47 protein-coding genes and 2 pseudogenes (1 of these 49 cut by a window edge) are annotated in these 57,671 nt (G+C 55.8%); 31 read left to right on the forward strand and 18 right to left on the reverse strand.

Annotated elements, in window-relative coordinates:
- A protein-coding gene (locus tag ACQR3R_RS06865) for an acyclic terpene utilization AtuA family protein (RefSeq protein ID WP_428271262.1) crosses the window boundary here: on the reverse strand, positions 1-631 show its 5' portion. 734 nt of this gene lie to the left of the window's left edge; the window shows 631 of its 1,365 coding nt (coding positions 1-631); it begins with the start codon at positions 629-631; its stop codon lies off the left edge, out of view.
- Between the two features lie 124 nt (positions 632-755).
- Here ACQR3R_RS06865 and ACQR3R_RS06870 point away from each other — a divergent pair, with 124 nt between their 5' ends.
- The 5 genes from ACQR3R_RS06870 (at position 756) to ACQR3R_RS06890 (ending at position 9,040) form a co-directional block, all read left to right on the forward strand.
- Positions 756-1,949, forward strand: coding sequence for a citrate/2-methylcitrate synthase (locus ACQR3R_RS06870; RefSeq protein ID WP_428271263.1), 1,194 nt, complete (start codon positions 756-758; stop codon positions 1,947-1,949).
- Between the two features lie 243 nt (positions 1,950-2,192).
- A complete protein-coding gene (locus ACQR3R_RS06875) occupies positions 2,193-4,091 on the forward strand; it encodes a DUF1302 family protein (RefSeq protein ID WP_428271264.1) in 1,899 nt (632 codons plus the stop codon).
- A gap of 27 nt (positions 4,092-4,118) precedes the next feature.
- Positions 4,119-5,471, forward strand: coding sequence for a DUF1329 domain-containing protein (locus tag ACQR3R_RS06880; protein WP_428271265.1), 1,353 nt, complete (start codon positions 4,119-4,121; stop codon positions 5,469-5,471).
- 69 nt (positions 5,472-5,540) lie between these two features.
- Positions 5,541-6,671, forward strand: a complete 1,131-nt coding sequence (locus tag ACQR3R_RS06885) for a YCF48-related protein (RefSeq protein WP_428271266.1) — start codon at positions 5,541-5,543, stop codon at positions 6,669-6,671.
- Complete coding sequence (locus ACQR3R_RS06890; RefSeq protein ID WP_428271267.1) at positions 6,668-9,040, forward strand: MMPL family transporter; 2,373 nt, start codon at positions 6,668-6,670, stop codon at positions 9,038-9,040. The genes ACQR3R_RS06885 and ACQR3R_RS06890 overlap by 4 nt, the downstream gene beginning before the upstream one ends.
- Before the next feature lie 109 nt (positions 9,041-9,149).
- Here ACQR3R_RS06890 and ACQR3R_RS06895 read toward each other — a convergent pair whose 3' ends face one another.
- From ACQR3R_RS06895 to ACQR3R_RS06915, 5 genes are all read right to left on the reverse strand, one after another.
- On the reverse strand, positions 9,150-9,953 hold the full coding sequence (locus ACQR3R_RS06895; protein WP_428271268.1) for an ABC transporter permease subunit: 804 nt from the start codon (positions 9,951-9,953) through the stop codon (positions 9,150-9,152).
- Positions 9,950-11,164, reverse strand: a complete 1,215-nt coding sequence (locus ACQR3R_RS06900; protein ID WP_428271269.1) for an ABC transporter permease subunit — start codon at positions 11,162-11,164, stop codon at positions 9,950-9,952. Before ACQR3R_RS06900 ends, ACQR3R_RS06895 begins: the two co-directional genes overlap by 4 nt.
- Positions 11,165-11,184: 20 nt before the next feature.
- A complete protein-coding gene (locus tag ACQR3R_RS06905; RefSeq protein ID WP_428271270.1) occupies positions 11,185-12,234 on the reverse strand; it encodes an extracellular solute-binding protein in 1,050 nt (349 codons plus the stop codon).
- 84 nt (positions 12,235-12,318) lie between these two features.
- Positions 12,319-13,473 carry a polyamine ABC transporter ATP-binding protein gene (locus tag ACQR3R_RS06910; RefSeq protein WP_428271271.1) on the reverse strand — a complete coding sequence of 385 codons (1,155 nt, stop codon included), beginning with the start codon at positions 13,471-13,473 and terminating at the stop codon, positions 12,319-12,321.
- Positions 13,470-14,840 (reverse strand): aminotransferase, encoded by a 1,371-nt coding sequence (locus tag ACQR3R_RS06915; protein WP_428271272.1) that lies wholly within the window; start codon positions 14,838-14,840, stop codon positions 13,470-13,472. Before ACQR3R_RS06915 ends, ACQR3R_RS06910 begins: the two co-directional genes overlap by 4 nt.
- Positions 14,841-15,188: 348 nt before the next feature.
- Between ACQR3R_RS06915 and ACQR3R_RS06920 the strand changes: the two genes are divergently transcribed.
- Complete coding sequence (locus tag ACQR3R_RS06920; protein WP_428271273.1) at positions 15,189-15,968, forward strand: IclR family transcriptional regulator domain-containing protein; 780 nt, start codon at positions 15,189-15,191, stop codon at positions 15,966-15,968.
- Between the two features lie 7 nt (positions 15,969-15,975).
- Here the strand turns inward: ACQR3R_RS06920 and ACQR3R_RS06925 are convergent, their stop codons facing one another.
- Both ACQR3R_RS06925 and ACQR3R_RS06930 read right to left on the reverse strand, forming a co-directional pair.
- Positions 15,976-16,650 carry a response regulator gene (locus tag ACQR3R_RS06925; protein ID WP_428271274.1) on the reverse strand — a complete coding sequence of 225 codons (675 nt, stop codon included), beginning with the start codon at positions 16,648-16,650 and terminating at the stop codon, positions 15,976-15,978.
- 4 nt (positions 16,651-16,654) lie between these two features.
- Positions 16,655-18,043, reverse strand: a complete 1,389-nt coding sequence (locus ACQR3R_RS06930; protein WP_428271275.1) for an ATP-binding protein — start codon at positions 18,041-18,043, stop codon at positions 16,655-16,657.
- Between the two features lie 145 nt (positions 18,044-18,188).
- Between ACQR3R_RS06930 and ACQR3R_RS06935 the strand changes: the two genes are divergently transcribed.
- Together ACQR3R_RS06935 and ACQR3R_RS06940 are read left to right on the forward strand one after the other, a co-directional pair.
- Positions 18,189-19,367, forward strand: a complete 1,179-nt coding sequence (locus ACQR3R_RS06935; RefSeq protein ID WP_428271276.1) for an efflux RND transporter periplasmic adaptor subunit — start codon at positions 18,189-18,191, stop codon at positions 19,365-19,367.
- Positions 19,368-19,369: 2 nt separating this feature from the next.
- Complete coding sequence (locus tag ACQR3R_RS06940; protein WP_428271277.1) at positions 19,370-22,471, forward strand: efflux RND transporter permease subunit; 3,102 nt, start codon at positions 19,370-19,372, stop codon at positions 22,469-22,471.
- 130 nt (positions 22,472-22,601) lie between these two features.
- Here ACQR3R_RS06940 and ACQR3R_RS06945 read toward each other — a convergent pair whose 3' ends face one another.
- Entirely contained in the window at positions 22,602-23,354 is a 753-nt protein-coding gene (locus tag ACQR3R_RS06945; protein ID WP_428271278.1) for a TetR family transcriptional regulator, read from the reverse strand.
- 410 nt (positions 23,355-23,764) lie between these two features.
- Here ACQR3R_RS06945 and ACQR3R_RS06950 point away from each other — a divergent pair, with 410 nt between their 5' ends.
- The 8 genes from ACQR3R_RS06950 to ACQR3R_RS06985 all read left to right on the forward strand — a co-directional run bounded on the left by ACQR3R_RS06950 (position 23,765) and on the right by ACQR3R_RS06985 (position 31,747).
- Positions 23,765-24,991 carry an acyl-CoA dehydrogenase family protein gene (locus ACQR3R_RS06950; RefSeq protein WP_428271279.1) on the forward strand — a complete coding sequence of 409 codons (1,227 nt, stop codon included), beginning with the start codon at positions 23,765-23,767 and terminating at the stop codon, positions 24,989-24,991.
- A 29-nt stretch (positions 24,992-25,020) separates the two neighbouring features.
- On the forward strand, positions 25,021-25,530 hold the full coding sequence (locus tag ACQR3R_RS06955; RefSeq protein WP_428271280.1) for a flavin reductase: 510 nt from the start codon (positions 25,021-25,023) through the stop codon (positions 25,528-25,530).
- Positions 25,531-25,638: 108 nt separating this feature from the next.
- Positions 25,639-28,302 carry an alpha-ketoglutarate dehydrogenase gene (gene mdeB, locus ACQR3R_RS06960; RefSeq protein WP_428271281.1) on the forward strand — a complete coding sequence of 888 codons (2,664 nt, stop codon included), beginning with the start codon at positions 25,639-25,641 and terminating at the stop codon, positions 28,300-28,302.
- Positions 28,303-28,326: 24 nt separating this feature from the next.
- Positions 28,327-29,616 (forward strand): 2-oxo acid dehydrogenase subunit E2, encoded by a 1,290-nt coding sequence (locus ACQR3R_RS06965; protein WP_428271282.1) that lies wholly within the window; start codon positions 28,327-28,329, stop codon positions 29,614-29,616.
- Between the two features lie 30 nt (positions 29,617-29,646).
- Positions 29,647-30,246: a VOC family protein gene (locus ACQR3R_RS06970; RefSeq protein WP_428271283.1), complete on the forward strand. Its 600-nt coding sequence runs from the start codon at positions 29,647-29,649 to the stop codon at positions 30,244-30,246.
- A 5-nt stretch (positions 30,247-30,251) separates the two neighbouring features.
- The gene (locus ACQR3R_RS06975) at positions 30,252-31,112 is read left to right on the forward strand and encodes a fumarylacetoacetate hydrolase family protein (protein WP_428271284.1); all 861 of its coding nucleotides are present in this window, start codon (positions 30,252-30,254) and stop codon (positions 31,110-31,112) included.
- Positions 31,113-31,148: 36 nt separating this feature from the next.
- Positions 31,149-31,526, forward strand: coding sequence for a DUF4440 domain-containing protein (locus tag ACQR3R_RS06980; protein WP_428271285.1), 378 nt, complete (start codon positions 31,149-31,151; stop codon positions 31,524-31,526).
- Positions 31,527-31,594: 68 nt separating this feature from the next.
- Positions 31,595-31,747 (forward strand): hypothetical protein, encoded by a 153-nt coding sequence (locus ACQR3R_RS06985; protein WP_428271286.1) that lies wholly within the window; start codon positions 31,595-31,597, stop codon positions 31,745-31,747.
- A 54-nt stretch (positions 31,748-31,801) separates the two neighbouring features.
- Here the strand turns inward: ACQR3R_RS06985 and ACQR3R_RS06990 are convergent, their stop codons facing one another.
- The 3 genes from ACQR3R_RS06990 to ACQR3R_RS07000 all read right to left on the reverse strand — a co-directional run bounded on the left by ACQR3R_RS06990 (position 31,802) and on the right by ACQR3R_RS07000 (position 35,235).
- The gene (locus tag ACQR3R_RS06990; RefSeq protein WP_428271287.1) at positions 31,802-33,160 is read right to left on the reverse strand and encodes an outer membrane beta-barrel protein; all 1,359 of its coding nucleotides are present in this window, start codon (positions 33,158-33,160) and stop codon (positions 31,802-31,804) included.
- Between the two features lie 55 nt (positions 33,161-33,215).
- A complete protein-coding gene (locus tag ACQR3R_RS06995; protein WP_428271288.1) occupies positions 33,216-34,550 on the reverse strand; it encodes an MFS transporter in 1,335 nt (444 codons plus the stop codon).
- A gap of 109 nt (positions 34,551-34,659) precedes the next feature.
- On the reverse strand, positions 34,660-35,235 hold the full coding sequence (locus tag ACQR3R_RS07000; protein ID WP_428271289.1) for a nuclear transport factor 2 family protein: 576 nt from the start codon (positions 35,233-35,235) through the stop codon (positions 34,660-34,662).
- 120 nt (positions 35,236-35,355) lie between these two features.
- Between ACQR3R_RS07000 and ACQR3R_RS07005 the strand changes: the two genes are divergently transcribed.
- From ACQR3R_RS07005 to ACQR3R_RS07030, 6 genes are all read left to right on the forward strand, one after another.
- The gene (locus ACQR3R_RS07005) at positions 35,356-36,249 is read left to right on the forward strand and encodes a LysR substrate-binding domain-containing protein (RefSeq protein WP_428271290.1); all 894 of its coding nucleotides are present in this window, start codon (positions 35,356-35,358) and stop codon (positions 36,247-36,249) included.
- Positions 36,250-36,350: 101 nt separating this feature from the next.
- On the forward strand, positions 36,351-36,962 hold the full coding sequence (locus ACQR3R_RS07010; protein WP_428271291.1) for a dTMP kinase: 612 nt from the start codon (positions 36,351-36,353) through the stop codon (positions 36,960-36,962).
- Positions 36,963-38,073: 1,111 nt separating this feature from the next.
- Positions 38,074-39,447, forward strand: coding sequence for a cytosine permease (locus ACQR3R_RS07015; protein ID WP_428271292.1), 1,374 nt, complete (start codon positions 38,074-38,076; stop codon positions 39,445-39,447).
- Positions 39,448-39,666: 219 nt separating this feature from the next.
- Entirely contained in the window at positions 39,667-40,419 is a 753-nt protein-coding gene (locus ACQR3R_RS07020) for an SDR family oxidoreductase (RefSeq protein ID WP_428271293.1), read from the forward strand.
- 381 nt (positions 40,420-40,800) lie between these two features.
- Positions 40,801-41,997 (forward strand): MFS transporter, encoded by a 1,197-nt coding sequence (locus tag ACQR3R_RS07025; protein WP_428271294.1) that lies wholly within the window; start codon positions 40,801-40,803, stop codon positions 41,995-41,997.
- Positions 41,998-42,066: 69 nt separating this feature from the next.
- A complete protein-coding gene (locus tag ACQR3R_RS07030) occupies positions 42,067-42,987 on the forward strand; it encodes a LysR substrate-binding domain-containing protein (RefSeq protein ID WP_428271295.1) in 921 nt (306 codons plus the stop codon).
- 22 nt (positions 42,988-43,009) lie between these two features.
- Here the strand turns inward: ACQR3R_RS07030 and ACQR3R_RS07035 are convergent, their stop codons facing one another.
- The 5 genes from ACQR3R_RS07035 to ACQR3R_RS07055 form a co-directional block, all read right to left on the reverse strand.
- The gene (locus ACQR3R_RS07035; RefSeq protein WP_428271296.1) at positions 43,010-43,951 is read right to left on the reverse strand and encodes an AraC family ligand binding domain-containing protein; all 942 of its coding nucleotides are present in this window, start codon (positions 43,949-43,951) and stop codon (positions 43,010-43,012) included.
- A 220-nt stretch (positions 43,952-44,171) separates the two neighbouring features.
- On the reverse strand, positions 44,172-45,527 hold the full coding sequence (locus ACQR3R_RS07040; RefSeq protein ID WP_428271297.1) for a carbohydrate porin: 1,356 nt from the start codon (positions 45,525-45,527) through the stop codon (positions 44,172-44,174).
- 146 nt (positions 45,528-45,673) lie between these two features.
- Positions 45,674-46,477: an alpha/beta fold hydrolase gene (locus ACQR3R_RS07045; protein ID WP_428271298.1), complete on the reverse strand. Its 804-nt coding sequence runs from the start codon at positions 46,475-46,477 to the stop codon at positions 45,674-45,676.
- 4 nt (positions 46,478-46,481) lie between these two features.
- Positions 46,482-46,982 carry an RbsD/FucU domain-containing protein gene (locus ACQR3R_RS07050; protein ID WP_428271299.1) on the reverse strand — a complete coding sequence of 167 codons (501 nt, stop codon included), beginning with the start codon at positions 46,980-46,982 and terminating at the stop codon, positions 46,482-46,484.
- A gap of 56 nt (positions 46,983-47,038) precedes the next feature.
- The gene (locus ACQR3R_RS07055) at positions 47,039-48,382 is read right to left on the reverse strand and encodes an MFS transporter (RefSeq protein ID WP_428271300.1); all 1,344 of its coding nucleotides are present in this window, start codon (positions 48,380-48,382) and stop codon (positions 47,039-47,041) included.
- Between the two features lie 412 nt (positions 48,383-48,794).
- Here ACQR3R_RS07055 and ACQR3R_RS07060 point away from each other — a divergent pair.
- From ACQR3R_RS07060 to ACQR3R_RS07070, 3 genes and pseudogenes are all read left to right on the forward strand, one after another.
- Positions 48,795-48,995 (forward strand): annotated as a pseudogene (locus ACQR3R_RS07060) (IS66 family transposase); the annotation flags it as partial.
- Positions 48,992-49,150 (forward strand): annotated as a pseudogene (locus tag ACQR3R_RS07065) (transposase domain-containing protein); the annotation flags it as partial. The pseudogenes ACQR3R_RS07060 and ACQR3R_RS07065, both read left to right, overlap by 4 nt.
- Positions 49,151-49,189: 39 nt before the next feature.
- Entirely contained in the window at positions 49,190-49,627 is a 438-nt protein-coding gene (locus ACQR3R_RS07070; RefSeq protein ID WP_428271301.1) for a GNAT family N-acetyltransferase, read from the forward strand.
- A 208-nt stretch (positions 49,628-49,835) separates the two neighbouring features.
- On the opposite strand, the gene ACQR3R_RS07075 is transcribed toward ACQR3R_RS07070, so the two are convergent.
- A complete protein-coding gene (locus ACQR3R_RS07075) occupies positions 49,836-50,864 on the reverse strand; it encodes a substrate-binding domain-containing protein (RefSeq protein ID WP_428271302.1) in 1,029 nt (342 codons plus the stop codon).
- 404 nt (positions 50,865-51,268) lie between these two features.
- Here ACQR3R_RS07075 and ACQR3R_RS07080 point away from each other — a divergent pair, with 404 nt between their 5' ends.
- The 6 genes from ACQR3R_RS07080 (at position 51,269) to ACQR3R_RS07105 (ending at position 57,627) form a co-directional block, all read left to right on the forward strand.
- Entirely contained in the window at positions 51,269-51,595 is a 327-nt protein-coding gene (locus tag ACQR3R_RS07080; RefSeq protein WP_428271303.1) for a hypothetical protein, read from the forward strand.
- A 285-nt stretch (positions 51,596-51,880) separates the two neighbouring features.
- The gene (locus ACQR3R_RS07085; protein WP_428271304.1) at positions 51,881-53,536 is read left to right on the forward strand and encodes a choline dehydrogenase; all 1,656 of its coding nucleotides are present in this window, start codon (positions 51,881-51,883) and stop codon (positions 53,534-53,536) included.
- Between the two features lie 65 nt (positions 53,537-53,601).
- Complete coding sequence (locus tag ACQR3R_RS07090; protein ID WP_428271305.1) at positions 53,602-54,354, forward strand: SDR family oxidoreductase; 753 nt, start codon at positions 53,602-53,604, stop codon at positions 54,352-54,354.
- Between the two features lie 10 nt (positions 54,355-54,364).
- Complete coding sequence (locus tag ACQR3R_RS07095) at positions 54,365-54,931, forward strand: NIPSNAP family protein (RefSeq protein ID WP_428271306.1); 567 nt, start codon at positions 54,365-54,367, stop codon at positions 54,929-54,931.
- Positions 54,932-55,022: 91 nt separating this feature from the next.
- Positions 55,023-56,510 (forward strand): aldehyde dehydrogenase family protein, encoded by a 1,488-nt coding sequence (locus ACQR3R_RS07100; protein ID WP_428271307.1) that lies wholly within the window; start codon positions 55,023-55,025, stop codon positions 56,508-56,510.
- Positions 56,511-56,592: 82 nt separating this feature from the next.
- Entirely contained in the window at positions 56,593-57,627 is a 1,035-nt protein-coding gene (locus ACQR3R_RS07105; protein WP_428271308.1) for a proline racemase family protein, read from the forward strand.
- Positions 57,628-57,671: the final 44 nt, after the last annotated feature.

Consider the following 57,671-nt stretch of genomic DNA (forward strand, 5'->3'; position numbering starts at 1 on the left):
GGGTGCAGCAGGCGGCGCCGCACTCGATCGTCTTGGCCGCGTGCCACGTCAGGCCTCGGTCGGCGCCCATGCGCTCTGGCACGACTGCGTACAACGCCGAGTCACTGGCTCGACCGGCCAGAATGACTTGCGCACCCTGGTCGAGCGCTTCGCTCAAGGGTTCAGTGCCCATCATGCCGACGATATGGCTGCTGTCGATCACCGAGGCATCCAGCGTCGGAGCAGGGTTCAGGGGTTTGATGCGGCCTTCTTCGAAGCGCTGATGCAGATAGGCGCGGGACTGGTCGGCGTAGATCAATGCGAGATTGAAATGCAGGCCTTCTTCGTCGGCAATTTCCAACGCAATATCGGCCATCCAGTCGACGCCACTGTCACGGCCGCTGGTGCCGCATGAGCCGATGATCAAAGGCACTTGTAGTTTGTCCCGGCCCAACAGCAGTAGGCGCAGGTCACGTTTGCAGGCATCGCGTGAGAGTTTGGCGCGGCCACTGCCCAGTGCCGAAGGACCAGAGTCGGTAGACCCGGCATCGCAAGCAATCACGTGGGGGGAGAGGGCGAGGCCACGTTCCAGTGACGTTGCCTTGAAGCCGGCGCCAATCACGCCAGTGGGTGCCAGAACGCGTATTTCCACAATGTTCCCCTTTTACGTCTACATATATAGATCAATATATGTACTTTATTTTTGTTGAGGCGAAGATATAGTGCAGTCTGCACGCTGTAAATCTGTACGAAATTCATCAACCCGAGAGTCTCAAATGGAAACTCATGAAGACGGTTTGTACCTGTCAGCCGATGAGGCTGCCGCGATTCTTGGCATCAGCCTCGCGACGCTGTACGCCTACGTCAGTCGCAAAAACATTCGTTCATTGAAGGTTGATGGCTCGCGCAGCCGGCGCTATTGGGCGGCGGATATCCAACGTTTGGCCAAGCCGAAAAACGATGTGATCGCCACGGTCGCCGAACCGCCTCGAATTGCCGCGTCGAGTGCTATTACCCTGCTGACCGACAAGGGCCTGTATTACCGAGGCCATGACGTGACGCAGTTGGCGGCGAGCGCCAGCGTTGAACAGGTCGCGGAACTGATGTGGCAGGTACCGGGTGCGTTCGGTGACACGCTGCCGAAAAGACCCAAGGCTGCAACACCGCTGCTCAAGGCCTACGCGCAAATGCACCTGGTGGAAAAGGCGATTGCCCTGTTCCCGTTGATCGAACGGGAAAACCCCAAGGCTTATGACTTGTCCCCCGAAGGCTATGCGCGTACCGGGGTTGATGTGGTGCGCTGGATGGCGGCATTGATGGTGGGTGCCGACGGCCCCAGCGCACAGCCCTTGCCTGAATTTATCGTCAGTTCGCTGGGGGTGGATCACGCGTTCGAAGACCTAGTGCGTCGTGTGTTGATCCTGTCGGTGGATCACGAACTTGACCCTTCAACCTATACCGTACGTGCGGCAGCCAATACTGGCGTCACTCCGTATTACGCTGCGATTACGGGCCTGTGTTCGTTCCGTGGGCGGCGTCTTGCTTATAGCCGCGGCGAAACAGTTGGACGGCTGCTGGAAGAGATCTGCATCGCGCAGGACCCGCAAGCACCCGTGTTGCAGCGTTATCGAGAAGGCGAGCCGATTCCGGGTTTCGGCTCGAACATGCACGGCGTGGCCGATCCACGAGCGCAAAGCCTGTGGTCGACGTTGCAGGGGATGTTTGACGGCGATATCGAGTTTCAACGCCTGCTCAACGCCGCACAAATCGCCCAGGAATTGCTGCAACAACCACCGGATTTCATCTTGTTGCTGAGCTTTGTCGGCAGGAAACTCAAGCTCGGGGGACGTGAGTTGGCGTTGCCTGGAGTAGGGCGGTTGATCGGCTGGCTGGCCCATGCCAGCGAGCAGTATCACCACCAATCGCTGGTGCGTCCGCGTGCCAAGTACACCGGTCCTTTACCTGATTGATCCCTCATGCCCGCTCCCTGCGGGCATTGCACTCCTGCCCGGTTGTGGGCTGCGCCGCATGGCCGTGTGCCGCTGAACATTGACAAAAATCGTACAGATTTACACTGATTACTTGATTGATTAGGCTCGCCTTCGTCAACTTGAAATCAATGTGTTTTGTATTCGTCAATGTTTATGCCTGAACGGTGACGAATCACGGAATGCCGCACCACAACTCCAAACAAAAATAAAAGGAGCTGCTGCATGACACCACGCACGCGTCTGTCATTTCCCCATACCCCATGGTTCGGTACGACTTTGCTGGCCTTGACCCCATTGGCCTGTGCAATTTCGTTTAGCGTGCACGCCAGTGATTTCGAGTTCGGTGAAATCACCGGCCGCTACAACGGCAATATCACCGCCGGTGCGCTCTGGAGCACGCAAAGCCCGACCCATTCGGCGATCAACCAAGGCAGTGCCAACAGCATTGGTTATGGCCGTGCCGGTGAGTTCAACAATGGTGGCGGCCGTACCTCCGACGACAGCCGACTGAATTTTCACAAGCCTGGCGAGTTGGTTTCGTCGCCCATCACGTTGCTGGCCGAAACCGAACTCAAGTGGCAGAACTACGGGGTTTTCCTGCGCGGCAAAGCCTGGTACGACTACACCCTCAATCACAAGGAAGTCGACTACGGCAGTTCTGCCAACGGTTATGCCCCCAACCAGACGCTAAACGACGCACATTTCGACAAACTCGCCAGGTTCCAGGGCGTCGAGCTGCTGGACGCCTATGTGTATGGCAACTTCGACATTGAGGGGCATCCACTCAACGTTCGCGCTGGCAAACAGGTGGTGAACTGGGGCGAAGGCTTGTTCTTCCAGAACGGTATCAACGCCGTCAACCCGCTCGACCTCGCGGCCCTGCGCCGTCCGGGTGCACAGCTTAAAGAAGGGCTGCTGCCGGTGCCGATGCTGTATGGCAACTTCGGCGTGACCGACAACCTGAGCGTGGAATCCTTCTACCAGTTGGAGTGGCGCAAGACCGTACTGGAAGGCTGCGGCACGTTTTTTTCGACCAACGACTACATTCCGGATGGTTGCTACGGCGTACCACGCGCCGGGGCTAACGATCAGGCGTCGTTTGCCAACGGTCAAATCATCCAGCGTGCACCGGACAAAGACCCGAAAGACATGGGCCAGTTCGGGCTCGCCTTACGCTATTTCGCCGACCCGATCGATACCGAGTTCGGCGCTTACGCCATGAACATTCATTCGCGTACGCCGTACTCCAACTCGGTGATCGGTACGCGTTCGATTGCCACCGGACCTTATCCTGGCTGGGTCAACCCGCTCACCAGCCGGGCGCTGGCGGCAGGTAATGGTGCGTATGACGTCAGCTACCCCGAAGACATTCGTATTTTCGGCCTCAGTTTTTCCACCACGGTGCTCAGCACTTCGGTGTTCGGTGAGTTGAGCTACCGACCCAATCAACCGGTGCAATATGCCAGCGCCGACCTGATCGCAGCGTTTGCATCATTGCCGCCTGCGACGGGCAAGGCGTTGGGTATTCCACTGGCCGGCCAGGCTTATCAGGTCTACGCACCGGGAACGGTGGTCAATGGCTATGAGCGCCTGAAGGTGACGCAATTGTCGGTGGGGGCGGTCAAGACCTTCCAGAACGTACTGGGCGCCAATACGTTGAGCCTGGTTGGCGAGGTGGGCATGAAGTACATGAACAACTTACCGAGCCTGGATGATGCCCGTTTCGGTCGCAGCGACCAGTACGGTTCTGACCTGGCCAATGGCAGCGTGGCCGGCTGCGCCATCGGTACAGCCTCCAACCCCAAATACGCCAAGCTCGGTTGCTCGAAGGACGGCTACACCACGCGATTCTCTTCCGGTTACCGCTTGCGTGGGCAGTTGACCTACAACTCGCTGTTTGCCGGGGTCAACGTCTCGCCTTACGTGGCGTTTGGTCAGGACCTGAAGGGTTGGTCTTATGACGGCAACTTCATTGAGGGGCGCCTGGCCGGTTCGGTCGGCGTCAAGGCCGACTACCTGCAGAAGTACTCGGCCGACCTGTCGTGGTCGGGCAGCGGTAATTCACCGTGGGCCACCACCGACAAAGACTTCGTTGCGCTCAGCGTGAGCATGGGCTTCTAAAAAGCATTCGGAACAATGAGGCACACAATGAAAACAAAACAACTGTTTTGCCTGACTGCCATGGGCAGCATGCTCACCCTCATCAGTCACCTGGCATTGGCACAAGCCAGTGCTGCAGACGTGGCGCGTCTTGGGCAGGACCTGACGCCTTTCGGTGCACAAATGGCTGGCAATGCCAGCGGTACGATACCTGCGTGGACCGGTGGGTTGACGCAGGCGCCGGCAGGTTTTGTGCCGGGCAAAAACCACATTGATCCTTATGCGAGTGACAAGCCGCTGTACACCATCAGTGCAGCCAATATGGGGCAATACGCCGACCAGCTGACAGCAGGCTACAAAGCCATGCTGCAAAAGTTTCCCGGCTACAAAATGGTCGTTTATCCCACTCGCCGATCAGTCGCGTTGCCGGCCAGCGAGTACGCACAAATCAAGCAGGAAGCAGACAAGGTCACGCTTAATGACAACGGCTCGGGGATGACCCATTACGAAAAAACCAGCGTGCCGTTCCCCATTCCGACCAAACCCCAGGAACTGCTCTACAACCATTTGCTTCGCTATCGGCAGGGTGGCTACCAGTATTTCCCGACGGAAATGGTGGTCAAGCCTGGCGGCAACTTTACGGTCATCCATCGCGACGCCACGCTTGCCATGGCCTCAGCCCTGGGAAATCCGGAACCGAACCGGCTGTACTACTACCTCCTCAAGGTGACCGGCCCGGACAGTGTTGCCGGGACGCAAACGCTGCTGCACGAGCCGATGGATCAGGTCAAGGAACCGCGCCTGGCTTGGCAGTACAACCCGGGACAACGCCGTGTGATGCGCGCCCCCGAACTGGGCTACGACAGTTTTGATGGCTTGTCTGACGGGCTGCGCACCTATGACATGTACGACATGTACAGCGGCGCATCGGATCGCTACGACTGGAAGCTGTTGGGCAAGAAAGAAATGCTTGTCGCCTACAACACCTACACGTTGGCCGACCGTTCATTGCAGTACAGCGACATCGTCAAACCCGAGCACTTGAATCAAGACTTGATCCGCTATGAAACCCATCGCGTGTGGGTCGTAGAGGCCACCTTGAAACCCGGTGCACGACACATCTATGGCAAGCGCGTGCTTTACATCGATGAAGACAGCTGGGCGATCCTCGCCGCGGACCTGTTCGATGGCCGTGGTGAGTTGTGGCGCATGCAGGAAGCCCACTCGCTGCAGCGTTACGACATTCTCTCGAGCATCGCCATCAGCGACGTTGCCTATGACTTGCAGGCACGCAGTTACGTGGTAAACGGGCTGGCCAACCAGGAAAGGCCGGAGCGTTTCGGCGTTCGCGCAACCCTTCAGGACTTCAGCCCTGCAGCCTTGCGCCGCGCCGGCAATTGACCGAACAGGCGTGGCTGCCTAGGCGGCCACGCTGACTGTTGCGCCCTTCAACACAGAGACAACTTCGCGATGAATAGTTTGATTTCGCCGCCGGTGCTCGGCCTGGTGTTCGCCCTGAGCATCGGTCTGGCCGCTGTGGCGCAAGCTGCCCCGGATCGACTGCAACGACCCTCACCGATGTCGGCGTCGGCCAGCCGGTCCGCGCTGACGGCCATCCAGACGTTGGAGGGCCGACAGGTGGTGGTTGGCGACAGCGGGCATATTTTGTTGCTCGGCACGGATGGCCGCATTGAACAGGCGAAGGTGCCAGTGGATTTGCTGTTGACGGCCGTGCATTTCGTCAACGATCAACTCGGTTGGGCGGTGGGGCATGACGGTGTGATTCTGCACAGCGACGACGGCGGCCGGAACTGGCAAAAACAGTTTGACGGGAATGAGATCAATGCGCAGCTCAGCGACTGGGCTCTGCGTGAGGTTGACCGTTTGCATCAGGAGGTGGCCGCGCATCCCGAGGACCAGAACCTGAGCCTCGCACTGGAAAATGCGCAGTTTGCTGTCGACGATGCCAAGGCTGCCAGTGCTGGCGGTGCTTCGCGGCCCTTGCTCGACGTATGGTTTCGTGATGCCAGCGAGGGCTGGGCAGTGGGCTCCTACGGGATGCTGCTGTCGACAGTCGACGGTGGACATAAATGGCAGTATCAGCCCGGCCCGGATAACCCGGACCGTTTGCATTTGAACGCGGTACTGGGTCTTTCCGACGGCACCTTGCTGGTGGCCGGTGAAGGTGGACGTGTCTATCGCTCGACGGACAACGGCAGCCATTGGCAGGCACCGGACACCCTTGGGCCTGCTTCGTTCTACAAGCTATTGGCACTCAACAACGGCGATGTATTGGCGATGGGCTTTGGCGGCGCGCTGTTTGCCAGCCGCGACGCCGGCGTTACCTGGCAAGCACTGGCCAGCCCGATCAAGGCAGCGTTGTATGGCGGCCTGCAATTGGCCGATGGCAGTGTTTTGTTGGTCGGGCAGGGGGGCGTGGTGTTGTACAGCGAAGACGCCAGGCATTTCCGGATCTGGCGCTCGCCCAGCAGGTTGCCGTTGCTGGGAGTCGGGCAGATTTCTGCTGCTCAAGTGGCGCTGATCGGCAGTGCGGGCCTTAAGGTTCAGTCCCTGGCAGAGCTCAAGGAGCACCTGCAATGAATGCCAATCTGAACATCGAACCGAAAACCCTGACCCTCGCTTCACGTCTGGTCGGATGGCTGGAAAACCTGTTGTTCGAGTACCGAAGGACGGTTCTCGGGGTGTTTGTGCTGGTGTCGCTGGTACTCGGTTTCGCTGCATTGTCGCTGCGTCCGGAAGCCAGTTTCACCCGGATGATTCCCATGCATCACCCCTTCGTGGCGAACTACCTCAAATACGAGGATGTGCTACGCCCGCAAAGCAATGTGTTGCGTGTCGTGGTGGAAAACCCCCAGGGCGATGTCGTCAACAAGGCGTTCCTCGAAACGCTGCGCGAAATCAATGACGCGATTTTCTATGTCCCTGGTGTTGACCGCGGCAATCTGAAATCACTGTGGACGCCGAATGCGTTGTGGGCCGAAGTCACCAACGAAGGCATCCGTGCCGGGCGCGTTATCCCGGATGACTATGACGGCGGGCCGCAGGCGTTGGCACAGGTGCGCCAGAACATCTTGCGGGCGAACATGCTCGGCAGTTTTGTCGGCAACGACTTCAAGTCAGTGGTGATCCGGGTACCGCTGCTGGAGAGTGATCCGCAAACCGGCAAGCCCTTGGACTATGGCTTGTTGGCGCAGAATCTGGAAAAACAGGTGCGCGAGCGATTTGACAGCCAAGGCGTACATATCAGGGTGATCGGCTTTGCGCAGATCATTGGCGATTTGCTGGCAGCCTTCGGTGACATTGCGCTGTTCTTTGCGATTACCGTGGGGCTTATCACGCTGCTGCTGTATGCCTATTGCCGTTGCTGGCGCAGCACAGCTGTGACGGTGCTGACGTGTTTGCTGACGGTGGTTTGCCAGCTCGGGCTGCTCAGTGTGCTGGGGTTGGGACTGGACCCGTACTCCATTCTGGTGCCGTTTCTGGTGTTCGCCATTGGGATCAGTCACGCCGTGCAGAACATCAATCTGATGGTGGTTGAAGTAGGGAAAGGCGCGACACCGCTTCAGGCCTCGCGCCGCACGTTCAGGGCATTGTTCCTGCCCGGTTCCACCGCGTTGTTGGCCGATGTGGTCGGGTTTGTCACCTTGATGGTTGTCGACATTGGCGTGATCCAACACTTGGCGATCACCGCCAGCATCGGCGTGTTCGTCGCGCTATTTACCAAGATGTTCCTGTTACCCGTGTTGATGTCCTACGTGGGCGTCACCCCGGCGGGATTACGCAAGCAGCAAAGGCGCATGAACTACACATGGCCATTGTTCACCCGGCTGTCCAGGGTGTGCGAACCACGATTTGCCTGGCCAGTGATTCTGGCGAGCCTGGTGTTATTGGGGTACGGCTACCATGCGCGTCAGACCCTGCAAATCGGCGACCTGGATAAAGGCGCACCAGAGTTTCGTTCGCAATCGCGCTACAACCTGGACAACGCCTATTTGCTGGACCACTACACGACCAGTACCGATGTGTACGTGGTGATCTTCAAGACACCGCAGGAGCAATGCGCACGTTTCGCCGCCGCCGACCTCGGTAATCGTTTTGCGCGGGCGATGCGCCAAGTCCCTGGCGTGGAGTCAGTGCAATCGCTTTATGACGCCATGCGTTTCAAAATCATGGCGACTAACGAAGGCAACCCCAAGTGGGCCGAACTTTCTCGCGATCCGTACGTAATGAACACGGCGCGGGCCGGCGCCGCGGGCGAGTTAATCAATAGCGATTGCAGCGCCGCGCCGATCAGTTTGTACCTTTCCGATCACAAGGCGCAGACCCTTACCGGCGTGGTCAATGCAGTGAATGCATTTGCCGCTGAAAACAACACCGGTGATTTGCAGTTTTTACAAGCGGCTGGCAGTGCGGGTATCGAAGCGGCCACCAACATCGTCATCGAGCGCGCCGAGAAGCTGATGCTGGTTCTGGTGTTCGTTATTATTACGGCAGTCGTAGGGTGGGAATTTCGCTCGCTGAGGGTTGCATTCACCTTGATGGCACCTTTGTACGTGTCGACGGTGTTGTGCGAAGCCGTCATGGCGAAGATGGGGCTGGGCGTGAAAATCGCGACGTTGCCGGTGATTGCATTGGGCGTGGGGATCGGCGTTGATTACGGCATCTATCTTTACAGCAAAATCGAGGGTTTTCTGCTTCAGGGCTTGAAGCCTCAGGAAGCCTTCCTTGAATCCCTGAAAACCACCGGCACCTCCATTGTCTTCACCGCATTGACGTTGGCGGTGGGTGTCGCGACATGGATGTTTTCCACGCTCAAGTTTCAGGCCGACATGGGCGTGCTGCTGATGCTGCTGTTTATCTGGAACATGATCGGCACGCTGGTGTTGACGCCTGCTTTGGCGTCGCTGCTTGTTTTTTCCAGGGCCGAGAAAGTGCAAAAACATGTTTGATTGAGTGCCTGCCAAACAACAAAGCCCCGAATATTCGGGGCTTTGTTGCAATTGAAGCAGGGTTTTGTTTTTTCATGAAAGCAGCTGCGCAGGCTGCATCATCGATGCACTACGAACGCCTTGTCACCGCCCGCGATAACAGTAAAAGCAAGGTGGCGAATATCACCATGATGGTTGCCGCCGAGAGCAGTACCGGGCTCAGGGCTTCCCGGGCGGTGGTGAACATTTCACGGGGCAGGGTGCGCTGATCAGGGCCCGCCAGAAACAGCGTCACGACCACTTCATCCAGAGAGGTGGCGAAGGCAAACAGCCCTCCGGACATCAGGCCGGGCGAGATGAGCGGTAAGGTCACTTTGCGTAGCGTGACCCACGGCGTGGCACCCATGCTGGCCGCAGCCCACAACAGGCGTTGGTTCAATCCGCCGAGCGCCGAGCCGACGTTGACCACCACAAATGGCACCGCCAATGTGGTGTGTGCCAGCACCAGCCCGGTATAGGTTCGTGTAAGGCCCGCATTCGAAAACACGAAATACATGCCCACACCGACGATCACCGCCGGTACGATCATCGGCGCGATCAACAACACTTCGATGATGCGTTTGCCCGGCATCGCTGGGTGACGCAAACCCAGCGCCGCCAGTCCGCCGAGCACCACTGCCAGCAAGGTGCTGGTCAGCGCGATGGCAAAACTGTTGAACAGTGCGCCCAGCCACTGCGGCGAGGAGAAAAAGTCCTGGTACCAGTGCAGCGTGAAATTCCCCAAGGGCAGGGACATGTAGCGGCTGTCGCTGAACGACAGTGGCAGCACGATGAGAATCGGCAGTAGCAGAAATGCCAATACCAGGCAGCCACTCAACGAAATGCCGAGATTACCAAACCAGGCCAGCGGGCCACTGTTGGGATTACGAATCATGACTGCGCTCCTGTGCTGCGACGGGCAAGGTACGCCTGGACGAGGTAGAGCAAGGTTGTCGCTACCAGCAGTACCAAACCTAATGCCGAGGCCAGGCCCCAATTCAGGGTGCCGGTGGTGAACTGTGCGATGTAGAAGCTGATCATCTGATCCGCAGGACCACCCAACAATGCGGGTGTGATGTAGAAGCCGAGGGTGACGATGAAAACCATCAATGCGCCGGCCGCCAAGCCTGGCAAGACCTGCGGCAGATACACCTGGAAAAACACTCGCAACGGCCGTGCACCCATCGAGTAAGCCGCTTGAACCAGCAAGCGGTTGCAACTGGACATCGCAGCCAGCAGCGGAAAAACCATGAATGGCAGCATCACGTGAACCAGTGCCAGGATGACGCCGAAGCGGTTGTAGAGCATGTGCAACGGGGTGTCGGTCAGGCCCAGTTTCAATAGCGTTGCGTTGACGATCCCTTCGTCCTGTAACAGCACCATCCACGCCGTCGTGCGCACCAAAATCGAGGTCCAGAACGGCAACAGTATCAACAGCAGCAGCGCATTGCGGGTCTTGGGCGTACGGCGATCCAGAAACACGCACAACGGGAATGCAAGCAGTACACAGAGCAGCGTCGTGATGGCGGCGATTGCAAACGTGCGCCCAAGGATAGAGCTGTACAGGCCGGCTTCATCTTTGGCGACCAGTCCTTTCTGGTAGTCGTGTTTCATGTCCACGGCGGACAATAAGTGGTAGGTGCCGACGGGGCCGGACGCCCGTTTGAAGGTTTGCCACGTGGCATTTTCAAGCCAGCGCGGGTCGAGCTTTTCCATGCTTGCCGTGCTGCCGTCCAGATCGTCAGCCGCACGCTTGGCGGCTGTCAGCACGTTGCGCAGTGCCGGCGCTTCGTAAGCCAGGCGACGGGCCGCCGCTGACAGGTCACGCGGCGATACCGTCTTCAGGTCCTGCACCAACGGTTTGAACAATCGCTCGTCCGGCGCCGAGGTGCCGTCCCATTGCGCGACTGCATTGGCCGTCGCGGGCATGGCTTGCCGCAGTTCGCCGTCTGCAACCGCTCGCCACAATAAGGTGCCAATCGGGCCGACAAACGTCAGAACAAGAAACACCACCAAAGGCGCAATCAAGCCATAGGCACGCCACAGGGCGCGGCGATCCTTGCGCGCGACCACTGGGGCTGAAGTGTTGAGGAGGAGGGTACTCATGTCTTGATACTCAGTCCGGATCACTGGGCCGACCAGGCGGTCCACTTGGCGTTCAACTCATCGATACGGTCGACCCAGAACTTGTCATTGAGCACCAACACGTTGGCGCTGTTCTGCGGTGCGCTAGGGGAGTCCACCAGCACTGCCGGGTCAATTTCGGCGATACCTTTTACGGAAGTGATGCCGGTCGGCTGCAGACCAGGCCACTTTTTCTGGTTTTCAGCCTTGCCCATGACGTCGAGCAGGCCGTATGCCTTGTCCACGTTGGGCGAGTTGGCGAGAATCACCCAGCTGTCCATGGTTTGCAGGGACTGATTCCACACCAGGCCGAATGGCTTGTGGTCCTGGCGGATCGCATTGGTCACCCGCCCGTTATAGGACGTGGTCATGCTCACTTCGCCTGACGCCAGCAGTTGCATTGGCTGGCCACCTGCTTTCCAGAACAACAGCTGTTTCTTGATCGTGTCGAGTTTCTTGAAGGCACGCTCCACACCGCCAGGCGTGTTGAGCACTGTGTACACCTCGCCCGGTGCGACACCATCCGCCATCAGGGCGATTTCCAGGTTGCCCTTGGGGCCTTGGCGCAGGGCGCGTTTGCCTGGGAAGGTTTTGGTGTCGAAGAAGTCTTTCCAGTTTTCCGGGGCACGGCTGACTTTGCTGGCGTCATAACCCAGCACAAAGTTGTAGACCGCGCTGCCGACGCCGCACTCGCTGACGGCGGCAGGGATGTAGTTCTGTTTGCCGCCGATACGCGTGAAGTCCATTGAAGTGAACAGCCCTTCGCTGCAGCCTAGCTGCAGGTCTTCAGCCTCGACCTGAACCACGTCCCAACCGCTGTCTGCGCCTTCTGCGTGTGTTCTGAGCAGTCCGATACCACCGTCCCAGCTATCATCGACGACTTTATTGCCGCTGGCCTGGCTGTAGGGGTCAAAGAAGATTTTGCGCTGCACATCCTGATACGCGCCGCCCCAGGACGCTACGGTCAGGTCTCTGGCCTGAGCGGTTCCTTGAAGCAGGGCAAGCCCACACAAAACGAGGGTGAAACTGCGAACGGAGCATGGATTGAACATGATGTGACTCCCAGCCTTTTGATTTGGTTATGGTCGGCAGCAGTGGCGCAACAGGTCGACGTTGTTTTTATTCTTTTGTGCAGGTCAACGCAGAATCATGGACTGCGTGGGGGGCAGCGCGAGTGACACGTTTTCGCCCGGCACCGGCGTCGCGCGCCCCAGGCTTGCCGGGTTGAAAGTCATTGATAACTCGCAACCCTTGGCCATACGCAGTCGCAGCTTGCAGTGGGCGCCATGGAAGATGCTGTCCACCACGCAGGCTTGAATAGCGGCTTCGGCCGGCAGGGCAAGGCGAAGGTTCTCGGGACGAATCGCCAGCGCCGCCGGGCTGCCGGGAGTCAGTTCGCGATCAGTGCAAAATGCCTCGTGAAGCGTGCCGCTTTGGCTAAGGCGAATCTGCGCAAGGTTGCCTGACGCACTCAGCACAACGCCTTCAAGAACATTGGTCTCACCCAGGAAATTGGCGACAAAACGGGTCGATGGTCGGCTGTAGATGGTCTGCGGACAATCGATCTGGGCGATCTTGCCTTCGTTGAATACCGCCACACGGTCAGACAGGGTCATGGCTTCATCTTGATCGTGGGTGACGTAGACAAAGGTGATGCCCAACTGTTTGTGGATGGCTTTCAACTCCAGTTGCATGTGCTCACGCAAGGCCTTGTCGAGCGCGCCAAGAGGTTCATCCATCAGCAGGATCCGTGGGCGATAAACCAGCGCGCGGGCAAGCGCAACTCGTTGCTGTTGGCCTCCGGACAACTGCGCAGGATTGCGGTCCTCGAAACCTTCGAGGCGGGCAAGCGCGAGCGCTTCTTTAACCCTGATCCGCGATTCTGCCGCAGGCACCTTGCGCAGGTTGAGGGGGAAGGCAACGTTCTCTGCCACATTCATATGCGGGAACAACGCGTAGCTCTGAAAGACCACGCCCATGTCGCGTTTGTAAGCCGGCAGTTTGCTGATGTCGTTGCCGTCCATCAGGATTCGGCCACGGTCTGGCGCGTCGAAACCCGCCAGCATCATCAGGGTCGTGGTCTTGCCCGATCCGCTGGGGCCGAGCAAAGACAAAAACTCGCCTTGGCGGATATCCAGGTCCAGGTTGTCGACCACCCAATTGCGTTCGTCATAGGTTTTGTGCACGCCTTCGAACCGAACGAGAACCGGGCGTTGGGGTTCAGGTGCGCTGAGGTCATCGGGTAATGGCATAGAGGCCTTGGTTAGCACGCGACTGGATTGTGCGGTCATGGCCGGATACCCGCGAGGACTTCATCGAGCGCCTGAGCCACGGCATTGAGAATAGTCTGGATCTGCTCGGCATCTACAATCAGCGGCGGCGCCATGACCAAAGTGTCGCCCAATGCACGCAACAGTAGCCCGTTACGCTGCAGAACATTGCTCACTTGAGTGGCAACTTTGAGTGCCGGAGGAAAAGGTTCACGGGTCTGTTTGTCGGCCACAAACTCCAGGGCTGCCATAAGACCAATACCGCGTGCTTCACCCACCAATGGATGATCGGCGAAGGCTTGAATACCGGTCTGGAATGCAACCGAAACCCGGGCAACGTGTTCGACGATTTCAAGTTCGTCGTACAGGTGCAGGGTTTCCAGCGCCACGGCAGCGGCAACCGGGTGTCCACCGTAGGTATAGCCATGCCCCAAACCGCCAAGTGCATTGCTCTGATCCGCGATGACTTGATAAATCCTGTCGCTGAGCAGCAACGCCGAGATCGGTTGAAACGCGGCTGACAGGCCTTTGGCGCAGGTCAGCATGTCCGGTTGAATACCCATCGCCTCACAGCCCCAATAGTGACCCGTGCGGCCAAACCCGCAGATGACTTCGTCGGCCACCAGCAGAATGTCGTACTTGCGCAGTACGGCCTGCACTTTGGCGAAATAGCCGGACGGCGGCACGATTACGCCCCCGGTGCCCATCACCGGTTCCGCAAAAAAAGCCCCAATGGTTTCCGGTCCTGCTTCGAGAATGGTGTGTTCCAGTTCATTGGCGAGACGGGTCGAGAAGTCCTCTTCGGTTTCACCCGGCAAACCCTGGCGATACAGGTGTGGGCAGCGTACATGGATGACATCCGCCTGCGACCCGCCCCAGCCCTTGTGCATGTTTGGCAAACCGGTGAGGGTGGCTGCAGCGATGGTCGTGCCGTGGTAGCTGCGCTCGCGGGCAATCAGGCGGGTCTTGCCCGGTTTGCCTAGCGCAATGTGGTAGTAGCGTACGAACTTGATCGCGGTATCGATCGCTTCCGACCCCGAGCTCTGGAACACCACTTTGTGCAGGCCTGCCGGTGCGTGAGCGATCAACTGTGCCGCCAGGTCGGCGGCCGGGCCGTGGCTGCGGTGGGCGAAGGTTTGTTGATAAGGCAGCTTGAGCATCTGCGCATACGCCGCTTCTGCCAGGCGTGGCTGGCTGAACCCCAACGTTGCGCACCACAGCCCCGACATTCCCTCGATGTAGCGCTTGCCCTGTTCATCAAACACGTAGATTCCTTCGCCACGCTCGATCAGCAACGGGCCTACCTGCTCATGAACCCGCAGGTTGGTCTGCGGATGCAGGTGGTAGGCAATGTCTCGTTTGGCCAAGGCCGAATCACAAACCTTCACGACGTTATCCTCTCAGATGATCTGTATGCGTATGCGGTACGTGGTTTCATTTTTACGACTATCGACGGTCGTCGTCAAATGTTTTGTGTTTCTCTGTGAGATATACGATTCTTCTGGAAGAAAGAATGAGCTTCCCCGGAGACAGCGTTAAAACGATTCTCGCGATAAATCATGGGGTTAGACCCAGCGAGTGTAGGGAAGGAAACACGCGGGGCTGAGAGGTTAATTTCTTGAGGGCAGGGCTTGTCGGTGAAGACGCCAGGCTTATATTGTTTCGCATACGCGAACAGCGTATTAAGGAGTCATGCAGAAAAGCCTGGCCCCGTGAATTTGTAATCAGGATTAGACATGAACGAAGATGCAGGCAAAGGAGGCGTGAGGTCAGTACAGCTGGCCTTGGACGTGCTTGAAAAAGTGGCAAGTGCCAGGGAAGAGATCGGTGTCAGCGAACTGGCCGTGCAGCTGGGAATCACCAAAGGGTCGGTGTTCAGGCACCTTAAAACGTTGGTCGAGCGCGGTTATTTGAGTCAGAACCCGCAGACGTCCAAATACCGGCTTGGGATTCAGACGTATGTGCTCGGACAGGTGGCCGCTAGCGGCATCGACTTGCTCAGCGCGTCGGCCGACGCCATTAGAGACCTGCGAGATGAACTCGGTTTGTCGGTGGTTTTATCGGTCCTGCAAGGGCGTCGCCTGATGGTGGTCGAGACACAACTAGGTAAATCGACACTTGAGATCGGTGTCCGTACCGGCACCGAGCTGCAACTGCATTGCAACGCACAGGGCAAGGTTGCGCTGGCGTTCGCCAAGCAATTGAGCGTTGATCAATTGCCTGGAGAGCTTCCCGCGATCACCCCTAATACCGTAACTGACCGGGTGCAGCTAATGCGCGAGGTCAGCGAAGTCAGGGCTCAAGGCTGGGCGGTTGCCATTGAGGAAGAAACGCTGGGCATTTGCGCTATTGCCGCGCCGATCATGGGCGTCAACGCTGAATTCATCGGGGCCGTCGCACTGGTGGCAACGGTTCAGAACATTGGTCCCCAGGTGAGTCTTGCGCAGGTGCAAGCGCTGAAGAAAGCGGCGCTGCGGGCATCCTGGAACCTGGGGTTCAAAGGCGAGTTACAGTGACATCACTTCACAGTTCCAGCTTGTAGCCCACGCCGTAGATCGAGCGAATCGGGTCTTGGCCTGGGCAGGCTTGTTCGAGTTTTCGGCGCAGGTTACGGATGTGGCTATCGACGGTGCGGTCGGTCACCACCCGATGATCGAAGTACAGCTTGTCGAGCAATTGATCTCTTGAAAATACGCGTCCCGGAGCGTCGCCCAGGGTTTTCAGCAGGCGCAGTTCAACGGGCGTCAGGTCCAGCGATATACCGTCGAATGCGGCGCGATAGTGCGTTTCATCAATGCTCAGGCGTGCTGTTGCGCGATTGTCCAACAATGGTCCCCGACGCAGAATCGCCTTGATCCGGGCCATCACTTCACGCGGGCTGAAGGGTTTGCAGATGTAGTCATCGGCGCCCAGTTCCAGCCCCAGCAAGCGGTCGATTTCTTCGACCCGGGCGGTGAGCATGATCACTGGCACCGCACTGATGGTGCGTAACTGTTGGCAGACCTCCAGCCCATCAAGACCTGGCAGCATCAGGTCCAGCAAAATCAGGCGCGGCTTGAATGCCTGCACGGCGGGCAACACGTCCAGACCGTTGGCCACACACTGCACGCTGTAGCCGTCACTGATCAGGTAGTCACGCAACAGCGCGGACAGTTTTGGTTCGTCTTCGACCACCAGGATAGGCGCGTCTTGGCTCATCGGTTCAGTTTCCATAAGGTAAGTGGACGACAAGCCACAGTCCGCCCAATGGCGAGGGCATCGCATTGATCTGGCCGCCGTGGGCTTCGACGATATTGCGGCAGATGGCCAGGCCCAGGCCCGCGCCGCCGTTGGCCCGGCTCCGCGAGGTGTCACCTCGGTAGAACCGTTCGAATAGCCGTGGCAGATGCTCGTCTGCCACGCCAGGGCCCGAATCGAAGAAGTCGATGGTCAGCATCTTGGACGTGGGAATCAGGCTGATTTGCAAACGCCCTCCGGTAGCGGTGTAGCGCAGGGTGTTTTCCAGCAGGTTGCTGAACAGTTGTTGCAAGCGATCAGGGTCGACTTCAAGCATGCACGGCCGTGCCGGCAGTTTCAGCTCCATGCTGAGTTCACACGCCTGGCTGCGCTCGCGGAACAACTCGACGCTTTCATCCAGCAGCGCGCCGACGTCACATTGGCTTTTGCGGTAGGCGAGGGCGCCGACGTCTGCCAGGGACAGTTGATAAAGGTCGCCAATCAGTTTGCCGAGCCGGCTGACTTCGCTTTGCAGCGAGCTCAGGGCGGTCTGGTCGAGGGGGCGCACGCCGTCTTCAATTGCTTCCAGTTCTCCGCGCAAAATGGCCAGCGGTGTGCGCAGCTCATGCGACACATCGGCCATGAAATCGCGGCGCATGCGTTCGTTGCGTTCAAGGGTCAGGGCCAAATGATTGAAGTCCCTGGCCAATTGCCCGACCTCGTCTTGAGCCGTGACCGACACCCGGCAACTGTACTCACCGACGGCCAGGCGATGGGTGGCCGCGGCCACACGCTTGACCGGCCCGAGCAGGGTTCGGGAGATCCACCAGGCAATCAGTGTGGCCAGCAGCAATGAACCCACGCCAACAACCAGACTCGTGTGCAACTGATAGCGACGAAAGATATCGCCGCCGCCTTCAGAGACGTTCTGGAACGGCGCCAGCGCGAGCCAACCCACGGTTTTACCTTCAAAGACGATAGGGCGGCTGATCGCCTCGTCACCGGTCTTGCGGTAACCGGCCACTCGCTGTTTTTGTGCATCCAGCAGGGCCGTGCGAAACAGCACTCCGGTGGAGTCCGGCATCAGTGCTTCTGCTTTCGGCACATCCAGCGGGAAATCGATACCGGGAATAGGGCGCATCAGGTCAAACAGGCGCCGCGGATCTTCACGAACAGCATCCCAATTGCCTTCCTGACCGTAGAGTTCGGCCAGCCGGGGCAGGGTTTTTTCCAGACGGGCGATCCCCTGATCATTGAGGTAACCGATGAAGCCGCGCTGAAAGCTCCAGCCAGTGGCAGCGCTCATGGCGAGAATCACCAACAGCACGCTGGCAAAGACAGCGGCGAACAGCTTGGTGGAAATGCTCAGCTTCATGGATTTGCATCAGTCGCGGAATGTGCGCCATTTAGGCCCTCTGGCGCGCAGGATTCAAGCGTGTTCGGCAATCTTCAATTTTCCTGCACATTTGCATCACAGCATGACGCCAGACCCAAGCCTTCCCTTGGATGCAGAGGCGTCAATGTCGATAAAAACCATTATCCAGTTACCAGTGACCGGTGTGCTTGTTGTGGCGCTGATAGTGTTTTCACTGTTGAGCGGTTGCTCATCGGATACCCCGCCAGGCGCCCCGGTCGTGGCTGAGGTTCGTGTGGTGATGCTAAAGGTCGAGAGCCAAGTGTTGACCACCGAATTGCCGGGCCGCACCCAGGCGTTCATGGTGGCGCAGGTTCGCCCACAGGTCGGCGGTCTGGTGCTGCGGCGCTTGTTTGTCGAAGGCAGCGATGTGACTGCCGGGCAAGTGCTGTATGAACTGGATGCGGCGCCCTATCGCGCGGCGCTGGCGCAGGCACAAGCATCGCTGGCCAAGAGTCGCGCCAGTTTGAAAGCAGCCCAAGTCACCGCGAAACGCACCGCCCAATTGGCGAAGTTCGAAGCCATCAGCCGTCAGGACAACGACGACGCGTATGCCACTGTGCAAATTGCAGCCGCCGACGTAAAGCTTGCCGAAGCAGCACTTGAGACGGCGAAAATCAATTTGACCTACACCCGTATTGTCGCGCCGATTTCCGGACGCATCGAGACCTCGGCAGTGACGCCCGGTGCCTTGGTAGTCGCGAATCAAGACCTGGTGCTGACCACGATCCAACAACTCGATCCGCTGTACGTTGATGTCACTCAATCCACCACCGAGCTGCTGCGTTTACAGCGTAAATTGGCGGCCGGCACCCTGCACAGCGCTGCCGAGGGCGAGGCGGATATGGCGCTGCGCCTCGAAGACGGCAGCCTGTATAACCAGACCGGCCGTTTGAAATTCAGCGGCGCCAGCGTCAACCAGAGTACCGGTACGGTGACCTTGCGCGCCGAGATCGCCAACCCGGATCGGCAATTGCTGCCGGGCATGTACGTGCGCGGAGTCCTGGAGCAGGCCCGCGATGACCAGGCCATTCTGGTGCCGCAGCAAGCGGTGACCCGTGCGGCCAGTGGCACGACGTCGGTGCTGGTCCTGATCGATGGCAAGGTTGAGCAACGGCAGATCACCGTCGGCCGCGCCGTGGACAATCATTGGTGGGTGACCTCGGGGCTGGTGGCGGGTGAGCAAGTGGTGGTTGAGGGTGGGCAAAAAGTGCGGGACGGTGCCCAGGTTTCGGTGGTGAATGACGCGGCTGCAACGCAAGTCGCCATGACAAAGGAGGGCTGAGCATGGCGCACTTCTTTATTGATCGACCGATTTTCGCCTGGGTCATTGCCATCGTCATCATGCTGGGCGGCGCACTGTCCATCAGCCAATTACCGCTGGAACAGTACCCGGACATCGCCCCACCGAGTGTGCGCATCATCGCGACGTACACCGGCGCATCGGCCAAAACGGTCGAAGACTCGGTGACGCAGGTCATTGAACAGAAAATGACCGGGCTGGACAATCTGTTGTACATGTCGGCGTCCAGCAGCTCATCGGGCTCGGCAAATATCACCCTGACCTTCGCTCCCGGCACCGACCCGGATGTGGCGCAGATGCAGGTGCAGAATAAACTGCAGCAAGCTCAATCACGTCTGCCTCTGTCGGTACAAGCCCAAGGTCTGACCGTGCGCAAGGGCACTTCCGATTACCTGATAATAGTCGCCCTGACCTCTTCGAACAGCCAGGTCACCAGCAACGAAATTGGCGATTACATCGACAGCAACCTGCTTGACTCTCTGAGCCGGGTAAGCGGCGTGGGCGAGGTGCAATTGCTGGGCTCCGGGTTTGCGATGCGCATCTGGCTCGACCCGGCGAAGCTGGCGAAATACGCATTGATGCCTTCGGATGTCAGCGCCGCATTGCTGGCGCAAAACACCGAAGTTTCTGCCGGGCAACTGGGCGCCATGCCGGCGGTTGCAGGCCAGCAACTGAACGCTACCATCACCGCGCGCAACAAATTGCAGAGCATGGAGGAGTTTCGCAATGTCGTGGTGAAGTCGACCAGCGACGGTGCCGTTGTGTTGCTCAGTGATGTTGCGCGGGTTGAGGTCGGTGCCGAAAGTTACGATGTGATTACCACCCTCAATGGCCTGCCAGCGGCGTCCATGGGCGTAACCCTGGCCACCGGCGCCAATGCCCTGGAAGTGGGTGACGCGGTGAAAGCCAAAATGGCCGAGATGGCGCCGTTTTTCCCCAGTGAACTGAGCCTGGAGGCCGTGGTGGCTTACGACACCACGCCGTTTGTGAGCCTGTCGATCAAAGAAGTCGTGAAATCGCTGGGTGAGGCGGTGGTGCTGGTAGTACTGATCATGTACCTGTTTTTGCAAAACATACGGGCTACGCTGATTCCGACGATTACCGTGCCTGTTGTGCTGTTGGGCACCTTCGGGGTGTTGGCACTGTTGGGTTACTCCATCAATACCTTGACCTTGTTTGCCATGGTGTTGGCCATCGGACTGCTGGTCGATGACGCGATTGTGGTGGTCGAAAACGTCGAACGTGTGATGGCCGAAAAAGCACTGTCGGCGTTGGAGGCAACCCGTGAATCGATGAACGAAATCACCGGCGCGCTGGTGGGCATCGCCCTGGTGTTGTCGGCGGTGTTCATTCCCATGGCGTTTTTCGGTGGTTCCGCGGGGATCATTTATCGACAGTTTTCAGTGACCATCGTCGTCGCCATGCTGTTGTCGGTACTGATGGCCATGACCCTGACGCCGGCGTTGTGCGCCACACTGTTACGCCCAGGCGACGTCAACCACGGTACCCGAGGCGGCTTTTTCGGCTGGTTCAACCGAATGTTTGCGCGCAATGCCGAGCGCTATGAGGGCGGGGTCGCGAAGCTGCTGAAACGCAAGCGCTCGGGCATGTTGGTGTATGGCCTGATCACTGTTGCGATGGCGCTTGTCTATGCGCAATTGCCGACCGGTTTTCTGCCCGATGAAGACCAGGGCACGCTGATGGCGCAGATCAAGTTGCCAGAAGGCGCCACCAACACTCGTATGGATCTGGCGATGCGACAGTTCGAGGAATACATGCTGGCGCAACCGGAAGTCGAAGCCGTGATCGGCTTTGCCGGTTTAGGGATCGGAGGCAAGGGGCAGAGCACCGGACGAGCCTTTGTCAGGCTCAACGACTGGAGTGAGCGCACGGGTCCCGGGCAGGATTCGGCGTCGATTGCGCGTCGTGCCAGCCAAGCCATGGCCGGCGTGCATGACGCGAACATCATCGTCAGCTTGCCACCGTCGATCCGTGGTCTGGGGCAAAGCTCCGGTTTTGACCTGCAGCTAAAGGACCTTGGCGGATTGGGGCATGAGGCGCTAGTTGCCGCTCGGGACGAGTTCGTACGCCTGGCCAACGCAAATCCGCTGCTGCAGCGGGTGCGTAGCAACGGCCTCGATGACACCCCACAACTGCGGGTAAAGATCGATGATCGCAAGGCCGGTGCTTTCGGTTTGTCTACAAGTGACATCAACAACACCTTGTCGGCTGCTCTCGGGGGCAGCTATGTCAACGATTACCTCAACGAGGGACGCGTGAAGCGGGTCTACATCCAGGGCGAGGCCGAAGCACGGATGCAAGTCCAGGATCTGGACCGCTGGTTTGTGCGCAACAGCCTCGGAGAAATGGTGCCGTTTTCTTCGTTTGCCAGTGCGACATGGTCCTACGGCTCCCCCCAATTGGAGCGTTACAACGGCAGTGCAGCCATCGGCCTGGTTGGCGATCCGGCACCGGGCGTCAGCTCGGGGGAAGCCATGACGGCAGTTGAAGCCCTGATCAAACAACTGCCCGAGGGCATCGGTTACGAGTGGAGCGGGCAGTCCTATCAAGAGCGTCAGGCAGGCTCGCAGGCACCGTTGCTCTACGCGGTGTCCATCATGTTTGTGTTCTTGTGCCTGGCGGCGCTGTACGAGAGTTGGTCGGTACCGGTTTCGGTGATGCTGGTCGTACCGCTTGGGGTCATCGGCACAGTGTTGGCGGTTCGGGCAACAGGGCTTTCCAATGACGTGTATTTTCAGGTCGGACTACTGACCACGGTCGGCTTGGCCGCCAAAAACGCGATCCTGATCGTTGAATTTGCCAAGCACTTGCAGGAGCAAGGCCACAGTCTGGTCGACGCCACCCTGACCGCAGCACGTTTACGCCTGCGACCGATCCTGATGACATCGCTGGCCTTCATGTTCGGCGTGCTGCCGCTGGCCTTGAGCAGTGGCGCGGGGGCAGCCGGACGGCAAGCTATCGGTATTGGTGTGTTGGGCGGAATGTTCAGTGCCACGGTGCTGGGGGTGTTTTTTGTACCGCTGTTTTTTGTGATGATTCGGGGATGGTGTGTCAGGAAGGGTTGAACGCCTCGATAACGGCATGAGCAGGCTCATGCCGTTCCTGTTCGCAAGCCGAGCAATTTCGCCGATGCGGCGCACGATAAATGAGCAATTCCTAAAGAATCAGGTGCATGGGTGAGAAGGGCAGAGGAACTCAGCATTCGGCGTCAGGTGAATAGGCAATAAATTGCCGGACAGCCTCGGCATTCATGTGTAGCGCCCATTCAGGCTTGCTGGCCGAAACCTCTCCGCTCAGCCACAACTTCAGGTAAGACACGGAAAATGTCACGCCGGCTTCGCACATTTCAGTGCTGCAACCCAGGCTTGTCAGTGTCAGCCGCACGCAGGCATCCATGTATTGGTTGGGACGATCCACCCCTTGTTGAATGGCCTGGATACCATGGGCTGATGCGCCCATTAAAAAGTCTGTCGCAGCGTCGAGCCGGTCGAACCTGAACTCACCGGCGGCTTTGCCGTTCTCGAGGTCCTTGGCCATGTATTCCGCGACCAGCGTGTTGTGCTGCCACGCATCGGCACGCGTGACAAAACCGGCCCATTTCGAATCAAGGAGGGCGCGCATCAGGAACAACCTGGAGGCAACAGCAGCGCGTTGCCATGGCTGGGTCAGGACGTCATAGACCGGCAGGATGTCGGTGGTCATCTGGTTATTGAGTTCCTGGCCGATAGCCACGAGCACTTGTTCCAGAGAGTCGAAATAGTTGTAGAAGGTGCCTCGCGATACGTTGGCTTCACGAATCACGTCATCGATGACCGGAGGCGAACCGCTCGGTGCGGCAAAAACACGCATCGCGGCGTCGAGCAATTTACCGCGCATCACCTCACGCTTTTTCTTGGCGACTCTTGGTCGGTGATCGGAAACGGTTTTATCGATTTCTGGTAATTGCACTGTAAGGCCTCAAACAATGACACGGCGTCAGAGTGACAATTTATAGCTTAATTTTCATAATGACAAATTTGTATAAATTAGACTTGCGTGATGGAAAATCTTGTCCTACATTCAACTCAGTTGTCGTAATGACAATATCGTCATAAAAATAACAGGAGACGAAAATGTTCAGCCCCTCACACCCCGCCGCCCGACCTCATCCGACTTCTCCCTGTGCTCGCTCGAATTGGCACGTCCTGGTTTTCAAAAGCTACTGACCTTCGAAAATCTTTGCTGACAACTAGATTCTGTCGATGTAACCAGATCGGGTGATCGCCCGCACACGGTCGAGCAGCCACTGCTTGCCGGGGCGTTCGCTCACCCGGAATTTATAAATGACATTTTAGTTCATTATGACATTCGAGGTGAGTATGAGCACAGAAGCGATTTTTCAGAACGTCGATACCCTTAGCGCATTTGCGTCTACACCGACGTTATCAGAACTGGTCAAGCGCGCGGAGGCGCTGCAACCGTTGCTGCGAAAGAACACCGTAGCGTCTGAAAAAAACCGCCGCACCGCTGATGAAAATATTGAAGCCATTCGTGAGGCCGGGCTGTTCCGGCTGATGGTTCCAAAGCGTTACGGCGGCTTTGAAGGCACGCTGCGTTCACACCTCGAAGTGTCTGCAGCGTTGGGCGAAGCCTGTGGCGGCACTGCGTGGGTCGTTGCATTGACGAACGTCTGTGCCTGGTTCACCGGTCTGTTCTCGGAACAAGCTCAGAACGAAGTCTTTGGCGCGGATCCAGATGCCCGGGTCGCCGGTGTCTTCAACGCCTCGCCAATGACCCGTCGTGTCGAGGGTGGTTTGATTGTCTCGGGCAAGTGGTATTCCTCCTCGGGGAGCCTGCACGCCGACTGGGCGGTCGTCGGTGCCGAAGAGCGCGATGCCAACGGCACAGTCGTCGCACAGTACCTGGCGCTGATGCCAAAAGCCGATTACAGCATTGAAGACACATGGTTCACCGCCGGCATGCGCGCCTCTGGCAGCAATTGCATCGTGGCGGATGAAGTCTTCGTGCCCAATCATCGCTTGCTGAACATGGCGGGGGCGATTGAGGGCGAGTACGCCACTGAATTCAAGGACGAAACCGCTTATCGCGGACTGTTCGTTCCGTTTGCCTCGTTGATCCTCAACGGGCCGCAATTGGGCCTGGGGCGCGCGGCGCTGAAATACGTCATCGACAACGCATCGCGCCGTGCGGTGGCCTATACCTCGTTTGAAAAGCAAACCGACTCAGTCGTGTTCCAGACGCAGATCGCCGAAGCCGCATTGAAGATTGATACCGCGCATTTGCGCGCCTTTCGTTCCACCGATGAGATGGATGCAGCCGCGCGCCAAGGCATCAAACTGGACCTGATAACGCGAGCGCGAATCCGCGCTGATGTGGGCTACGTCAACACTCTGATTACCGACGCGATCAACATCCTGTTGTCCGCGCACGGTGCCGGCAGTTTCTCCGAGGCTAGCCCGATGCAGCGCTGGTGGCGCGATTCCAACACCGCAGCACGGCATGCCGTGGCACTGCCTGCCGTCGGTAACGAGCTATACGGCAAGGCGCTACTTGGCGTGGAAAACACTGTTTCGCCCCTGGTGTGACCATTCCCGCGAACCTGAGGAAAATGTCTATGGACACCAAACTTCTGCGCTCGGTCATGGGCCAGTTTGCCACCGGTGTGACGGTGGTCACTTTCGTCGCCGACGGCCAGCCGGCAGGCATGACCGCCAATGCTTTCATGTCGGTTTCGTTGGAACCGCCGCTGATCCTGATTTCTATCCGCAACGCATCCAGCTTCAACCAGTTTGTCAAAGAAGGTGTGAGCTACGGCGTTAACTTCCTTGCGGAGAGCCAACGTTGGTTGAGCGGTCATTTCGGTGGCAAACCGGAGGAGGGTGCGGCCCTTCCTTACGTCTATCACCAGGACACACCGCTTCTGGACGGAAGTCTGGTGCACCTGGTGGCCCGTACCGTCGATGTTCATCCGGCAGGTGATCACTTGCTCTACATCGGTGAAATCGAGCACATCCGCGTGGGTGCACAACGCAAGCCGTTGCTGTTTTACGGCGGCCGCTATCACCAGATGCACGCACGTGCGCCCAGCGTGGAGTGGAGTGGTGCATGCGTCGACGGCTGGTGATCTCGCTGCCTGAATCGAACTGATGCCTGAACTGCCCGCATGGCGTTTCCCAGATGAAATGCCTGAGGGTTCGTTCATGCCGAATAAATGTAACCCGAGTGATTTGCCATGACCGTCAACACCCACGATTTGCCTGTGAAAACAGACGATGACCTCGACAAACAAGAAACCCTCGAATGGCTCGACGCGCTCGAAAGCATTGCCCGCAGCGCCGGCGGTGAGCGCGTTGATTTTCTTCTGCAGCGGCTCGAAGAACACGCCAGCCACTTGGGCGTGAGGCGCGCTGCGCACCCTTACTCGCAATACCAGAACAGCATCGGTCTGGATAAACAGCCTGCGTTCCCGGGTGATCTGGCGATGGAGGAACGCATTACCTCGATCATTCGCTGGAACGCGCTGGCGATGGTCGCTCGTGCCAACAAGGCTTACGGTGAACTGGGCGGGCATATCGCCAGCTACGCCTCGGCCGCCGAGATTTTCGAGATCGGCTTCAATCATTTTTTCCAGGCTGATAACGGCGACGCCAAAGGTGATCTGGTTTACTTTCAGCCGCACTCGGCACCCGGAGTCTACGCCCGAGCATTTCTTGAAGGTCACCTTGAAGAGTCGCAGTTGGGACGTTACCGCCGGGAAGTGGAGGGCGGTGGGCTCTGTTCCTACCCTCACCCTTGGCTGATGCCAGACTTCTGGCAATTCCCGACGGGCTCGATGGGCATCGGCCCGATCAGCTCGATCTACCAGGCGCGATTCCTGCGATACCTGGAACATCGCGGCATCACCGACACGTCGAAGCGCCATGTATGGGGTGTCTTCGGCGACGGCGAAATGGACGAGCCCGAATCCATCGCCGCGCTGTCACTTGCCGCCAGGGAAAACCTCGACAACCTTACGTTCATCGTCAACTGCAACCTGCAGCGCCTCGATGGCCCGGTTCGCGGTAACGGTCAGATCATTCAAGAGCTTGAGTCGCTGTTCAAGGGAGCCGGCTGGAACGTGATCAAAGTGGTCTGGGGTTCCGATTGGGATGCGTTGTTTGCCCGGGATCGCAACCATGTGCTGCTGCGCCGTTTCGCGCACACCGTGGATGGGCAATACCAGACTCTGGGTGCCAACGACGGCGCCTACAACATGGAGCACTTCTTCGACCTCGATCCGGAATTGCAGGCGCTGGTGTCTCACATGACACCTCAGGAAATCGATGGACTGCGCCGCGGCGGCCACGACTTCCGCAAGCTCTACGCAGCCTTTGCTGCTGCCAAACAGCACAACGGCCAGCCTACGGTGATTCTCGCCAAAACCAAGAAAGGCTATGGCATGGGACTGGCTGGCGAGTCGCGCAACACCTCTCACGTGCAGAAAAAACTCGATGTCGAGGCGCTCAAGGCATTCCGTGACCGCTTCGCGATTCCTCTGGACGACGAAGCGCTGGAAGAAATGCGCTTCTATAAACCGGCTGAAGACAGTGCGGAGATGCGTTATCTGCATGCCCGGCGTACGGCGCTGGGTGGTTACCTGCCTCGTCGGCAATCGCGTGCTGAACCGTTGTCCGTCCCCATGCTGAATAGCTATGCGCAGTTTGCGCTGACCCCTGATGACCGCGAAACCTCGACCACGACTGCGGTCGTTCGGCTGTTCACCAACCTGCTCAAAGACAAACAACTGGGCCCCAGAATTGTGCCGATCGTTGCAGATGAGGCGCGCACCTTTGGCATGGCCAACCTGTTCCGTCAGATCGGAATCTATTCACCGGCCGGCCAGTTATACGAGCCGGAAGATGCCGGGGCGATGCTTTATTACAAGGAGTCCCGCGAGGGGCAGCTATTGGAGGAGGGCATTACCGAAGCGGGGGCGATCTCTTCCTGGGTCGCCGCCGCGACCTCCTACAGCGTCAACGGCGTCACCATGTTGCCGTTCTACATCTACTACTCGATGTTCGGCTTTCAACGCGTCGGAGACCTGATCTGGGCCGCTGCGGATCAGCGTGCACGCGGCTTTCTGGTAGGTGCCACCGCAGGGCGCACCACGTTGTCTGGCGAGGGCTTGCAGCACCAGGACGGCACCAGCCAGCTGATTGCTTCCACCGTGCCAAATTGCCGTGCCTATGACCCGGCGTTCGCCAGCGAGGTGGCCGTGATCATCGATCATGGCAGCCGACGGATGCTCGAAGAACAACAGGACGAGTTCTATTACCTGACGGTCACCAACGAAAACTACGTGCAGGCGCCACTGAACGACGTCGATTACGACGCCGTTATCAAAGGCATGCGCCGTTTCGGCCTGCGAGGTGAAGAGGGTGCGACGCCGACAGTACGACTGCTGGGCTCAGGTTCGATTGCACGCGAGGTGATTGCTGCCGCTGAACTGCTCGCCGAGGACTGGGGCGTCACCAGTGAAATCTGGAGTGTCACCAGTTTCTCCGAACTGGCGCGTGAAGCGCGGGAGGTCGAGCGCAACGCACTGTTCGGCGGGCAAACCAATGAACAGAGTTACGTTCAGCAGTGCCTGGCGGGGAACACGCCCGTCGTGGCCGCCACTGACTACGTTCGTGGTTACGCGCAATTGATCGCTCCGTACATCCAGGCACCCTACACCGCGCTGGGTACCGACGGTTTCGGCCGTAGCGACACCCGTCCTGCTCTGCGTCGCTTCTTTGAAATGGATCGCCAACACATTGCCGTCGCCGCACTGGCTGCGATTGATCCGCAAAAAGCAACGGATGCCCGTGCACGTTATGGCATCGATGTCGCCCATGACGCCCCCTGGAACTGCTGATTTGTGCGAACGAGGAGACTGACTATGCAACAACTCATGGTTCCCGACATCGGCGACTTCCAGGATTTGCCGGTGATTGAAGTGCTGATCAAACCCGGTGACAAAGTCACGGTGGAGCAGGCGCTTATCACGCTGGAGTCCGATAAGGCTGTGATGGATGTACCGAGCACTCGAGATTGCACGATTCGTGAAGTGCTGATCAAACCAGGTGACTGCGTTTCCAAGGGCAGCGTGATCGCGCATGTCGAGTTTGCCGAATCTGCCATTGATGCGCCGCAGGTAGCGCCAGCATCAAGGGAAACCATCGCACCGGCACCGGCAACCGTTACCGCTGTTGTAACGCAGGAGCGCGCACCGGCACCGAGTTTGATTCAAGGCGTGATGCCGGCAAGCGACAGTACGCGTACAGGCTCGATGGCGTTGGCCGGTCCCGCCGTGCGCAAGCTCGCACGGGAGTTGGGAGTTGATCTGGATCAAGTGAAGGCCAGTGACCCCAGCGGGCGCATTCAGCGTGATGACGTCAAGGCGTTTGTCAAAACGCAACGCGCAAACCCCATGCCGGCGAATGGCGCGGGTTCTGGCCTCAATTTGCTGCCGTGGCCGGAAGTCGACTTCGCAAAATTCGGGCCGATCGAGCGTCGCCAGGCTTCTCGGATCAAACGTCTCTCGGCGGCCAATTTGCATCGCAACTGGTTGAGCATTCCGCACGTCACCAATCACAGCCAGAGCGATATCGGTGACCTCGAAGCATTGCGCGTCCAGCTCAATCAGGAGGCGAAGGCGGGCGATGCCAAGATCACTTTGCTCGCGTTTCTGATCAAGGCGTGCGTCGCGGCGCTGCAACGGTTTGCGCAGTTCAACGTCAGCCTTGAAGGTGACGACATCGTGCAGAAACAGTACTTCCATATCGGTTTCGCCGCCGACACGCCTAATGGTCTGGTGGTTCCAGTGATCCGCGATGCCGACCAGAAAGGCATCGCGGCGCTCGCGGGTGAAATGGCCGAACTCTCGCGTCTGGCGCGCGAAGGCAAGCTTTCGGGAGACCAGATGCGTGGAGGCTGCTTCACGGTGTCATCGCTGGGTGGCATCGGTGGAGGGCACTTCACACCAATTATCAATGCACCGGAAGTGGCGATTCTCGGTGTCGGCAAAGCGTCGATGCAACCGACATGGGACGGCTCAACGTTCCAGCCGCGACTTCAATTGCCGTTGTCGCTCTCATGGGATCACCGCGCAGTGGACGGTGCCGAAGCCGGACGTTTTCTTGCTCACCTGGTGGATTTGCTGGCGGACTTCCGCCGGGTCTCGATTTGAATCGTCACAACAAAAACAAGGAGAACGAAAATGACTGCATTGCAACGCGAAGACAAGATCACCTCCACCCAAGAACGGATCGTCCCGTTCAAAATGGCCCATGTGGTATTTCAGTGTACTGACCGCCAGAAAATGGTCGATTGGTACCGCCAGTTGTTCCAGGCGGACCTGGTGTTCGAGGATCCGGTGCTAACTTTCCTCGCTTACGACGATGAGCATCACCGTCTCGCCTTCTTCAATAGCCCGCACCTGCCGGGCAAGAGTGTCGAGGTCGCGGGACTGCACCACATTGCCTACAGCTACCGGGTGATTGGCGAGTTGCTCAGTACTTATGAACGACTCAAACCCTTGGGCATTCTTCCGGTCTGGAGCATCAACCATGGGCCAACCACTTCGCTGTATTACAGCGACCCGGAAGGCAACAACATCGAGTTGCAAGTGGACAACTTTCCCGAGCAAAGCGATGCGGCTGCGTACTTCGAAACCGAAGCGTTCGCCAACAATCCGATTGGTGTCGAATTCGATCCTGACGCACTTGCCGCGCTGTGGCGTAACGGTGCTACCGACGCTGAACTGTGCGCGGTCGGTACTTGCGCAACCGGTGAATCCAACGGCCCGAAGAAGAGGTAAGTCCCATGAAGTTGTGTACCTTTCAAATTGGCAGCAAACCGCCGGCCATCGGACTCGTGGTGGGGGAGCGCGTCATTCCCGTCGCTGAGCACCTTGAATCGGCCCCAGACACAATGATCGAGCTGATTTCGATGTGGAGCACATGGCGCGAGTCGTTGTTGCAACTGGCATGTGGCGGATCGGCCGGCATTGCACTCCACCAGGTTACGTTGCTGGCGCCGGTGCCTCGGCCCGGCAAGATTCTGGGCATCGGCCTGAACTACGCCGACCATGTCGAGGAGTCCGGCATGGACCTACCAGCCGATCAGTTGTGGTTTGCCAAGATGTCGACCAGCGCCAACGGACCCTATGCGCCGCTGGACCTGCCAAAAGTTTCCGAGGCACTCGATTACGAAGCCGAATTGGTTTTCATCGTCGGTCAGCGCTGCCGGCACCTCAGCGCGGAATCGGCGAAGCAGGCGATTTTCGGTTATTGCGTGGGTAACGATGTCAGCGTTCGTGACTGGCAGCTGCGTACTTCGCAGTTCGTCCTCGGCAAGTCATTTGATACTCACGCGCCGTTCGGTCCCTGGATTGTCACGGCAGATGAAATCGACGACCCCCATCAGTTGGGCATCCGCTGCTTCGTCAATGACGAAAAGCGCCAGGACTCGAACACTCGCCAACTGATCTTCAATTGCTACCAACAGATCGAGCATCTGTCCAAGGTCATGACGCTGGAACCGGGTGATGTGATCTTCTCGGGGACCCCGGGAGGCGTCGGCGCCGGTTTCAAACCTGCACGATGGCTGCGCAATGGCGATCGGGTACGTGTCGAAATTGACGGGCTCAATGCGATCGAAAATACAGTGCGCAACGAAATTTGAGCCCGCCGTTGCTATCCCCTTGGAGGAGTGACACTCATGAATCAACAGCTCATCACGGACACCATCATTCAACTGGAAAATGCCCGTTGTCATGCACTGATGAACGGCGATGTCGTCGCATTGGGCGAACTGGTCGATGACCAGTTGGTGCATATCCACGCGACAGGTCAAGTAGACGACAAGTCAGCGTATCTGCGCCTGGTCGAGAGCGGCATTCGTTTTCTGCGCGTTGAACGCCAGGACTTCAAAGTGCAGGTTCACAGCGACGTGGCGGTGGCCACCGGGCGTTTGCAGCAAAGCATCGAGTTTCGCGCCACAGGTGAGCAAAGGGAGATGGATGTGATCACCACTCAGGTTTGGTTGCGCCGTGATAACACCTGGCGTCAGATCAGCTTCCAGGCCACCAACCTCTAATCACGCCTGCCCGTTCTATCCGCCCACCTTTAGAGGTGGGCATCTGAGAATAAGAACAAGAGAAAAAAATGAAAAACGTCAAAGTGAAAGCGCTTGGCGCGGTTTTGGCCGCCTTCGCGATTGTCAACTGCTACGCCGATGAACCCGAGAAACCGGGTGAGGGCACACTGTTTCGCAACGTGCGGGACAATAACTCGGATAAATCACTGAACTACTTTTAACCCGCGTTGGCAGCCATCGCCGAGGGCATATCGGCGATGGCGCTGCAGAGACTGTTAGAAATACACCAACGCTTCCACGGTACCAGTCAGTTGATTGCGCGCATCACCCTGGCCGAATGGACGGGCGTCATCGCGACCGTCGAACCAGTCATAACGCAGCTCCGGGCGTAGCGTCAGGTACTTATTGAAGTCGTAGCGCACGCCCGCGGTCAGGGCATTGAACGCACCTCGGGATGTGGAGGAGGGGAACAGGACGAAACCGTCCGGGTCGTCGAAATGTTCGGCCCGCACAGAGAACGACAAGTTCTTGCGTTGCTGATAGGTCAATACAGCGTTGACTCCCCACCAATGCGCACCATCAAAGCCTGGGCCACTGATGATGTCGACTGTCGATCTTTTGCCGTCACCGTCCTGATGGCCGTAGACCATTTCGGCGCCCATTGACCATTTCTCGTCAAACCGATGCCAGCCATTGAGTGAGTGCTGCTGCTTGAACTGGCCGTCCGCAGAGATCACGCGACCGCGCGGCGTTTGTACGTCATTACTGTCGCTCTGAGAATCACCGACCAGAAACTCGTAATCGATCCAGGTATTCATGTCAGGCGTACGCCAACGCAGCGCGCCGAGAATCGCCTTGCTGTCGTTGTTGTCTCGCAAGTTCCCTTGACCCTGGATCACGCCTAACTCCATGCCCAACAACATACTTTGATTATTGACCAGTCGCTTACCCAGTAAAAAACCGGAGACCGCACCGGACTGGGTCATGAACGCGTAGGAACGACTGGCAAACGGGTTACGCGCGGCACGCACGTTGGGCGGAATTTCGTAACCCAGTCCCGAGCCGAAGATCCCGGCCATTGCGGTGAAGCCGCCGGCATACGGAAAGTAGGCGGTGGCCGCCATGTTGGGCACTGCCAGAAAGTTCTGCTTATCGCGCCGTGCCTTATCGGGGTCATCATCGCCTGGCGAGTTGATCCCCCAGTGCATGTCCCACCCATACGTCCGCGCCTGTTGCGCGTTGCGCCCGTAGGCAGCTTCGAGGGTAAAGCCAAAGGACACTTCAGTGGGCGCTGGCCCTGGCAATGGTGTGAGGCGCGGAATGAAGTTTGCCTTCAAGGCCTTGTCCGCGAACAGGTGCAGGGTGGCAAGTTCAAACCCCTCGTCAGACAAACCGGCAATAGGGGTATTGGTTTGTCCGGACTTGCGGTCATCGCGGGATGAATTGTTATTGCGCGAGTAGCCGCCATCGAGCAGCCCCGACACCTTGATGCCGTAATCACGTTCCAGCGAGTCACCGAACAACCCCCGGAATACGGTGCCCTCACCAATGTCCGTGGGTTCACCTGCCAGGCAGTGACCCGTTACGAGGGCAGCCAGAACCGCACCCAACGATTTAACGTTAATGTTTTTCATGGGTTTCTCTTATTTTTATGGTTAAGCGGCCAACGCTGGCCGCAACGTTGCGCTGTCAGCGAGTTGCAGGTACTGCGGCGGTTCTATGGGCCCGCCAGAACACAATAATCCCCAGCGCCGTGATCATTGCCGGGATGGCGGCAGCGACCAGCAGATCACTTGTCGCCCAGTTCAGATTAAGTAATGTGGCGCCGACAAAAGGCCCGCAAATACCGCCCAGACGCCCGACTCCCAGGGTCCATCCGGTACCTGTTGCTCGCAAAGCCGTCGGGTAAAACGTAGCGGTCAGTGCATTCAATGCCGCTTGCCCTCCGAGAATGCCGAAACCGGCAACGGCAATGGCGAGGTAAGCCATGTTGATCGACGCATAAAAGTGGCTGAACAGCAGGATGGCCAGCGCAGAGACGATAAACGTTGGAGCCAGCACCGCTCCAAATCCGAAGCGGTCAACAAACCATCCCAGCAGCCAACCACCCGCCAGGCCCCCCAGCCACATCGACGTACCGGCGAGCACGGCTTGGGACGGTGAGTGACCGGCGCCGCTCATCAACACCGGCGTCCATGAGGCAAGGAAGTAAACGCACAGCATGTTCATGAAGTTGATCAGCCACAACAGCAAGGTGCCGCGCATCCGCCCGTCCGCGAACAACAGCGCTAACGAAAAACCCTTTTTGCGGGGTTCTGTAATCACTAACGTCGTGTGTTCGGTGATCTGCAGCGAGGGGTCGATCCGCAGCAGAATGGCTTTTACGCGTTCAAGTTGGCGACCGCGTAATACACACCATTGCAGCGACTCGGGCAGGGCCGCGAGCATGAACAAACCGACACACAACGGGGCAACGGCGCCGAGATAAAACACCGCTTGCCAGCCGTAAAGCGGAATCAGCGCGGCCGCGATGGCACCGCCAATCAAGCCTCCAACGACCATCCCGGAAGACACCAGCGTCAGCAACATCACACGGTTGTGTCGCGGCGCGTATTCCGTCACGAGTGTTGCCACATTGGGCACGATTGCCCCCATGGCAAGCCCCGTGAAAAAACGTAAGGCCAGCAATTGATCGACGGTCGTGGCATGGGCCGTGAAGAACATCAGAATGGCCATGACCAAGGAAGCGCCGATCAACACCGGACGTCGACCGACACGGTCAGCCACCGAGCCCAGTGCGAGTGAACCGATCAACATGCCGAGCATGCTGATACTGAATACCGGGCCGAGATTACCCTTGGCAATACCCCAGTCTGCGATCAGGCTGGGGGCCGCGTAGGCCATGGCCTGGATATCGAACCCATCGACGACCATGCACAGGAAACATTGAATCAGTATCAGTAGTTGAAAGCCGCTCAAGCGGCTTTTTTCAACGACCGCGCCGATGTCGAGTTGATTGTTCACAAGCAAATACCTCTGTTGTAATTATTTTTCGGTAATGGCGGTGTTCGGACATCAAGAAACGTCGGTGGATATCGGTTGCATATCCAGCATTGAAGTTATTGAAAGAGTGTTAGTCGGCGAGCCATTCGCCAGCCTGCTTGCGCATCGCTTGTTCAAGTTCACTGCCACGAGTGGCAAACAAACGGTTGAGCGGGAAGCCGCTTTTCTCGAGCAGGTACGCAAGTGGCGCGTATTCGCGCGGATAACGCGCCACGGCCTCGCGATCGACCTCGACCAGCCCCTGGGGGAACGTGAAGCTGCCCATGTCGTAGATGCTCTGACGCTTGATCAGCTTCCACTGCCCGTGGCGTTTTTCGACGAGGTCGTAAAAGCGGTTGTGCACGCTGCAACCGAGTCCCAGGCAAATATTTTCAGCCACAATCACTGCGTTGGTTTCGACAATCGCCTTGTTGCCGTTGAAACTCACAACTGGTGTACCGATGAGATGTTTGGTGCGCAGGTCCGATTGACCCATGCGTTTCGAGCCCTCGACGAACTCTGCAAACGGTCCTTCAAACCAGGTGATTTCGATCACGCCATCCGGATGGGCAAGCTGTGCGAGGTCGTCCCATTGGCCCAGGTCGCGATGGATCCAGCCAGTGATCAAGTCAGTAATTTGTTGGCGGTCTTCCAGATACGTCAGCATGTGAATCCTTGGCAGTCAGTGTTGGTGTTCAACCGAGAGTCTGCCCATCGACAGATAACTTCAAATAGATTGAAATGAACGATTGATCATTAAATCTGATGGGATAAGACGATCGTGGACATGCGTCATTTGCGTTACTTCCTGGCGGTCGCTGAAGAAGGCCATTTCGGCCGGGCTGCCCAACGACTGCACATTGTTCAGTCCGCCCTCAGCATGCAGATCCGGGCGCTGGAGGAAGAACTGGGTGGCTTGCTGTTCTTGCGCACCAGCCGTCGCGTGGAGTTGACCGAGGCGGGCGTGTTGCTGAGAGCCGAGGCACAACGCATTCTCGAACAGGCCGAACATGCCCGGCGCACAGTGCAACGTTCGCTGCGCGGCGAGATGGGTACTGTGCGCATCGGCTTCGCAGGCAACGCCGTATTCAGCGGCCGCCTCATGGCTGATGTCCGGGCTTTTCGCAGTGCCTACCCGGATGCAGAGGTCATCCTGCGCGAGCTGGCACCGCACCTGCAGGTTGAAGCCATTCAGAACGGCCAACTGGATCTGGGTTACGCACCGAGCCACGGTCAGCAGGCATTGGATGATGCGTTGGTGTTCGAGCGAATCGGCACCTGGCCGTTAGTCGTGGCAATGCCACAGGATCATCCATTGGCAAGCCAGCAACCCTTGTGTGTCCCCATGCTCGGCGCAGAGTCACTGATTGTTTATGCCGCGCACGGTGCGGATGAACATATGCTCGCCGCGCTACGCAAGGCGCTGGGACGCGAGCCCAAGGTTCAGCGCACCACGAGCACCTTGAGCGTTCTGGCGCTGGTGGCGGCAGGCATGGGTGTAGCGCTGGTGCCGACCCCATTGATTCAAGTCTCGATTCCCGGTCTTATCTATCGAACGTTTGATGACGTTGAGCCGCAGGCCGATCTGTTATTGATCAGCCGGGTGAACGAAACCAGCGGAGCGGTGCAAGCATTCCTGCGGGTGGCGCATCAGGGCGCAATGGCAGCAGCCAAGGAATGAACATCTGAGAGGTGGTCTTAAAGACGCAAACCGGGTAATCCCAGAAGCCAAGGCCAGAAACCGGGTAGAGTGCTCACCCATTTTCAATCGTTATGTGAAGTATGAATCGTCCGCTGTTTGTTTCTCTGGATGGGCCCAAGGGAACCGGTAAAACCACTCTGCTGGAGGCCGTTACCAAAGTACTGAGGGCGGACAACCTTAAGGTGATCCGACTTTGCGAGAAAAAAAGTGATCCCTACAGGGCTGAAACGATGGCCCTCGTAAACAGGCTCGTCAGAAATCCTGACCGGGATTTGGAATTAGAGGTCTGTGAACGCTTCGCTGACAGCCGTGCCTGGATCTCCCGGCACGTGCTGACCCAACAGCCAGCAGACAGCATCATCCTGATTGATCGCTGGTACCCGTCGGATGCCGCGTTTCGTCGGACAGTCCCCTTTGCAGAGATTCTGCAGCTGAACATTGCTCGCAACGTACAAGTGCCCGACCTGCATGTCGGTGTTGTCACCGCCCCTGATATCTCATGGAGGAGGGCAGCGACACGCGGGCGTGGGCTCAGCAGCACTGTGATGCACAAACTGGAGGAGCAAGTCGCGAGTACCGAGGCATTCGAGCAAGCGATTGCCGATCAAGGCTGGGTGTTATGCCGCAATGAAGGCACCATCGAACACGCAACCGCGCAGGTGGTTTCCGAGATTTATCGCGTCCTTCAGTGACAACGTTTGTAAAACGTAACGTCTCTGGGAGTTGCGATCATAAGTGTCTGTCCAAAGGACTAAAGACCAAACGCTCTGATTTCTGGCTCGATTGCTGACTGATGAAACAGTCGATGGCCAGTTTATGTCGGCGCCATGAAGCCAAGAGCCAGGCTTGAGCAAAGCAAGTGATATTCATGCTATTTCAATGCTAGGTGCCAGATAGCGAAATACACGATTTAACAAGTGGGCGATGTAGTTGTTCACAAGCTCCGTTCTTCTGCAGCCTCTCCATTCTCGCGGCCGAGCTGCTGAAAAATGCCTCTCGGTGAGTCGAGAGTGCTGGAAAGACGTCCAGAGAAATAACGAGTCTCTTGAGCAGATCGGTGAAAGCCTGGACCAGGTAGCGGAGCCCATCCGTTTCATCGACTGTGAGCGCATTGCTTTCCCGCAGCAGGGCACGTGTTGTTAGCCGTGTGGTGTCGACTCACCTTCGACGAGTATCAGCTTTTGGCGAAGAACAACGCCCGACGCACTGGATCCCTTAAAGGCGCTTTTTTTTGGTTCTGAACGCAGAAGATGACATCAAGCTATTGGTCGGTAAACGATTACAATGCTCTTGGTGTAGCACAGATTGGCTTGTGGTCGGCAAGCGCTTTATTTCTGCTCAAGCTCCCGGAAATACTGGCTATCAGAAGAAAGACCAAATGCTCTCGTATCGGACATAAAGAAAATGTCCGCACCAAATTGGAGCTCTCCATGTGAGAGCTAAGGAAACACTGGTGTTACTAAAGCAGACATGGTGTATCTGATTTCGGCTAATGTTTTCGGCAGTTTCCATAGCTTCGAAGGCCTGAATGGCCTATCGCCTGACGTTACAGCGATGTTATAAAATGTTGGCATGAACGCTGCTTTGTAATCCTTTACAGGAGGCCTGAACATCAGCACGCGGCCAGGGGAGATTCAAGGTTACCAACGCGATAGCGTCGGAGGCGTGCTGAGTGGATGGCCTTTTTTTGCAGTCTCTTTGTAATCCATTACATTGCAGCTGCCCCCACTAATCGTTCTCGGTGACGAGAGCGCCACCACAGCCGCTTAGCCAATGCGCGGACTTGTGCCCAAAGAGAGGCCAATGATGGACATCGAAAAAAGAAGCATTGAATTTGTTCCCCTGTCTGAACGTTACGGGCATCCGCGGCGACTCTTCACCATCTGGTTCAGTGCCAACATGCAGGTAACAACGCTTGTTGTAGGTACCTTGGGTATCGTCGCTGGTTTGAGTCTGGCCTGGACGTGTATCGCGCTAATTTTGGGCTGCGCCATCGGAACGGTTTTCATGGCTGCCCACTCGACCCAAGGGCCACACCTGGGCATCCCTCAAATGATTCAAAGTCGTGCGCAGTTCGGCGTCTTAGGGGCCGGATTTCCGCTTTTGATTAACTATCTTTCCTTCATCTTGTTCACAGCCGCCAATGGGGTGGTGATGAGGGATGCGATCAAATCCTTCATGGATGTAGGTGATAACACCGCCATCGTTCTGTTTGGACTGGTGTCCTTCATCATCGGATTCATTGGCTATGAGCTGATTCACCGTCTTGGGGCGATCATGTCAGCTCTTTCCGGGATCATCTTTTTGGTGGTCGCAGTGCTCGCACTCCAGAATCCGTTGCCGGTAGGTGCCATAGATCTAAACCAAGGCTTTACTCTGGCTGCGTTTGCACTGACTGTAACTCAAGCCGCATCCTGGACACTTGGTTTCGGCCCATACGTTGCGGATTACTCCCGATACCTACCTGCGAATATTTCAAGCAAGCAAACCTTCTGGTTTAGCTATGTGGGCAACCTTCTCGGAGCTGGTTTGGTGATGTTGTTAGGTGCTGTCCTGGCCACGATGTTCACTGACGTTACCTCTAATCCAGGTAACGCGATCGCCAGCTTCTTCGGCCCATGGGGCAAGGTAGCAATGGTGGTCGTCGTGTTAGGTGTTCTGGAGATCAACTCGCTTAACCTCTATAGCGCTTACATGTCCGCAATGACTATTTTCTCAGGTTTACGCGGTATGACGCGGATCAGCCGCAAAACTAAATTCATCGCAATGGGCTTCTCAGCGGTGGCAGCAACCGCTATCGCGATAGCTACCCAATACGACTTCAACGCCTATTTTGCCGACATCCTTATCGCACAGATCTATTTCCTGGTGCCTTGGAGCTCGATCAATCTGGCTGACTTTTATCTGGTCAAAAAGGGCAAGTACATCGTGGAGGACATGTACAACGTCGGCGGCTCCTACGGTAAATACAACGTCTCCACCATGGTGATTTTCTTGATTGGTGTGGCTTCAACTGTGCCGTTTATGGATATGTCGTTCTACCACAGCTATTTCGCGAAAATGATTGGGGCAGACGTTTCCTGGGTGCCAGCTCTGATTGTTCCAGCGGTGCTTTACGTTGGTTACGCTCGTTACAAAGCTAATCGTCCGTGTGAAGCGGTTCGCCAGCCGGCATAACACCATCCGATGGATCGGCACACAACGGTGTCGCGAAGCGGAAAGTTTTTTGGTATCGTCTGGCTTGCTCTGTAATCGTTTACTAGCTTGCCAGAAATATCAGCCTTCTTTGCGTCACCGGCAGGGCTGGAGCATTGAGTTGAAGAGTCGATCAGCGCATTGATGAGGGTTTCCAGCTCAAGTATTCAGGCATATCGAGATTTATTTGAGGAACATGTGATGAAACTGAAAGACAAGGTAGCCCTGATTACTGGCGCAGGTGCTGGCATCGGTGAAGCAACTGCTCGATTGTTTGCGCGTGAGGGCGCAAAGGTAGTGGTCGCGGATCGCAACATTGAGCTTGCGCTTGCGGTGGCAGAGTCAATCGGCCCGCAAGCTTTTGCTGTGCAGGCTGATGTGGCAATTGCTGTGGAAGTGAAGGCAATGGTTGAAAAATGCATATCGCATTTTGGTGGGCTGGATATTCTGGTTAACAACGCAGGTTTCGGAACGCTGGGAACAGTCGTTACCTTGGAAGAAGACACTTGGGATCAGGTTATCGACGTCAACCTCAAAGGCGTGTTCTTGTGCTCTAAATTCGCAATTCCAGAAATCGTACGCCGCGGTGGTGGAGCAGTAGTTAACCTGGCATCGACCATTTCTGTAGTCGGTATTAAAGATCGCGCTGCATATGTGGCTGCCAAGGGTGGCGTTGCGGCGCTAACGCGAGCCATGGCACTTGATCACGCGTTGGAAGGTGTGCGTGTGAACAGCGTGGCGCCTGGAGTTATCGCTTCAAGCTACTACGACAAAATTTTTGAAAACGTTCCAGATCCAATAGAGTTCAAGAAAGGTCTAGAAGCCCGTTCCCCCCTCAACAAGATGGGTGAGCCGATCGATATCGCGAATATGATCCTGTTCCTTTCGTCTGATGACTCAAGTTTTGCCACGGGCGCAATGTTCACCGTTGACGGTGGCTACACTGCCTGGTGATTTTTTGTGAGCCACTTCATTAGTGGCTCGCTTGCCCAATCACCGCCTACGACCAGAGCGTTTTCAGACTAGCTTTTGCTTGCGATCTAATCTGTAGTCGATATTTAACCCCTCTAGTAAAAATAATTCTCAGGGGAGAAAGCCGTGCCTGCTATTTTCGAAAGTCCTACCCCAGCTCTCGTCGAGCGCCTCTTGATCCCTGCCTTTTTGACCAGTGGTTCGATCCGTTGGAACAAAACGTGCTGTGTTACCGCATCTCTCGCCGAGCACACCGCTCGAAGTCGAGATTGATGCCATTTTCGCATCTGAATGACTATCACCGTCGTCGGTTTGGCAGTGCTTTCGTAGGCATCGCCGCGTTTGGATATCTAAGAGGTAACGATGTTGAATTCCAAGGTTTTAGGGCGGGCCAGGGTAGCCACGTCTGTAATGTTTTTTGTCAACGGCATGGTGCTGGCAATCTGGGCGACAAACATACCAGGTATGAAACAGGCGTTAGCCCTCACAGACTCGGAGCTAGGCTTTGCTCTGAGTGCATTTGCAGCAGGAACCATGCTGACGATGTACTTGGCTGGAGTTCTGGTTACACGCTTGGGTAGTCGCAAAACTCTTCTGATGGGCGGCCTTTTAGTGGCATTGTCGCTCCCACTTTGTGCTGCGGCAGACTCGGCAGTCGCTCTAGCAGCAACAATCTTTATACTGGGCATAACCAATAGCATTCTAGATGTTTCGATGAACACGCATGGCGCGGTGATCGAGGCGCAAAAAGGGCGCCCGTTGATGTCTTCCTTTCATGCCGTGTTCAGCATTGGGGGCTTAGCTGGAGCATCCACAGTTGCAACGTTATTGTCGGATAAGCTCGGTGTGATTCAGTGCCTTTCCATCGCCGGAGCGTTGATGGCAGTAGCGACATTAGTTGTTGCACGATCGCTTGGAAATCTCCAGCCAGATGTGACGGTTGGTGAGAGGGCTGCGGAGCAAAAGAGCTTTGCCTGGCCAAACCGATTGTTGCTGTGCATTGCTGGTTTGACGTTTCTGGCATTGTTCATCGAGCGCACGGTAATTGATTGGAGCTCGCTCTACCTGACCGATGTGAGCCATAGCAGCACTAATATCGCTGCTTTCGCCTTTGGTGCTTTCAGTCTGGCAATGGCCATTGGGCGTCTATCGGGTGATTTTTTGATCCGCCGATTTGGCATTAACTGGGTGCTTACAGCGTCTGGGGCGGTAGGAGCTTTGGGTTTGGTGCTTGCCATACTCATACCTCAACCCGGGACTTCAATCGCTGGGTTTGTCTTGGTGGGGATTGGACTGTCGAATATGACCCCCCTGCTTTATAGTCAAGCGAGTCGTGCATACCCTGGAGCTCCAGGTTTGGGTTTAGCCATGAACGGCACTTTGGGATACGCTGGTTTCCTGCTGGCCCCACCCGTAATTGGCTTTATGTCGGACTCGGTGGGTCTAAAAATGGCGATGATAGTTCCTGTGATTGCGTTCATGATGCTGATGAGCAGTCATCTGCGAAAGACCAGAATTGATCGTCGCGGTGCACAGGCTCGGTTGCTGCGTTCGGCTTGATTTTGTTCGGTAAGTCAGCCTCATGCCTCGTTAGCCGAAGGCATCATTTCCGATTCTTAGGGGATGGTTTTGGATTATCTCGCGGCACTAACGGCATTTGTTGAAGCAACCAATGGCAACAATTTTTCTCGAGCTGCGGAGCGGCTCGGGATAAAGGCATCCACGGTATCGCGCTATATCAAGGATCTTGAGCAGGATCTCGGCATCGCCTTGTTCAATCGATCTACTCGGACTCTTCATTTGACCGAGGGTGGTCAGACCTTCCTTCATCACGCACGACGGGTGCTTGCAGAGCTGGAAACTGCCAAGGCGGCAACTTCAGCCCTTAATCAGCACCCTAGGGGCGTACTTAAGCTCAACGTGCCGCCTGCATTTGCCAGGCACCATTTACTGCCAGTCCTGGGTAGTTTTCTTGAGAAGTTTCCGGAGATCAAAATTGATCTTACGCTGGAAGACGCGCAAGTGAATTTGATCAATGCGGGCGTCGATCTAGCTATCAGAATCGGCGTTCTTCCCGACTCTGGCCTGAAGGCACGAAAAATTGCGGAGGAGCAGATGGTGATGTGCGTGAGCCCATCATTTTCTGAGAGACATGAGTCTCCTGTTACTCCTAATCATCTGGACGCGTATCCGCTAATTTGCGCATGGGCATCCTCTTTCGAGGCTGCATTCGTTCGTGCGGATGAGAGAGTCGAAGTGATGCTAAAGACAGAGGTGCGAATTAACGACCTGGATGCGCAGTTGATAGCTGCGAAGAGTGGGTTGGGGATGGCATTACTGCCGAGCTGGCTGGTGGCGGAGAGTCTGAAAGAGGGGAAATTAATCCGATGGATGCCCGAATGGAGCTGCCAGCTCGCTCCGACTCCTGCTTCACTGTGGCTTATTTATCCGCCTAAGCGAATAGTCTCTTCGAAAGTTCGTTGCTTCATCGATTTTATTGTCGAGCTGATTGGTGATCCGCCCTATTGGCAACAATCGGCCCCAGCTTAGCAACGCAAACCGGGGCTTTTTGTTAGCTGAATCGGATGTCTAGGGAACGCAAATGAGTCTGCAGCCCGGCGTCCTGAATTGGGATCAGATAGGCCTCGGTATCGGACTCATTGAAGTGAGCGTGCCAGTAACCGGGCGGTGTCACAAACGCCAGACCAGGCGCCCAGTCAACTCGCGTCGGATTGCGGATTTGACCGTTGCTGTCCAAGGCAGTCCCTACCAATGTGTAGCAACCTTCCGGGCAATCAATGATGAAGTCCAGAGCGATCGACTGGTGTCGATGAGGTTTCTGAATGGAGCCCGCCGGTAAAATTCCGTACATAGCCCAAAGTACGTGGGTCACAGTACGAGTCTGCGGAAAATTGCGGTTGCCCAGCAAAATACTGATGCGGCTTCGGTCCTGAGCGCGGGGATCATCGGCTGCTTCACGCAGTTTTGCGTTTGCCACTTCCGCAGGATAAAGCGTCGCATTGAAGCGGTCTTCAGTAGACTTAACACCCAAATAGCGGAGCAACGGCTCATCATGCACGTAGTAAAAGCGAGTGTCCGACGATGCCTTGATCTCGGTGGGATGCATTCCGGGCAACGCGATAAAGCATCCTTTTGTCCAGTCGAAGGCTTGATCCCCATAACTCAGACTTCCGTTGCCATCTATCACGTACAACACTTGTGACGTCGCGTTGGGAGCGAGGTTCAACGTATCGTTGGTGTTGAGCCTGATGAAGTTTGCGCACAAGCCTGGGCCAGTGGCGGGGCCTTCGCACCCCAAAGATTCGCTGAGGTCGAGAGGGATTACTCGCGATGGGCCAGATTCGTATAGCGATGATGGAAAGCAGTGGTAAGGAATTTGGCTGATCAGATTTGCACTGATTGGATTTGCCGCTTTGCTGTACTCAAAATATTCGGCTTCAAGTTCGTGAGCAGCTAGCCCGACGCTTTGGGCAGGTTTAAATGCAGAGTTCATTTCGCTTCACTCGTAATCAGAAAGTCATCATTGCGCCGGTGTTCCAGCGCATCACGGTGAGGTCACTATACGAATGTCGCCGGGAGTAATTAAGGGCCGCAACGGAACAGGTGTTGTGCCAAAAGGGGAGTTGCCACTACGCACGGCCTACCCTTTGAGTAGGGAAAGCCATGCGTGTGATGCCCTGCGGCGTGGCAGCTGGAATGAGGGTGATTGAACCCTATATTTTCGTTTGAATTTTTAACCCAATCACAACGGCGTCATCTACCTCTTCGACACCACCCGGATGCTTCAGATACTGCACGTTGGGCCTGACCATCAACCAATCCGTAACCTGTACTCCGTAGAACAGTTCTGCGCTGTACTCCTTCTTTTGAATCGGGATAAAGCCAGGGCTGTCGTAACTGGTTTCATCATTGAGCGCGTTCACCATGCGCTGTCTATCGGTGAACCGAGAGTTCACCTCGATACGGCCGACTGCTATGCCGATCTCATCTTTTGGACGTGCCGCGAAGGTACCCATTGACGTAAGCCCTAGATTGATAGAGCTGCGGATGTAGGTTGTATCCTTGTCATTGAAGTGAGCTTGCGTGAACACTTCGATTGGTCGTTTAGGATCATTGGCAATGTGCGCAATGTGCTGGCGTGCAACTGTCCAATAGCCTTCACGAGTACTGTGCCTTTTGTATCCGCCTCCAGGCGTGAAAGGCTGAGGCTGACCGTCAGCGCCGAGGAATACATCGTCTGCGTCAGCCGTTGAAACGAACATGCCTGCACGGTATTCGCCAGCTAATCCGAAGAATGATTGCTGGGGTTTGAAGATGACTTCGAGGGGGAGGATTACGCCTTTGTCGCCCGAAAAACTGGTTTTGAAGCCGTTATCGTTTTCTTGAAGCGACGGGTTCTGCTCGAAGATGCCGCCCTGTAATGCCCACTCATGGTTGAAGTTGTACTTGAGCTGCAGGGCCCACTGGCTTACAGGAAAATTGTACCAAACCGTGCCGGTGCTTGAACCTCCAGTATTGCCGCAGAAGAGCAAGTTTTGAAACTCGCAGGGGAACTCGCCGAACTCTCCCAGGCCGAAGCGTCCGACCCTCATGTCTATTGCTCCATCCATATAGCGCTGGCGGTAGGAGAGTTCCGCAAGCCTCCATATCGATCCACGCCCCCATACCTCTTGAGTAGATGTAAGCTGCCCACTTCTGGGGTCAATCACGCGTTGCGACGTGATGTCCTCGCCATTGCGATCTGTAATAATCAACTGCACCGAAGCAGCTTTCCAATCCAGGATTTTCTCAAGATCCATCCCCAGACTGACCAATATTTCATCGGCATAAACGGCCGTTCGATCGCGGTTATACCCACCAGCTTCGTTCCAGCCGATCTCATTCGTATAGCCAAGCGCGACGTTGTAACCGCGATTAGAAAGCTCTGTACGCTTTCCATCCCAGTCGCCGGTCATCCATGGTGAGTCAGTAGCAAATGCTTCTGCGGCCATGACATTTGAGAAAGGTGTAAGGGCCAGCAAAAATAGTCCCAGATGTCGTAGCTGCGTTTTCTGATTAATCAACTTCACTTCAGCACTTCCTTGGTGGTGTTCAGGTAGAAGAGCGCCCACGAAAAATCGACCGTCATGATTCGGTTCAATGGGCAATGCGTTAGCAGGAGGTCAAGCCGGACGAGATATGTCCGGCCTGAAGGTCAGCGCATGAGCAACAATGACTACGAAACAGCCGGGTGCGCAGGCACTCGGGAGTCTTTAGCCGTGGCCAGAGAAAGCCAGTTTTCTATCGCGGCGACCACATGACTCATCACCTTGCGATGGGAAGAGTCGTTAGGGATGTCGTGGTAGCCGCCGGGTATCTCGATAGCGCTCGCAATGGGCATTGTCTTGGCCCACGCTCGGGCCAGTGCCGGCGGAGCGAATACATCGTGCTGCCCATTGATTAGTAGAACTGGAACCCTTAGCTGAGCCAAGCCTGTTTTCAGAGGCTTGGTCTTCGCCGAAATCGCTTCCCACAACAAGGGTTCTGCTGGGCCAGTGTCGAACTTATACGCATCATGTTGGAGTGCATCCAAGTAGCTTGGATCTTGCGACATGATCAGTTCGATCTCACCGCCGATAACAGGCAGGCCTTCGAACGGAGTCCCAGTCAGTACAATGCCCACGGGCTCGGGCCTTAACTCCAGTGCGAGACTTGCCGCAGTGATACCGCCCAGGGAGTGTCCACAAATTACTAGCGGTAGCCCCGAGTGCAAGTGTCGAACAAGGCCAGCGAGGCTTTTCGCATTGGCGGACAACTGATCAATGGAGTCGAAGCGGCCAGATATCCCACCTGTTAACCCATGTCCCACATGATCAAGCGCCCAGACATCAAAGTTTGCGTGTACGAGTGCTGCAGCGAACCGGTGGTAGTGACCGCTGTGTTCACCAAAACCATGCAACAACAAAACAGCAGCGCGTGGCGTCTCACAGTCCCAATGCCGGTAGTAAAAGCTACCGTGTGTATCGTGGTGAAATGGCATACTTTCAGACCTTCTTGTTCTGCGCTTGACGCAAGTCTTCATACCAGGTTGGTGAGGTCAGCCACTCAACGGGGATTGGAGGGCTAGGGTATCCGGCGACGAGAATCACATTGCTGTGGACACCATAATCACCTGTTTGGACAAACACCTTGCAGCGGTTACGCAGGTCATAGAACTCCGGAAGATAACGCAGTTCGTGGATATGCTCAGGGCCTGTCAATCCTTCAACCCGATCACGAGCTGAAGGGTTTGCTTGACGCATATTTTCAGTGACGAAAGCTGCTTCAAAGTCCCCCACTTCCCACAGTACTTGGAGCAAATCTGCGACTGTTGGGCAGCCTGTAGATACTGCAACGTCAATGACCTCAACTTCGGGTGACAGTGGCACCAAGCTCGCAGCCGCGGTGCCACTACCAGCGTCGGCGATGTAAACCATTTCTCCATGACGCAGGGTGCTGACCACTGCTGCGAGGCGTTCGTGAAGTAGGCGATTCTTACTGCTCATAATGACCTCTTGAAGCGATAGAAAAGTGCGCGGTTTCACGCACATGGGGACGATACTTAGTGCCGTTTGGCGCCTGCAAACAGGGGGGAGTGCTGTTGTTGGTTGGCCATATCGATTTTCGATCCGGCAGTTTCCTTCAGCGTTAGCACGCTCAGTGTTGCAATGATCCCAGTCGTCAGTACTAGAAGGGCGGGGGACAGTGGCGAGCCGGTGAAGTCAATAAGGAAGGTTGCGACATACGCAGCACTACCGCCGAAGATCGCGACCGAAAGATTGAATCCGATCGAAAAGCCGGCGTAGCGGACGCGTGTAGGGAAAATTTCTACCAGTGCAGGGCCTGATGCCGACATGAAGACAGCAAGACAAATACCCAAAATTGCGTGTCCCATCACAATCAGGCCGAACACACCAGTTGAGAACACCAAGAAGATCGGATAAATCGCCAGTGTGCACAGCAGTGCACCAAGTAGCAGAACAGGTTTGCGACCGATGCGATCAGAGATTCTGGCGAAAATGAAAATACTCACTGAGGCCAGGAAAAGGCAGGTGACGTTAGAGACTGAGGCCTGAAGGAAACTAAGTCCCAGTTGCACTTTGAGGTACGTCTCGATGTAAACAAAAATGAAATAAAACGCGGCCCCTTGAAGAGCGATGCATCCAGCAGTTTGCAGGATCTGACGCCAGTGATGACGAATTGCTTCAGTAATGGGCGCCTCACTAACGCCTTCGGTCTCCTGCATGGTCTTGAACGCGTGGGTGTCTTCAAGTTGGGAGCGTATGTAAAACGCAACAACGCCCAGCACACCCGAGATCAAGAATGGAATCCTCCACCCCCAACTCTGCAGCGCTTCCTCGCTGATCAATGCAGTGAGGCTGAGGATGAATGCTGATGCAACTGCATTGGCGAGAAAGCTTGAGCAGTGCCAGTAGCTCACTGTCCACGCGCGCTTCCCGAGTTGAGCAGATTCAACCAAGAAGGTTGCAGCCCCGCCAGGTTCTCCGCCTGAAGCGAACCCCTGCAACATCCTCATGATCACCATGAGGATGGGAGAGGCAACGCCAATAGCCGCGTAGCTTGGCAATAAGCCAATAACGAAGGTCGATCCGGACATCAGCAGGATGACACTTGCCAGAATTTTTTTCCGGCCGACCCTGTCACCTAGCCGGCCAAAAAATAGTGCACCTAGCGGTGCCATAAGAAAGGAGATCCCGAAGGCTGCGAACGTTGCGAGCAGACTTGCCGATGGGGTACTCACTGGAAAAAACACTCTTCCCAGGATTAAGGCGAGGAAACCGTATGAGGCGTATTCAAACCAGGTTATGAAGTTGCCGATCGCCGCGGCAATGATTGCTTTGCGCAGCGTGGGGGGGGCGGACGTAGTTGTCCCTTGGTATGTCATATGTATCTTCCCGTACCGTAATGGTTGTTGTTGGATGGAGGGGCAGATCAGCAATGAAGGCGACGCAAATGGTTTTTGTATTTTTTATGAAATCGATTACATATCAATGTAATCGATTTCATTTATTTTTAGCAGCTTGCTCAGGACTCCGTCAAGGCCCATTTACAACCAGTTTGTAAGCGTCCGGCGAACTCACCTTCCGACAACAACCTCGCTGCCAGCCTTCGTCCCGTTAAAAACCGCACCTAAACGGCCAGCAGAAGCGTCAGTGATCATCGAGTTGCCATGGCCGGGCAAGTGATCACGGTGAAATGGCCAACCTCGGATCCTGAGGGTTGCGCGCAATTTATTCGGGCTGTCGCTCAATGATCCGCATCGATGCAATCTGGCTCGCGACCGAGCCGATGGGCATGCGCCGGTGCCGGCGCAGGTTATCGACAAAGGTATCCCGACCGCAGGCTTGCTGGCCCACGTGATGGTAGCCAAGTTTGCCGATCACTTGCCGCTGTACCGGCAGGAGAAAATCTTTGGACGCGCCGGGCTGGCAATTGCGGGCTCGACCTTAGCCCAGTGGGTCGGGCAAACCGGCGTGCGACTCCAGCCGCTGGTCGAGCGGCGTCCATGAGTCTGATCCAATCGGCGCGTATGAATGGGCATGATCCGTATGCATATCTGAAGGATGTGCTGACACGACTGCCGACACAGCGGGCGAGTGAGATTGGGGAGTTGTTGCCACACAATTGGAACCACCCTTGCCCGGGTATGTGAGGATGCTTTCATCACACGGATAGAAAAAAGGAAAATGCCATGGACACAGTAATCCGGCTTGCCAAACTTGCCGATATCGATGCGATATTTAAGATTCGAACCAGTGTTCGGGAAAATCACTTTTCTCAAGATCAATTAACGGAGATAGGCATAACGCCTGAAGCGATAAGTCAGGCAATTTCAGATACCCCGTGCGCTTGGGTCGCGGAAGTAGGTGGTGTTCCAGTCGGTTTTTCGATGGTCGATATTGAAGATGGTTGCGTATTCGCGGTCTTCGTCTTGCCGGAGTTCGAAGGGTACGGGTTGGGGCGCAATCTGATGCATAAAGCAGAGTCTTTTCTATTTCAACGCCATCAGAAGATATGGTTAGAAACCGCTGAAGCAAGCCGTGCGAGCGGATTCTATAGAAACCTTGGCTGGCGGCCTGTGAAGAACCTGCCGGAAGGTGACATTCGTTTTGAGAAGCAACTGAAGTAAAACGAGAATAAAGGTATCGAGATGGTTAGATGGGCGCCCGGCCAATTGCGCAAGGTGTGTTTGGCGGACGCTTACACCAGTTTGGCACTCGGAAGGGTTTTAGTGACTGAGGGGGATGATGCGGGGGAGTAAATGACCTACAGGTGTTGGCGTCCGCCGGCCGAGTATGGCCGGCAGCGGATAAGAAGTTTATAGCTGAGGAGTTGGATCAGATCGAGTGGCTGGATTGACGGATCATCAATTGCGTTCCGAGCAGCAACGGTTTGATTTCAGTTCCATTTTTTAGATTCGCGATCAGTGCTTCTGCACTACGCAGGCCCATTTCTCCTGCGGGTATTGCAAGAGTCGTCAGCGGTGGCTCCAGATACTCGGCGAATTCAAGATTGTCATAGCCCACGACCGACATTTCTCTAGGCACATCAATACCCATTTTTTTGCAGGCTGACAGCACCCCAAAAGCGATGACATCACTGTTACAAATGACGGCAGTGACCTCAGGGCATTCCAGGCGGATTCGGCGAAGCGTCTTCTCTCCAAACTCGATGGTGTACCCGCCGGCACTTTCATAGGTGAAGTGAGTGCACTTGGATTTGTGTTCCTTTAGCGCATCCAGAAATGCAGTGTGACGTGCTTGTTGGCGATCATTACCTTGCATGGGGCCCGTTAGCATTGCCATATTTCGGTGTCCAAGCCCCAGCAAGTATTCGGTCAATTGCTTTGTGGCCTGGTAATTGTCAAAGCCGATGAATGGGAAAGACCTGTCCTCGAAATAGGAATATGTGCATACCACGGGCATGCGGTATTCCTTGAGGTAGCGAGTCAGGTCAGGATCAGCAACGTCGCCAACAATCAGCAAAGCCTCAGCTCCACGTTCCACTAGAAGCCTTACGCTCTCGTAAATCGAGTTTGAATCAAACCCGCAGCTCAGCACGTATACGACATAGCCATACTCGGCGAGTTTGTCCTGGAAGCTTTTTACCATCGTTGCGTAGATCGAGTGATCGAGTGTAGGGATGATTGCGCCAATGACGTTAGTCTTTTGGAGCCTCAAAGCCTTGGCCGCGGAGTTGGGTGTGTACCCCATTTTGCTGGCCGTCTGTAAGACCTTTTCCCGAACATCATCTCGAACATGATGGGGTAGGTTGAAGCTACGAGACACGGTCGCCACCGAAACACCTGCAGCTTTTGCAACATCAGTGACGTTCACACGTCCCGATGGTTTTCGCTGAATACTCACACATATACCTCTTGATGGCGCACGTAGTTGAAGACGCAGAGTTCAGGACGGCACTGATATCGATTACGCTCAACACTGCTTCTCGCTCCTTGGGGTTGTTCCCCAAGGCTATATGATCCGATTTTGCGACATTCAGCTCTTTACCGCATCAAAAAAATGCGAACGATTACATTCGGTCTTCACCCTCAACTGTTAGGTACTGTTTTATCTACGGAACATGGCTCCACGTCCCGAGCAAATCGAAAATTTGTGAGAGCGATGGATAGCGCCGCTAGACGAAAATTACACCGCGTGGCTGGTCAGGCAATTTACAATGCTGTGACCACAGATGACTCGATGCCACGCGCCCGATCCCTCTATGGAAATCTACAGAACAGCATCAACGCCCGGAATCGTTGGCATCCATGGTTAAAAAGATATTGGCGTTTTGGCAAGCTTACTCAATCGCAAGTAGCCGCCAGATCCTTATTCCGAACGTCGCAATTCCGTCACGTTTGTTGATGGTGCATGAGCTGCCAGCAGGGAAGGGCATTCAGGTTACGGCATTGAATTTCGTCCCAGAACCTATCACCGAAGATGTCCATTTGCCCGGTATCAGCCATGGAGTGGTGATCGACATGATCAATGAGCGGGAGGAGGCCCATCTGACAGAGGCCGGACGGATGATAATCAACCTAATCGGCTACGAAGGGGTCTCGCTGCGTATCGTCCGCAGTACTCCGTCAATGTAATCCTTTGCAGAAAACGTTACCAAATTTCGCATGGATTGGGTGCGGTAACACTTCAAGGGTTAGCATTTCGGTGCGTCTTGAGTAGGGCTGGATCGTCTACAAAGGGTTTGCGGCAAGAAATTTCTGCCCTTCTCCAATCAGGCATGCCATTTGCTAAGTAGGATTCAACAGATGCAGAAAAATTGTAATGGTCTTCCCGAGACGATTATTTTTGTTATTCTATGCTTTAGTTTGTAAACGATTACAGCGGTGATTGCCGCGGTTAACCGACCTCCAGGTGAAAAAATGCGTGATATCAATGGGCGTAACATCTCCAATGTCTATGACTACATCGTCATCGGCTCCGGATCCGCTGGTAGTGTAATAGCGGGCCGCCTTTCGGAGGATCAGGGTCGATCCGTTTTGATGCTGGAGGCTGGGCCGTCAGATAAGAGCATTTTCATCCAAATGCCTGCCGCCCTAGGCTTTCCTTTGATGAATGATCGCTTCAATTGGTACATCCACTCGGAGCCAGAAAAGGAGTTGGATGGCCGCACCATCTACGAGGCTCGTGGACGGGTATTGGGTGGCTCGTCTTCCATCAACGGAATGAACTGGGTTCGTGGTAATCCATGGGACTACGATAACTGGGCGGCAATGGGTCTGAAAGGTTGGAGTTACGACGAGTGTCTGCCGTACTTCCGTAAGGCGGAAACGTTCGACCAGGGCGGCAATGACTATCGTGGCGATTCTGGCCCGATGTACATCCAAACATGCGCAGCAAACAACCCTCTTTACAAGGCATTTATCGAGGCAGGCGTGCAGGCAGGCTATCCCTACATGCAGGATCACAACGCGTACCGCCAGGAGGGTGTTCACATCACTCAGCGGAATGTGCACAAGGGCATTCGGTGGAGCACTTCGCAAGCGTATATCCATCCGAATAAACATCGCGAAAATCTGCATGTTTGCGACAAAGCTCAAGTCACCCGAATAGAATTTGCAGGCAAACGCGCGGTTAGAGTTCATTTCCAGAGGGACGGGAAACCCGAAGTCCTAAGCGTCAACAAAGAAGTGATCTTGTGTGCAGGGGCTATTCATTCACCGCACCTTCTGATGCTGTCCGGTATTGGCGATGCTGAACACTTGGCTGAGTTCGGTATCAAGTGCGTTGCGGATCTGCCGGGCGTGGGCGAAGGCATGAAAGACCACATTGCAGCTCCTGTTCAGTACCGAGCCACTCAAAACGTTTCTATCGCCAAGCAACTCACTCCCATCGGAAAGCTCAAGCTGGGCGCGATGTGGACACTGTTCAAAAAGGGGCTCGGTGCTACCAACTTCTTCGAGGTCGGTGCGTTCATTCGCACTAACGACGATGTTAAGGTGCCGAATGTGCAGTTCGAATTTATCCCTATGCTGGGTGAGTTCCAACATGGCAGCGTCAAGCTGGAGAACGGCTTTCAATACTTTTTCAGCCTGATGCGCCCTACCAGTACAGGCCGCGTATGGCTGGGTTCTGCAGATCCACTCGCAGCCCCGAAATTCATTTTCAACTTCCTTTCGACTCAAGAAGATCGCGATGACGCTGTAGCCGCGGTGAAGGCTATTCGACATGTTGTATCCCAGCCTGCATGGGATCCGTACCGTGGAGAAGAAGTCACGCCTGGCCCATCAGTTCAGACCGACGAAGAAATTCTTCAGGCCTTGCGTGGTCTTGCCGGCACCAACTATCACCCTTCGTGTACCTGCCGTATGGGGACAGATGAGATGAGTGTTGTCGATGCACGGGCACGAGTGCATGGCATTGAAAATCTTCGGGTCGTTGACGCTTCGATCATGCCGGAGATTGTGAGCGGTAACCTCAACGCTCCAGTGATCATGATGGCGGAAAAGATTGCTGACGATATTCGTGGAGTTGCTCCCCTTACCAAAGCAAAAGCCAAGTATTACTCGCCGGCGTGAGACGGCAGGGTTTTGCCGCGAAATCTAACCAATGATGCTTTAGCGATACTTGAAGGAATCGGACAATGAAATTGCAAGACAAGGTCGCACTCATCACGGGTGCTGGTGCTGGAATTGGTGAGGCTACTGCCAAATTGTTTGTGAGCGAGGGGGCTAAGGTTATTATCGCCGATCGCAACATCGAGCAAGCTTTGGCCGTGGCAGAAGCACTGGGTAGTCAAGCATTTGCTGTACAGGCGGATGTTTCGAACGCTGCTGAAGTTAAGACAATGGTTGAAAAGGCGGTCGCTCATTTCGGTGGTATCGACATCCTCGTAAACAATGCTGGCTTCGGCACCTTGGGCACGGTAGTCACCGTTGATGAAGATACTTGGGATCAGGTTATCGACGTCAATCTCAAGGGTGTGTTCCTGTGTTCAAAATATGTAATCCCTGAAATTGTTCGGCGAGGTGGCGGAGCAGTCGTAAACTTGGCATCCACGATTTCTGTAGTTGGTATCAAGGATCGAGCAGCTTACGTTGCTGCCAAGGGTGGCGTTGCCGCTTTAACACGTGCAATGGCGCTGGATCACGCTCTGGAAGGTGTTCGTGTTAATAGCGTGGCTCCTGGTGTGATTGCGTCCAGTTATTACGACAAAATGTTTGAAACTGTTGAAGATCCGGTAGCGTTCAAAAAAGGCCTGGCTGCGCGTTCCCCGTTGAACAAAATGGGTGAGCCGATTGATATCGCAAACGTGATTCTATTCCTGGCTTCCCAGGATTCGAATTTTGCCACAGGCGCCATGTTCACTGTGGATGGCGGCTACACCGCCTGGTGAGGACATGTCGATGATTGACGAACTGCGCGAATATCAATTCACCACACAAGCTTGGGAAAAGTATTGGGATCTTTTCGAGACCCTTTGTTTGCCTATACGCGGTGATGAATACGGCAAGTTACAGGGAATGTGGCAGGAGCGGGCAGGGGATAAGGTCATCTTTCGCCACATCTGGCGTTACGACTCTCTGGATGAGCGTGCTCGTTTGAGGGGAGAGCTGATCAAAGTCGACGCTTGGCGGGAGTCTTTTCTTCCTCAGGCTGCTCCACAGGTAAGCAAGCAGTTCTTGCAGGTTCTCACACCTAAGCTTGAGACAAATCTCGACAGCCTAGCCCCCGTGCGCTACCTGCATGTCTACCGCTGCCCAACTGGTAAGGCCGGAGCCGTGATTCAGCAAATTAGCAACGCTATCGCTCAGGAGCGCGGTCAGGTGTGCGGTCTTTGGGCAACTGAGTTTTCTGACCCTAATCAAGTGGTTGTCATGGGGCCAAGCGCCGAAGCGCCATCGGTAGACATCCAATCTTCCTTGGTCATCGAAACTCGTACGCTGAAGCCATTGGGGATTCAGGCCGCTTGATGCCAGCCTGGCTTGAGCTTGCCTCAAAAGGCTTTATTTTTTTTGATTAGCTTGTAAACGTATACAAAGCACAAATTTAGAGGAACAACTAATGACTTTCAGAAAATACACCCACTGGATTAATGGTGCCGACTGCGCTCCCAATGGTCAGGAATACATCGAACGTATATCGCCTGCTCACGGTGGTCTGATTGCAAGCTTTGCTAGTGGCAACGAAAAAGATGTCGATGTCGCAGTTGAGCATGCATTCAAGCTGCATCAGTCCGGCGCTTGGTCGTCAGTACCTGGGTCTGAGCGTGCAAAATTGCTTAACAAATTGGCTGATCTGATCGAACGTGATGCCGATCGTTTGGCGTTGATCGAAGCTGAAGAGGTGGGTAAACCCATTTCCTATGCAAGGGGAGAAGTCTTGTGGTCAGTTGAATTGACCCGCTTCGCTGCATCCCTCGCATGGCAGATCAAAGGCGAGGCCTATAACCATTTGGGAGATGACAAACTGGGCTTGGTAACCCGCGAAGCTCGTGGCGTGGTTGGTCTGATCGTGCCTTGGAACTTCCCTATGGTTTGCCTCTTCCAGAAGCTTCCTTATGCGCTCGCAGCGGGTTGCCCAGTAGTTATCAAGCCGTCCGAGCTGACCTCCGGCACTGCGCTCGAAGTCGCCAAATTGGCAGCTGAAGCGGGCTTCCCAGCAGGTCTGATCAACATTGTGACTGGACGCGGTTCTATCGTTGGCGAACGTATGACTCGTCATCCGAACGTTTCCATGATTTCGTTCACCGGCTCAACTCGTGTAGGTAAGCAACTGGCTGCAACTGCTGCTTCCGACCTTACCCGTGTTGCGCTGGAGCTGGGCGGCAAGGCTGCGAACGTCGTCTTTGCGGATGCTGATCTTGACGCTGCTTTGGATGGCGTTCTTTTTGGTGTGATTCTTAACCAGGGCGAGGAGTGCGTTGCTGGCACTCGCCTTCTGATCGAAGAATCAGTGGCACAAGATTTCGTTGCCAAGCTGGTTGAGCGAGCCAACAAAGTTGTTGTGGGCATGCCGCTGGATGAGCGTAGTCAGATTGGTGCTCTCATCCATGCCCAGCACCTGGAAAGTGTTTTGAACTACATTGAAATTGGCAAGCAGGAAGGCGCCAATTTGATTTGTGGTGGCAATCGTTTGACTGATGGTGGTTTGGACGCTGGATACTTTGTAGGCCCAACCATTTTCACTGACGTTGAGCGTCATCACCGTATCTTCCGTGAAGAAATCTTTGGCCCAGTGTTGACTGTCACTACCTTCAAAACTCTGGAAGAGGCGGTCGAGTTGGCCAACGACACCGAGTATGGTCTGGGTAACGGCCTCTGGACGAAAGACATCGACAAAGCGTTGAAGGTCTCTCAAAAACTGCAAAGCGGTACCGTCTTTGTGAACACCTATCTCGAAACTTCGCCGCAACTGCCTTTTGGCGGATACAAGCAGAGTGGCTACGGTCGTGAGAATGGCGTTGATGGGCTCAACGAATTCCTTGAAGTGAAGTCGACCTTCATCAAAATGGGGGTTCGCTCGCCCTTGCTGCCTAATACCGTTGGCTGAGTCATCTTGTCAGCAGCACGCGATGAGCGTGTTGCTGAACTCATCGGCTAGATCGCTTCTCACTAACTCATAAAAGTGACTTATGAAATTCAAGCGAATGATAAATGTTGTCGGTGTTCACGTGGCTGGTGAGCGCAATGATGTGATTACCGGGGGTGTCTTGGACGTTCCTGGTCAGACCATGTTCGACAAGATGAAGTATCTGGAAACGCAGGGTGATGATTTGCGTAAATTCCTGCTTCAGGAGCCCCGCGGCACGGTGACTCAATGCGTTAACCTGGTATTGCCTTCGTCGCATCCGGAGGCTGACGCTGGCTTCGTCATTATGGAGTCAGAGTTCTACCCTCCAATGTCGGGCAGTAACACGATCTGTACTGTGACGGCTCTGTTGGAAACCGGCATGATCCCAATGGTTGAGCCTATTACTCGCTTAACCCTGGAAGCACCTGGCGGCCTCGTTCGTGTTGAGGCGCGCTGCCAGGATGGAAAATGCTTGAGTGTTAAGTTTTCCAATGTCCCTTGTTTTGTGTTCGCGTTAGACAAACACATTGAGGTAACTGGTCTGGGTACGATCAAAGTCGACGTAGCTTATGGCGGGATGATTTACGTCCTGGCAGATGCTCAATCGCTTGGGTTTGACATTACGCCTGACGAGGCTGCGACGCTGGTTAGCGTTGGCGAGACCATCAAGGCGGCGGCTGCAGAGCAAATTCCAGCGGTGCATCCTGAACAGCCAGAGATCCATACCATCAATCAGACGCTCTTTGCAGGGCCGATGCGTGATGACCCTCAGGGTAAGCGTTCGCGAAACGGGGTGATTGTTTCACCAGGTCGCCTTGATCGCTCCCCATGTGGTACTGGTACCAGTGCGCGTCTAGCTGTCATGCATGCGCGAGGGCAAATCAAGCCTGGTGAAAAGTTAATCCATGAATCCATCCTGAGCACTGAGTTTGTTGGAGAGATCGTTGAGACGCTAACCATTGGTGGTCGTCCAGGGATTCGACCGACTATTAGTGGTCAAGCGTTCTTGACCGGCTTCCACCAGTATGTTCTTGATCCAAACGATCCATTTCCGACTGGGTACACCCTAAGCGATACCTGGCGTAAAAATAGCTGATTCGCCACTGGTGCCCGGTCGCAATGATCGGGCGTCAACCATCT

The sequence above is a fragment of the Gordonia sp. IEGM753 genome, assembly GCF_050321825.1.
GTDB lineage: Bacteria > Pseudomonadota > Gammaproteobacteria > Pseudomonadales > Pseudomonadaceae > Aquipseudomonas.

What these genes read in the sequence shown, in the direction of transcription:
- ACQR3R_RS07005 (WP_428271290.1), top strand. Translation starts at nt 35,356, where the DNA reads ATGCGTCATTTGCGTTACTTCCTGGCGGTCGCTGAAGAAGGCCATTTC.
- ACQR3R_RS06950 (WP_428271279.1), top strand. Translation starts at nt 23,765, where the DNA reads ATGAGCACAGAAGCGATTTTTCAGAACGTCGATACCCTTAGCGCATTT.
- ACQR3R_RS07045 (WP_428271298.1), bottom strand. Translation starts at nt 46,477, where the DNA reads ATGCCATTTCACCACGATACACACGGTAGCTTTTACTACCGGCATTGG.
- ACQR3R_RS07000 (WP_428271289.1), bottom strand. Translation starts at nt 35,235, where the DNA reads ATGCTGACGTATCTGGAAGACCGCCAACAAATTACTGACTTGATCACT.
- ACQR3R_RS06970 (WP_428271283.1), top strand. Translation starts at nt 29,647, where the DNA reads ATGACTGCATTGCAACGCGAAGACAAGATCACCTCCACCCAAGAACGG.
- ACQR3R_RS07055 (WP_428271300.1), bottom strand. Translation starts at nt 48,382, where the DNA reads ATGACATACCAAGGGACAACTACGTCCGCCCCCCCCACGCTGCGCAAA.
- ACQR3R_RS07085 (WP_428271304.1), top strand. Translation starts at nt 51,881, where the DNA reads ATGCGTGATATCAATGGGCGTAACATCTCCAATGTCTATGACTACATC.
- ACQR3R_RS07025 (WP_428271294.1), top strand. Translation starts at nt 40,801, where the DNA reads ATGTTGAATTCCAAGGTTTTAGGGCGGGCCAGGGTAGCCACGTCTGTA.
- ACQR3R_RS07090 (WP_428271305.1), top strand. Translation starts at nt 53,602, where the DNA reads ATGAAATTGCAAGACAAGGTCGCACTCATCACGGGTGCTGGTGCTGGA.
- ACQR3R_RS06925 (WP_428271274.1), bottom strand. Translation starts at nt 16,650, where the DNA reads ATGAGCCAAGACGCGCCTATCCTGGTGGTCGAAGACGAACCAAAACTG.
- ACQR3R_RS06920 (WP_428271273.1), top strand. Translation starts at nt 15,189, where the DNA reads ATGAACGAAGATGCAGGCAAAGGAGGCGTGAGGTCAGTACAGCTGGCC.
- ACQR3R_RS06895 (WP_428271268.1), bottom strand. Translation starts at nt 9,953, where the DNA reads ATGATTCGTAATCCCAACAGTGGCCCGCTGGCCTGGTTTGGTAATCTC.
- ACQR3R_RS06930 (WP_428271275.1), bottom strand. Translation starts at nt 18,043, where the DNA reads ATGAAGCTGAGCATTTCCACCAAGCTGTTCGCCGCTGTCTTTGCCAGC.
- ACQR3R_RS06910 (WP_428271271.1), bottom strand. Translation starts at nt 13,473, where the DNA reads ATGACCGCACAATCCAGTCGCGTGCTAACCAAGGCCTCTATGCCATTA.
- ACQR3R_RS06940 (WP_428271277.1), top strand. Translation starts at nt 19,370, where the DNA reads ATGGCGCACTTCTTTATTGATCGACCGATTTTCGCCTGGGTCATTGCC.
- ACQR3R_RS07080 (WP_428271303.1), top strand. Translation starts at nt 51,269, where the DNA reads ATGGTTAAAAAGATATTGGCGTTTTGGCAAGCTTACTCAATCGCAAGT.
- ACQR3R_RS07095 (WP_428271306.1), top strand. Translation starts at nt 54,365, where the DNA reads ATGATTGACGAACTGCGCGAATATCAATTCACCACACAAGCTTGGGAA.
- ACQR3R_RS06980 (WP_428271285.1), top strand. Translation starts at nt 31,149, where the DNA reads ATGAATCAACAGCTCATCACGGACACCATCATTCAACTGGAAAATGCC.
- ACQR3R_RS07105 (WP_428271308.1), top strand. Translation starts at nt 56,593, where the DNA reads ATGAAATTCAAGCGAATGATAAATGTTGTCGGTGTTCACGTGGCTGGT.
- ACQR3R_RS07070 (WP_428271301.1), top strand. Translation starts at nt 49,190, where the DNA reads ATGGACACAGTAATCCGGCTTGCCAAACTTGCCGATATCGATGCGATA.
- ACQR3R_RS06975 (WP_428271284.1), top strand. Translation starts at nt 30,252, where the DNA reads ATGAAGTTGTGTACCTTTCAAATTGGCAGCAAACCGCCGGCCATCGGA.
- ACQR3R_RS06965 (WP_428271282.1), top strand. Translation starts at nt 28,327, where the DNA reads ATGCAACAACTCATGGTTCCCGACATCGGCGACTTCCAGGATTTGCCG.
- ACQR3R_RS07020 (WP_428271293.1), top strand. Translation starts at nt 39,667, where the DNA reads ATGAAACTGAAAGACAAGGTAGCCCTGATTACTGGCGCAGGTGCTGGC.
- ACQR3R_RS06900 (WP_428271269.1), bottom strand. Translation starts at nt 11,164, where the DNA reads ATGAGTACCCTCCTCCTCAACACTTCAGCCCCAGTGGTCGCGCGCAAG.
- mdeB (WP_428271281.1), top strand. Translation starts at nt 25,639, where the DNA reads ATGACCGTCAACACCCACGATTTGCCTGTGAAAACAGACGATGACCTC.
- ACQR3R_RS07010 (WP_428271291.1), top strand. Translation starts at nt 36,351, where the DNA reads ATGAATCGTCCGCTGTTTGTTTCTCTGGATGGGCCCAAGGGAACCGGT.
- ACQR3R_RS07015 (WP_428271292.1), top strand. Translation starts at nt 38,074, where the DNA reads ATGATGGACATCGAAAAAAGAAGCATTGAATTTGTTCCCCTGTCTGAA.
- ACQR3R_RS06885 (WP_428271266.1), top strand. Translation starts at nt 5,541, where the DNA reads ATGAATAGTTTGATTTCGCCGCCGGTGCTCGGCCTGGTGTTCGCCCTG.
- ACQR3R_RS06990 (WP_428271287.1), bottom strand. Translation starts at nt 33,160, where the DNA reads ATGAAAAACATTAACGTTAAATCGTTGGGTGCGGTTCTGGCTGCCCTC.
- ACQR3R_RS07100 (WP_428271307.1), top strand. Translation starts at nt 55,023, where the DNA reads ATGACTTTCAGAAAATACACCCACTGGATTAATGGTGCCGACTGCGCT.
- ACQR3R_RS06905 (WP_428271270.1), bottom strand. Translation starts at nt 12,234, where the DNA reads ATGTTCAATCCATGCTCCGTTCGCAGTTTCACCCTCGTTTTGTGTGGG.
- ACQR3R_RS06870 (WP_428271263.1), top strand. Translation starts at nt 756, where the DNA reads ATGGAAACTCATGAAGACGGTTTGTACCTGTCAGCCGATGAGGCTGCC.
- ACQR3R_RS07050 (WP_428271299.1), bottom strand. Translation starts at nt 46,982, where the DNA reads ATGAGCAGTAAGAATCGCCTACTTCACGAACGCCTCGCAGCAGTGGTC.
- ACQR3R_RS06935 (WP_428271276.1), top strand. Translation starts at nt 18,189, where the DNA reads ATGTCGATAAAAACCATTATCCAGTTACCAGTGACCGGTGTGCTTGTT.
- ACQR3R_RS06880 (WP_428271265.1), top strand. Translation starts at nt 4,119, where the DNA reads ATGAAAACAAAACAACTGTTTTGCCTGACTGCCATGGGCAGCATGCTC.
- ACQR3R_RS06985 (WP_428271286.1), top strand. Translation starts at nt 31,595, where the DNA reads ATGAAAAACGTCAAAGTGAAAGCGCTTGGCGCGGTTTTGGCCGCCTTC.
- ACQR3R_RS07035 (WP_428271296.1), bottom strand. Translation starts at nt 43,951, where the DNA reads ATGAACTCTGCATTTAAACCTGCCCAAAGCGTCGGGCTAGCTGCTCAC.
- ACQR3R_RS06955 (WP_428271280.1), top strand. Translation starts at nt 25,021, where the DNA reads ATGGACACCAAACTTCTGCGCTCGGTCATGGGCCAGTTTGCCACCGGT.
- ACQR3R_RS06875 (WP_428271264.1), top strand. Translation starts at nt 2,193, where the DNA reads ATGACACCACGCACGCGTCTGTCATTTCCCCATACCCCATGGTTCGGT.
- ACQR3R_RS06890 (WP_428271267.1), top strand. Translation starts at nt 6,668, where the DNA reads ATGAATGCCAATCTGAACATCGAACCGAAAACCCTGACCCTCGCTTCA.